Below are 46290 nucleotides of genomic sequence, written 5' to 3' on the forward strand. Positions count from 1 at the left end.
GGGATGGACCCGCAGAACCCGCAGGCGGCGATGTTCGCCGATCATTCCTCGAACCTTCCCGAATTGTTCAAGGCCTGGGGCATCGAATACGACCCGGCCAATGTGGTGCTCGATCGCACGCGTGCCGTCGAGGTCAGCATGGGCCAGGGCCAGGCCCGCGTACGCCATCCCGGCATCATCGGCCTGACCGCCGCCGAGTTGAACGGCGACGATGTACTCACGGCCAATCTCGATTCGGTGAATGTGTCCAGTTCCGGCTACATCGACCTGGCCAAGGATGCGACGAGCAAGCTGATTCCGCTCATGCAAAGCTCGGGCGATGCCATGTCGGCGCCGGCCAGTCGCCTGCGCATGTCACCGGATCCGCGCGGCCTGCTGACCGACTTCCAGCCCAGCGGTGAACGCTACGTCATTGCCGGTCGCGTGACCGGCAAGTTCAAGACCGCTTTCCCGCAGCGTAGCGGGGAGGGGCATCTGGCCGAATCGAAGGACGACGGCCAGATCATCGTAGTCGCCGATACCGACCTGCTCGCGGATCGGCTCTGGGTACAGGTACAGAACTTCCTCGGCCAGAAGCTGATGAACGCGTTTGCCAACAATGGCGATTTCGTTCTCAACGGCGTCGACAACCTGACCGGCTCTTCGGCGCTGATCTCGATCCGAGGCCGGGCCACATCGCGACGTCCGTTCACCACCGTCGAGGCGCTCAAGCGCCAGGCCGATGACCGCTTCCGGGCCAAGGAACAGGAGCTGCAGCGCGAATTGCAGGAAACCGAGCGCAAGCTGGTCGAGTTGCAGAGCGCGAAGTCGCGCGATCAGGCACTGATCATGTCGCCCGAGCAGCAAGCCGAACTGACCAAGTTCAGCCAGCGCAAGGCCGACATCCGCAAGGAGCTTCGCGACGTGCGGCGTTCACTGGATGCCGAGATCGAGTCGCTCGGCAGTCGCCTCAAATTCCTGAACATTGTCCTCGTGCCCTTGCTCGTGACAATCGCCGCCGTGGCGTTTGCCGTCTGGCGCATTCGTCGTCGCCGGCGCAAGGGATGAGGAGGGGAGAACCGTCATGATGAACAAGAAGACCCTCATCCGGTTGGGCGTCGTCAGCGTGGTCGCGATCGTCGCGGCACTCGCGATCGATCATTCGCGCAAACCGGTCAGTGAATTCAGTGCCAAGGCCCAGCCGCTGGCCGGTGATCTCAAGGCGCAGATCAACGATGTGACCGCGTTGACCATTTCCGTGCCGGGCCAGCCGACCGCCGTTGTCCTCGATCGCGGTGAAGGCGGCTGGAGCGTCGCCGACAAGGGTGGCTACCCGGCTGATGTCGGCAAGCTGCGCGAATTCCTGCTGAGAGTCGCAGACAGCACTCTGGTCGAGCAGAAGACCGCCAGTCGCGAGCGCTATGCGGATCTGGGCGTTTCCGATCTAGGCGAAGCGGATGCCAAGGGCATCGAGGTGAAGATCGATGGCTTGCCCAAGCCTGTCGACTTCATCGCTGGCGTCTATAACACCAAGGCTTCCGGCACCTATGTGCGCCGCGCTGACGAGGCCCAGAGCTGGCTCGCCTCGGGCAATCTGATTCCGGATCGCAACGCGAAGGACTGGCTGCAAAAGGACCTGGCCAACATCAGTGCGGATCGCATCGCCTCGGTGACGATCACTCAGCCGGATGGCAAGACCCTGCGTGTCTCCAAGAACGACCCGGCGGACGCGCAGTACAACATTGCCGATGTGCCCAAGGGGCGCGAACCCGTTTCGGAGTACGCGGCCAACGGCCTCGCCTCGGCACTCGCCGACTTGCGCATCGACGATGTGGCGCCGGCGAGCAAGGTCGCTGCGCCGGAGAGTGCAACACGGGTTCGCTACGCAACCTTCGACGGCATCACTGTCGACGCCACGACCTGGACCGAGGCGGACACGCGCTACGTCGGGTTCAGCGCCTCGCTTGACAAGGACGCGGCCGAAAAGCATCTGCAGGTGGCAAGAGAAAGGGCCGCTGAAAAAACGAAGTCAGAGTCTGCGGCAGCCGAGTCCGATGAAGCGGACAAGGAAGCTGGCAAGGATGCGGATTCGACAGCGCCTGCTGCCGAATCCGTTCCGAGCCTGACCGATCTCGAGTCCGAAGTGGCCCGGCTGAATTCGGCGTTCGAGGGCTGGAGCTTTGTCCTGCCCGCGCACAAGACCGCCAACATGACCAAGACCATGGACGAAATGCTCAAGCCGCTCGAAGAGAAGACGGCCGACAAGGGCGGGAAGTCCGGCAAGTGATCATGCCGCTGACGGGCGCCGACAGGTTCGCAAGCACATGTCGGCGCCCCTGCCGCGCACGCCGCCGCGAGCGCCGGCGTGGTTGACTGGCGCGTCGTCGCCGGCGTTGCCGGCAGTCTGCTCGCGGCATGCGCCGTGGCGACGGGCGCCTTCGCTGCCCACGCATTGCGCGGGCAACTCGATGCTGCGGCGATGGAATTGTGGCGAACGGCCGTCAACTACCTGTTCTGGCACGCATTGGCGCTGATGCTGCTGGCCCTGGTTCCGGGGCCCGAGTCGCATTGGCGCAAGGCCGCCGGCCTCGCCTTTCTCTCCGGAATCGGCCTCTTCTGCGGAAGCCTTTTCGCGCTCTCGCTGGGCGCACCGCGCCAGACTGGAATGTTGACCCCGCTCGGTGGCAGCGCCTTCCTGTTCGGCTGGATTTGCCTTGCGGTGCTGTTCGCCCGATCACGCGGCGACGCGCGTTGAACAGAATCGCCCTTGTCGTTCTCGACCCGATTCGCGCGCTGCTCAACTTGTTGAACGATGGCTTCTTTCGGATGGAATCCTCGCAAGAGGATGCCGAAATTCTCCATCGTCAGTCGGAATGCCTCGTTCAATCGACGGATTGCGGATCCGCGTCGAGCATGCATAATGCCAACTGCGTCACAGGGGGAGGTGTGGGTATCCGAAAGTTCGGGATGCACTTTCTGGATGCGTCATAACCTCGGTCGGTCCTTGATTCTTGAGGATTGGCCCGCGATTCAGGGATTCAGTACATGATGTTCTTCCGCCACGGCATCGGACCGCGCACGGGCATCTCGCGCGCGTCGGCTCTGGCCCTCGCACTATCCGTTGCACCTCTATTGTTTTCGTCCGGCGCGCTTGCGCAGGATGCCGGGCCCAGCGCGCCCGACCCCATGGGTACGACGTTCACGATCACCGAGGCGGTCATCGCCGGTGGGGGCGTCACCACTTCCCAAAGTCCGTGCTTCGAGCTGGCTGGCACGACCGCGCAAGCGGTAGCCGGGCCGGCCAGCGGCGACACCTATGAGGTCTACGCAGGCTTCTGGGACGACAGCGGTTCATCCGACACATTATTTCGCAACGGTTTCGAGGCTTGCCAACCATGAAGACATTCTTGAGCGTCATTTTCGCAACTGTCCTGATGGTGGCCGGACCTGTACTCGCGCAGACCGCGCAACTGCCCGATTTCACCTATCAGGGCCGTCTCCAGGAAAACGGCTTGCCCTCGAATGGCCTGTTCGATCTGAGCTTTGCGCTGTACGACGCAGCCGTGGGTGGCCAGCAGGTTGGCGACACGGTTCTCGAACCCCAGTTTCCGGTTACCGACGGCCTGTTTACCGTAAGTCTGGCATTCCCCGGCGCTTTCACCGGTGACCAGCGCTGGTTGCAGGTCACGGTCAATGGCGAGCCGCTGAGTCCGCGCCAGGCTGTCTCCACGACTCCGGTCGCCCAATATGCACTTGACGGAAATCCGGGTCCGACGGGGCCGGCCGGTCCACAAGGCCCCCAGGGTCCGCAAGGCGTTGCTGGCCCGGAAGGCCCGACCGGTCCGATCGGTTTGACCGGTCCCGCAGGTCCTCAGGGTGAAGTGGGCGCCACCGGTGCGGCAGGTCCCGAAGGCCCCGCTGGCCCGGCCGGCGCAACCGGCCCGCAAGGCGCCACCGGTGCCGTCGGTCCGGAAGGCCCGACCGGCCCTGCAGGAGCGCAAGGCCCGGACGGACCGCAGGGACCCACCGGCGCAACAGGCGCAATTGGACCTGAAGGTCCGACGGGTCCGGCCGGCCCGCAAGGTTTGCAAGGCTTGCAAGGTCCTGAAGGTCCGCAAGGGGCAACCGGAGCCACTGGTGCCGTGGGTCCTGCGGGTCCGACCGGCCCGGCAGGTCCCGCAGGTCCGCAGGGCCCGGCAGGCATTGAGGGTGCCGAAGGTCCGCAGGGTCCGATCGGCGCCACCGGCCCAGCCGGGCCAGCGGGCGGTTCATTTCCCGATGCGCCAGCCGACGGCAATACCTACGCGCGTTACAACAACACCTGGGTCGCCATCAGCCCTTCTTCCGGACAGCCCAGCCTGGAGTCCGTGATCCTTGCCGACAACCCCGATCTTTACTACAAGCTCGATGAAGGTCCGGCGACGACGGTCTTTGTCGATTCCGGAGCGGCTGGCATCGATGTCAATCTGAGCGGTGCGGCGATCACGATGAAGCCGGGATGGAGCCGTCTGTTCCCGACCAGCGATGCGAACTACCTGCGTACCAACGAAGGCAATGGCAAGGCCGCAGCCGTTGGCAATCCGACCGGCCTGACCAATCCCGCCGGATCCATTTCGGTGGAAGCGATCTACAGCCCGCAGACCAATGGCTCGGGCTTCCAGCCGATCCTGTTCATCGGCGATGACTCTCCCGCCGTGCCGTTCCTCCAGTTTGGCGTCATCAACCTGCAGCCGAGCATTACGGTCGGTGCAGGTTCACGTGTCGATCTTTCCGGACTCTATGCCGGGCGGACCTATCACCTTGCAGCGGTGCTGGATTCGAACGTCAGCGAGGTACGCATCTACGTCAATGGCCATCTGCTGCAGGTGCAGAGCCTGTTCGGCTTCCCGTTCGCGCTGACCGCACCCAAGGTCTACGTCGCTTCCGTTCCTGACGCGGATCGCCCGTTCGTCTATTCGACGCTGGGCCATGTCGCCTTCTACTACGGACAGGCGCTGTCGGAATCGCAAGTAGCGGCGCACGCGAAGGCGGCAGGACTCTACGGATACTGAGTTGAACCGGTGACTGCCTCGACCGGGCAGCCCCGCTTGTTCGCTTCAATCCGGCACCGTCGCCTCGTCGTTTGCTCAGCGGCGTTGCCAGCACCAATGCCACGGCTCATAGGCGATGCCATGGAGGTTGTCGCGCGGGTAGGACAGCCGGAATCCGAAGCGGGCGGCTTCCTTCTGCAGCCAGGCGAATGCGGGTGAATGTTCGAATTCCTCTTCGAGCGCGGCGTAGCCGGGGCAGGTGATGTCGACGACGCGGCCGGAGTGGTGTTCGCTGAAGCCCGGTGCGGCGCTGACCCTGAGTATTTCGTCCATCGACTGCCCGCGTTCGAGCTTGCGCTCGATGATGACCAGCTGATACGAAGCGGAGCGGAAGGCGGAGACGACTTGCAGGTCGATACCATCGTCGGCTGCGGCCTGGCGCATGCGCTTCCACGCCCTGGCCGCGCGCGGCGCCAGCCACTGCGTCCGCCCATGGATGTCTTCGCCAATGCAGGACAGATCGCGCGGCTCGCGAACAACCCGCAACTTGTGGCGCGAACCGTAATCGCGCGGCACGCCTAGCGCATGCGCAGCCTTGATGATGCGCAAACGATGCTCGGTATCGCAGCGGGCAGGCGGCAGGGGGCGGGCACTGTTCATGGACACAGCTTAAGGCAACGTTGATCGAAACGGCGAGCCGGGCGCCAGGGCTCAGGGAATGGATTCAATCCATGCAGCAATATCTTCGATGACCTTCGCCTCAACCGTGGCAGGGACCGCGTAGTCATCCGGGCCTGGCGGGTCGGAGGCAGGCATGAAGGTGTGGCCCAGCCCTGGGTACTCGATCAACTTCACCCGAGGCGTGGACGCGAAGGCGGCCTGCCAGAGCGCAAACTCGTCTTCGGTCGTGACCTGGTAGTCCCGCTCGCCCTGCAGGATCAACAGCGGCATGTCGAGCGAACGTGCCACCTCGATCGGATCGTAGTGGTTGAGATCCAGCCAGTAGCTGGCCGGAACGCCAAAGAACAACTCGGACTTGTCCGAAGCGAACCAGTCGAGTTGCTTGATCCTGCGCACTTGCGCTTCCGGCTCCGTCAGCATCCGAGTGATGTCCGCTTCGCTTTGGCCATCGAGTCTTGCTAGGTAGCGGGTCTGGCGCAGCATGATGTCCTCGAGCTTGTGGGCGGGTGCGGCCAGCAGGATCAGACCCGCCAGCCGCGCATCGCGCTCACCGATGCGTGGCGCCATCATTGCGCCAAGGCTGTGACCGGCGACAAAAACGCGCTGCGCATTGATTTCGGGTTGCCGGCGCAGATCGGCGACGGCCGCGAGCGCATCATCGACCGTCTCATCATCCACGGTGAACGTGTGGCCGACGAAGAGGTCCGGGCTTGCCTTTGTTCGCTTCTCGTAGCGAAGCACGGCGATGCCGCGCTCCGCGAGTCCATGCGCCAGATCGCGAAACGGCTTGTTCGGCCCCAGTGATTCGTCGCGGTCGTGCGGGCCAGAACCGTGGACCAGGACAATCGCCGCAAAGGGTCCATTGCCGCCGGGCAGACTCAGTGTCGCCGGCAGCTTGACGGATCCATTGATTACCTCGATTTCGCGCTCGCTGAATTGCTCGTTGCGAACCGGGGCGGCGGGCAGTTCTGCAGCCGGAACGAGCTGGAAGCCGGCAATCCGCTTCTCCTGATCGAAAACGACGCGTGCATCCAGGGCGACGCTGCTGAACTGCAATCGCTGGACCACCACATCATGACCCTGGAGGGTCTGCCCACGCGGTTCGCCACGGGCCTGGCGTTGGCCAAGCTGTGCGGGCAGGGCCAGCCAGATTCCCTGCAGACTCGTTGCCCCCAGTGCCTTGACCATCTCCGGAGTGGTCATGGCCACGGCTTCCTCGTAGCCCTGCGCATCCAGCAGGTCGATGAAGCGCGAGGCAAGCCGCGCCAGTTCCGGATCGGGCGGAAACTCCTGAATCGATGACGCAGCGGGCGCGCCCGCCGGCATCGACGTTGTGCGCATTACGTGCGAGACAGCGAAGCCGATCACCAGGAGCAGGCCGATGCCTGCCGTCAGCCAGCGACGCATTTCAGCGCGGCTTCTTCAGAAACAGGAAGATCGGACGCATCGGACCGACATTGAGTGTGCTGACCAGTTCCCATCCCTTGAGTCCTTCACGGGCGAGCACTTCATTGATGGATTCGACATCGAAGCTGCCCATGAAGGACGGCTTGATCTCGATGGTCTGGTAGGTCCAGCTCTCGGCCATGGCGAGTCTCCCTTGATGATTCGAAACGACAATCCTGAATCCTGCGAGGTTGCGCCATTGTCCCGTGGCCCGTCCAGCGCAGGACGCGACGGTCTGATCCGGATGGCGCGGTTCTGACCCCGATCCCGCTACTCATCTCGGCCCGCTCGATCGTTCAGGCCTCATCGTCGCGCATGGCTTCGGGCTTTTCCGCCGGCTGGATGCGACCGGCCTTGCGCAAGGCCTCGCGCATCACGTATTCGATTTGCGCATTGAGCGAACGCAAATCGTCGTCCGCCCAACGCTGCATCGCCTCCAGTACCCTGGCATTGATGCGCAATGGATAGGCTTTTTTTTCGCTCACGACGATCCGCGGTGCTTGTGGCGAGGCATGCGCATCAGTAAAGCGAGCCGGCGTTGACGACGGGTTGGGTCGACCGATCGCCGCAGAGTACGACCAGCAGGTTGCTGACCATGGCCGCCTTGCGCTCGTCGTCCAGTTCGACCACACCGCGTTCGCGCAGCTGGTCAAGCGCAAGCTCGACCATGCCGACTGCGCCTTCGACGATGCGCGTGCGCGCGGCGACGATGGCGCTGGCCTGCTGACGCTGCAGCATCGCCTGGGCGATTTCCTGGGCGTAGGCGAGATGGCTGATGCGCGCCTCGATCACTTCCACGCCTGCCTTGGCCAGGCGTTCCTGGACTTCGTCGCGCAGGTTCGCGTTGACTTCCGGGCCATTGCCGCGCAGTGAAATGCTGACGCCGTCGTGGGCATCGTAGGGATAGCTCGTGGCCATCTGGCGCAGCGCGGACTCGGTCTGGACATGCACGAAATTCGCGTAGTCATCGACCATGAACACGGCTTCTGCCGTATCGACGACCTGCCAGACCACGATGGCACCGATCTCGATCGGATTGCCGTCGTTGTCGTTGACCTTGAGCTTGCCCGATTCGAAATTGCGCACGCGCAGCGAAACGGCATTGCGCGAATAGAACGGGTTGGTCCAGCGCAGGCCCTGTTCGCGAACGGTCCCGGCATAGCGGCCAAACAGCTGCATGACGCGGGCCACATTGGGCTGCACGGCGAACAGGCCCTTGAGCAGGAAAAAGATCAGCATGGCCAGCAGGACAGGGCCGATGATCTGGCCGAATGCGGGCTCGGCATGGCCTTGCGCAGCCGTGGACACGGTATTGATGAACCAGGCGGCGGTCAGCCCAAGGGTCAGCAGCAGAACCAGCAGGACCGGGATTCCCGGCAGGGACAGGGCTTTTCTTTCGTTCATGACGGATCTCCGGATGCGGGTTGGGCCAGGAACCAGGGGCTCGGGCGATGCCGGTCGCGCGCCTGCGTGGAAGATTCCGGGGCCGGGTATTTCGAGAGATAAGATATCATAGTGATATCATTTTGTAACCCGCTTTCGGCAAGTCCCGATTCGACCTTCAATTCCCGCGGTCGCTGTTATCGTTCCCGTCGAAACGCAGCAGCGGCGCCGGAAGGTGTTCGCCACTGACCAGGACGGATTCGCCCGTGCGGTCAAACGCCAGCGCTTCGGCCTGGGCCATCGGGGGCAACGGCATCCGTTCCGGCGCGCGCGCGAATGCTTGCATCCATGATTCACTCTTCAAACGCGTGAACACCCAGATGTCGCGATAGGTCAGCACGATCGCGCGGCGGCTCTCGACATCGACATCCATTGCGGTCGGCAGGCTGCCAAGGCGTGCCGAAGGAAACCGTGCCTGGCGCTCGCTTGCCGTCGGCTGCGGCAAGGTACGCAGTTCGGTGAGCTTTCGAGCCACCTGCATCTGTTCCGTGTTGGCAGCCAGTGGCAAGGCATAGACCGCGGGCGTCGACGAGCGTTTGCTCAACAGCAGTACCTGATGCGCCTTCATGTCGATGGCGATGGCTTCGCAATCGTGCGCGCCATCAGGATAGCGAAAGCGCATGCGCCACTCGGGTTTGCGCGACAGGGTTTCGCCGCCGCTTTTTTGCAGGTCGGGTTCCTCGATCAGGATCAGCTCGTAGTCCTTGCGCGTTCCCGCGTTGTCGCCGACATCGCCGATCAACAGCCAGGATTTTCCGTCCTTCACGAAACTGGCGACATCTTCCCAGTCGACTGCGCGCACGCCTTCCACGATCAGCTGCGCGATGCGCTCGCCGCGGCCATTGATGGCATGCAGACTGGCCGGTCGCGGCGCGTCGTTGTGTACCCAGTAGACAGCGTCGGCGAGGCGGGAGGCAGCGATTCCGCTGATCTCGTCGAGTCGGCTGTCGGTAATCAGTGCTTCCAGTCGGGCGGGCGCAAACGGCGCCGCGCCGTGTTCCGCCGCACTGGCGCATTGGGCAGTCAGGAGCAGGGCCAGCCAGCCGATCTTCATTGCAGAGTTGCGTTGCCAGTCGATTCGATCTTGAGAAGTTGCGTCCTGCCGAGCAGGTCGAGGCCGTTGTAGAAGCGCCAAGGGTCGCCATCACCGGAGGAAAAGGCGATATGACCGGCGTCGAAACCTGCCAGCGCGGCGTCATAGCTTTGCCAGCGCCCATCGACCCATGCCTGCATCCATGCGTGCGGCACGAACACGTTGCGACGGCCGGCGAAGTGGTCCGCGTAGGCCAGTCCGTCGACGACGCGTGTCGCAATGCCGAGCGCGCGGCCGAGTGTCGCAAGCAGCACGGCATGCTCGGTGCAGTCGCCTTCGGGTTTGCGCACGATCTGCAGCGCCGATGCGTAACCCACGCTGAGACTCTTGTTGGTGATGAATCCGCGTACGAAGGTTTCCAGCGCCTGCATGCGCGCGGCATCGTCCTCGAGTCCGAACGTGGCGCCACGGGCCATGGCCACGATTTCCGGAGCGTCGCTCTGCAGCCAGTCGTTGGCCGCGTAGTCGGATTCGCCGGGTGCTTCGCCAATCCCGCTGCGGGCCTGGCGATAGACCTCGATGATCAGGGAGTCGCCATCGCGCTCGACGTTTTGTTCGGAGGTCTGCGGAAACTCCAGCGGTGCGCCCTTGCCCTTGGCGGCGATCGTATAGCGAAGGCTGCTGCCCGTTTCCTCCCGCTTGAGGGCACGAGGCGCCTGCATCAGCGTGTGCCTGAAGACATCGGAAGTCTGGTTTGGCGCGGTGGCACAGCTCTGGCTGCACTCGAGCAGGGTCAGTTCGACGCCAATCGCGGGCATGGTCAGCTTGTAGACGTCCCGCTCCGCATCCACCCAAGCCGTGTTGCGCACTGGAGTTCCAGAGAAATCAAATACCTGCTCCACCTTGTGCAGGGATTTTCTACCTGAGGGCAGACTCACTGTTTCGCGCTTGCCGACAGTGCTGGTGACCTCGACGGCACTCAGGTTGGAAGGCTGGAACGAGAGATCCCGATGCGTCGTGCCGGCCTGCAAGGGCATGCGCAGGCTGGCGAGCCTCAGGCCTTCGGCGAGCAGGGCGCCCTCGGGCCAGGGCATCTGGCGTTCCTGCGAACCGGCTGCGTTGTCGACGCGCAGATGCAGGGTATCGCCCTTGAGCTCGCCATCGATGCGGGTCTCGCTGCCGCTCAGTCGGGTCGTCGAGCTGAACCTCAGTGGCTCGCCGGCCAGGGTTTCCTCGCTGGTTTCGTGGCTGCTCATGGAGATGCCGGTGCCGGCACGGTCAAACTCGATGTCCAGCAACTGGCGCGTCGTCACGACATCGGCCTTGACCGTCCTGGATGACTCGAAAGTGCCAATCTTGCGGCCGTCCAGGAGGACGCTGTACCAGAGGTGTTCGGCCGGTTTTGCGTGCGCGAGCAGGGGCAGGGACAGAACCAGCGCGCAGAGCAGACGAAACATGGGATTCCTTGATCAGGGGGAAGGGGCATTGTGCCGTAGCGGATACAATGGTGGCAGATCACACCACTATCCAGTGAACCAGCGCCCATGAAGCCATTCGGAATTCCGCACACCCGCAGCGCCATTCGCGTCATGCTGCTGGGCTCAGGCGAACTCGGCAAGGAAGTGGCCATCGAGCTGCAGCGACTGGCGGTCGAAGTGATTGCCGTGGACCGCTACGCGAATGCCCCTGCCATGCAGGTGGCCCACCGCAGCCATGTCATCGACATGCTCGATGGCGACGAGATCCGGCGTCTGATCGAACTGGAAAAGCCCGACCTGGTTGTTCCCGAGATCGAAGCCATTCACACGCCGACCCTGGTCGAACTCGAAAAGCAGGGCCTGCATGTCATTCCGACTGCTCGTGCCGCCTGGCTGACGATGAATCGTGAGGGCATTCGTCGCCTGGCGGCCGAAGAGCTCGGCCTGCCCACCTCGCCCTATCGTTTTGTCGACTCCGAAGAGGAGTACAGGGCCGCCGTGCGCGATATCGGGCTGCCCTTCGTGATCAAGCCGGTCATGAGTTCATCGGGCAAGGGCCAGAGCACGGTCAGGACCGAGGCCGACCTGGCGGATGCCTGGAACTACGCCCAATCGGGAGGCCGTGCAGGCAAGGGGCGCTGTATCGTCGAAGGGTTCATTGACTTCGACTACGAGATTACCTTGCTGACCGTGCGCCACGCTGGAGGAACCGGCTTCTGTGCACCCATCGGGCATCGCCAGGAAGCCGGTGACTACCGCGAATCCTGGCAGCCGCAAGCGATGAGCGCCAAGGCCCTGGCCGAAGCCGAACGCCAGGCGCGCGCCATTACCGATGCGCTGGGCGGGAGCGGACTGTTCGGCGTGGAGTTCTTCGTCAAGGGCGACACCGTGATCTTTTCCGAAGTCAGTCCGCGCCCGCACGACACCGGACTGGTAACGCTGATATCGCAGGAGTTGTCCGAGTTCGCCCTGCATGCGCGCGCCATACTCGGATTGCCTGTTCCGAACATCCGCCAGCTGGGTGCGTCGGCATCCTGTGCAGTCCTGGTCCGCGGCGAGGGCAGCGAGATCAGCTTCCATGGGGTTGCCGATGCCCTGGCCGAACCCGACACGATGCTGCGCATCTTCGGCAAGCCTGAAGTGCGCGGCCAGCGGCGCATGGCAGTCACCCTGGCACGCGGAGAATCCATCGAGGAAGCGCGCAGCAAGGCGGTCGGAGCGGCATCCTGCCTGCGGATTAGCGTCGCCTGACTGCAGCTTCCCGAAATTGCCTGCGTCCGCCTTCGTAACGGAGGGTCTCAGACCCTCCCGCTCCAATTCTGCAGATTGCGGGATAATGAAAACAAGAAGCGGTCGGGTCTGAGACCCGCCCCTACGCCCGCGCTTCTCGCGGCGATTTTTCCAGCACAACCCACTCGCCGGCGCGCAATACCTCGATCGGTCGGAATCGGATCTTGTAGTCCATTTTCGGATGGCCGGCGATCCAGAAGCCGAGGTAGACGTGGTCCAGTCCGAATTCGCGGGCGATGCGGATCTGTTCAAGAATCGCAAAGGTGCCGAGGCCACGATCCACTACATCGGGTTCGTAGAAGGTGTAGACGGAAGAGAGGCCCGCCCTGCAGAAATCGGTGACTGCAACCGCCAGCAGCTTTCCCCTGTGGCGGAACTCCACGAATTGGGTCGGGCTCCATTCGGTATACAGGAACCGCGAGAAATCATCGGTCTGGGCGTTGTCCATGCCGCCGTTCGGATGGCGCCATTGCAGGTAGCGCCGGTACAGATCAAAGCGCTCATCGCTGTATCGCGCGGGCAGGATGTCCACTTGCAAGTCGGTGTTGCGCTTCACGCAGCGCCGCTGCGCGCGGTCCATGGCGAAGGTGCTGACGGGGATCCTGCAAGCCACGCAGGCGCGGCATTGCGCGCAATGCGGAACATAGACATGGCTGCCGGCGCGACGGTAGCCGCGTTGCAAGCCGAGCTCGTAGAAGTTCGAAAGCTGCGGAGAAGCCGGATCGATGACCAGGTTTTGTGCCTCGCGATCGGCGTAGTAGCCGCAGGCGTGAGGCAGGGTCTGGAACAGGCGGACGATATCCGAGCGCATGCCCTATTGTGCATCAAGGCGGTCGCCTGGAAACGCGACCGGATGCGTTGAATTCAGGACTCCGCAGGCGTATCGCTGCCAGCAAGGATCGGTTTTTCCGGATTTGTCGCGGGGTTGGTGACGGACGGGTCAGCGCATCAGGTAGGTGGCCCCGATCAGCAGGATGACGCCGCCGATCAGGCCCAGCAGGATCATTCGCGCGCGCATCGAGGTAGCCCTGTGTCGGCTGGGATCACCGGGCGTGCGCGCGGCTGCCAGTTCGTCGGCGAATCGCGTGGCGGGCTCCAGTCCGGCTTCGCGCAGGATTTCACGGGCGCGTCCCTGGTCGTTCGAGTCGGTCACCCATACCTGGGCCCAGCTTTCGCTTTCACCGCGCTGGGTGTAGCTGAATCGCTTCCACTGGCCACCCTGCCAGTCGCGGCGGTTGCGGATCGTGGTCTCGATGCGAGCCTCCCGGAGCAGCGCGACGACGCGGTCGACATTCTCCTGGCGTGGCGAGGTGTAGATCTGGCGCATGCTGATTCCTGTTGACTCCGGCCCGTGGGCTACGATTGTTCGACGACGCGAATCAGGCCTTCCTGCGCGGTCGATGCTACCAGCACGCCGTCGCGCGTGAAGATCATGCCACGGGCGAGACCTCGCGATTCCTGTGCGCTCGGACTGTCGCAGGCATAGAGCAGCCACTCGTCAACACGGAACGGACGATGGAACCACAGGGCGTGGTCGAGGCTGGCCATGCGCACGTTCGGCTGCAGGTAGGAAATCGCATGCGGGAAGGTGGTTGTGCCGATCAGGTGGAAATCGGACGCATAGGCGAGCAGTGCGCGATGCAGCACCGGACTGTCCGGCACGCGGTCGACTAGGCGGAACCAGACATTCTGGTAAGGCGGCTGCTTGGTCGGATTCAGTTCGTTGCGCGGATGCACGTGGCGGAATTCGAACGGGCCTGCCTTGTTCAGCCAGCGCTTGCGCTTGGCCGGGATCTTGTCGAGCTCGGATGCCGGAATCTCGATCGGCGGCAGATCTTCGGGTTTCGGTACCAGCGGCATCGGAAACTGGTGCTCGGCACCGGGTTCGGTCTTGTGGAACGACGCGGTCATGTTGAAGATCGGCTGGCCATGCTGGATGGCGACGATGCGGCGCGCCGAGAAGCTGCCGCCATCTCGGCTGCGTTCGACGTTGTAGACGATCGGTGCCTCGACGTCGCCCGCGCGCAGGAAGTAGGCGTGCAGCGAATGCGCGTGGCGGTCCGGGTCGACGGTCTGCTGCGCTGCGGACAGGGCCTGGCCGAGCACCTGGCCACCAAACACATAGCGCGTGCCGATATCCCTGCTCTGGCCGCGGAAAAGATTGTCCTCCAGGCGCTCAAGCTGAAGCAGGTCGATGAGTTCGCTGACAATGGATGCGGTCATGGGCAGATTGCGTGAAGGAGACAGCCCAGTATAGCCAAGCGGTGTTGCAGCGCGTCAATCGACCGGCTCGCCCATGAGCCTGCGCAGGCCGCAGCCTGCCACGACGCGCTCCCAGGGAAACATCGGGCCGGGATCCAGCCTTCGCGGCAGCAGCAGGGCGGGATCGTCGCTGGCCGGCTCCTTGCGCTGGTCGAGAACGTCATGCCCTGCAATCGTTGTCAGATGGGGCAGCGTGCGCTTGAGCTGTTGCAACAAGGCCAGCAGGGATTCGATCTGCGCTTCGGGGTAGGGCTCGGTAAACGCCTGATGGCGTGAATCGCCCCAGTGCGGGTAGCGGCCCCGATTGACCAGCTCGATGCCGATCGAACGCGGGTTGTAGCGGAACGTGTGATGGGCGATGCGCAGATCGCCGACAAAGCGCGCGGTGCGACCGTCACGGTCGATGTAGTAGTGCCCGCTGTTGCCGGTCTGGGTCTCCTCGTATCGGATGCGCTCGCCAAACTCGCGCGCCATCGCCATGTCCGGCAGTTCGGTGCAATGGATGACGACAAGATCGACGGTCGAAGCGCTGCGTTCGCTCAGTCGCGTTTCGTAGGGCAGGGGCCAGTCATGGATGGTCAGTTCGTTCATGCCTCAAGTTTCGCATGGGTTTGTGTCCGCAGCAGCGGCCGGCGATCGCACTGGCGTCGCAGTGCGCATGATGCTCCCCGACCCGGCCTGCCCAGGAACGGCGCAGGCGTCGTTGCCGAGTTCGGCGTTGCTGCTTCGTGGTAGGTGTTAGCATCGCGCGTTTTCAAGGAGCTGCCTTCATGAAGGGAACCGTCATACTTTCCCACGGCCTCGAGAGCGGGCCGCAGGCGACCAAGGTCAGTGCACTGGCGACCGTTGCCGAGGCGCTGGGTTGGGCCAGTATCCGGCCTGACTACCGGGATCTCGACGCCAGCCGCGATGTCGCTGCAATCACCGCGCGCACCGAGCGCGCCGTGGCGGCAGCGCCCGCCGAGGGTCGCGTCATCTTTGCCGGTTCGAGCATGGGTGCCTTCATCTCGGGTTTCGCCTCGATGCAGCGCGAATGCGAAGCGCTGTTCCTGATGGCCTTGCCGGTCGGTGTCGAAGGCTATGACTACGACTACACGGCCGCCAGCGTGCCCACCGTGCTCGTGCACGGCTGGCGCGATGAGTTGTGTCCGGTCGATGCCGCCATCGAATTCGCGCGTGCGCGAGGCGACACCCTGCACCTGGTCGACGATGATCATCGCCTTGGTGCACACGTCGACTATTGCGCCGAAGCGTTCCGGCAGTTGCTTCTCAAGCTGGATCGCTGATGCAGAAATTCTTCGCCACCTGCCCGAAAGGCCTCGAATACCTGCTGCGCGACGAACTCGTCGAGCTCGGCGCCAGCGAGGTGCACGAGGCATTGTCGGGCGTGCATTTCAGCGGCGCGCTCGCCGACGCCTACCGGGCCTGCCTGTGGTCAAGGCTGGCCAGCCGCGTGCTGATGCCGCTGGCCGAGTTCGAAGCCACCGACGAACAGGCGCTCTATGACGGGGTGCGGAGCATCGACTGGTCGCAACATCTGGCTGAAACGGGAACCCTGGCGGTGGATGCGGTCAGCAATGCGAGCCAGATGCGGCATACGCGCTACCTGTCGCAGAAGGTCAAGGATGCGGTGGTCGACCAGTTCCGCGATCGCAACGGGGAGCGGCCCGGTGTCGATCTCGAGCAGCCCTCGATTCGCCTGAATCTGCTGCTGCGCAAGGATCGCGCCCTGTTGTCGCTGGATCTTTCCGGCACGCCATTGCACCGACGCGGCTATCGGGTCGGGCAGGGTGAGGCTCCGCTGAAGGAAAATCTCGCCTGTGCGATGCTGCTGCGTGCCGGCTGGCCGGCCATCTTCAAGGCCGGTGGCGCCCTCGTCGATCCGATGTGTGGCGCCGGTACCCTGGTGATCGAGGCGGCCCTGATGGCGGCGGATGTCGCGCCTGGCCACCGGCGCAGCTATTTCGGCTTTCTGGGCTGGCGCGGCCACGATGCCGAAGCCTGGCAATCCCTGGTCGACGAGGCGAACCACCGCGCCGAGGCCGGTCTGCGTGCGCTCCCCGCCGCGTTCTTTGGGGACGATCAGGACCCGCATGTTCTGAACCAGGCCAAACGCAACGCGCAGGAGACTGGCGTCATCGGCTTCACGCGTTTCGAGCGCCGCTCGATCGAGCATCTGCAGCGTCCGACCGATGCGACGCAGCCGGGCTTGTTGATCTGCAATCCGCCCTATGGCGAGCGCATCGGCCAGCAGCACGCGCTGGCGCCCGTCTATCGCGCCATCGGCGACAAGGCCCGCGAGGAGTTCGATGGCTGGCGCCTGGCCGTGATCACCTCCGATGAGGATCTGGGTCGCGCCATCGGCCTGCGCGCACACAAGCGTTACACGCTGTACAACGGCGCCCTCGAATGCCGTTTCCTGTTATTCGAGATCGGCGGCAATGCTGCGCCGAAGGTAGTCGAGGAACGCCCGATGACGGCGGGCTCCGAAGCGGTCGCCAACCGCCTGCGCAAGAACATCAAGCACCTGCGCAAGCGTCTGGATCGCGAAGGCGTGCACTGCTGGCGCGCCTACGATGCCGACATCCCCGAGTATTCCGCAGCCATCGATGTCTATGTCGGTCGCGAGGAATCACGCCCCGACAAGCCGGAATCGACCTGGCTGCATGTGCAGGAGTACGCCGCGCCCAAGGACATCCCGGAACATGTGGCCTCGGCGCGCCTGGCCGAACTGGTGCGCGGCGCGACCGCCGCATTCGAACTGCCGCGTGAGCGCATCGCCGTGAAGACGCGCTACAAGGCAAAGGGCGGCGGCAAGTACGGACGCATGGACCAGCGTTCGAGTTTCCTCATCGTCGAAGAGGGTGGTCTCAAGTTTCGCGTCAATCTGACCGACTATCTCGATACCGGTCTGTTTCTCGATCATCGTCCGGTTCGCTCGCGCCTGCGCGAAGCGGCGCGCGATACGCGCTTTCTCAACCTGTTCTGCTACACCGCCACGGCCAGCGTGTACGCCGCCTCCGGGGGTGCGCGCACGACCACCAGCGTCGATCTTTCCGCCACCTATCTGGACTGGGCCGAAAAGAACCTCGCCATCAACGGCTTTGGCGGCGACGCGCATCAGCTGGTCCAGGCGGATTGCCTGCAATGGCTGGAGCACGACCGTGCCGAGTACGACCTGATCTTCGTCGATCCGCCGACCTTCTCGAACTCCAAGCGTGCCGAGGATTTCGATGTGCAGAAGGAGCACGTGCGCCTGCTGCACCTGTGTGCCGAGCGCCTCGCCTTTGGCGGCAAGATCGTGTTCTCGAATAACTTCCGTCGATTCAGGCTGGACACGGAAATTGCCGAAATGTTCGAAGTTCGCGACATCAGCGCGCAGACCATCCCGTTCGACTTCACGAGAAATTCACGGATCCATCAATGTTACGAACTGCAACCGGGCGGAAAACGGGTTTGAATTTCAGTTGCGATTCAGTTGCGCGGCCGCAATGTGCGAGCGTGGACTCGGAGAATCTCCCATGAAAGCTGAACGCAATCGCCGTCACGCCCTCTATTCGATCGGGCTGGTCCTTGTCGCTGCGCTGATGGCTGCGCCCGCCGCATTCGCTCGCGGCGGCCATAACGGCGGCGGCTACCATGGTGGCGGTCACTACAACGGCGGCAGCTACTACAACAACGGTGGCCATCACAACGGTGGGGGCCGCTACTACGGCAGCAGCCATCATGGCGGTGGCTACTACGGCGGTGGTAATTACGGCGGCGGTTACTACGGCGGTGGCTACAACAACTGGGGCGTCAGCATCGGCTTCTCCGGCCCCGGTTACAGCATTGGCTACACCGGATGCAGCAACTGCGGTGGCGGCTATGTCAGCGGCAGCGTTTATGGCGGCGGCTACTACGGCGCTGGCTATGGCGGCTATTACGGTGCTGGCTATGGCGGTTATTACGGTGCGGCCTATCCGGTTTATCCGGCCTACGGAGTGGGGTATGGCTACGCCTATCCGGCCTATCCGGCAAGGCGAGTGGTCTATCGCAGCTATCGTCCGGTAGCGGTCCCCTACCAGCGCGTCTACCGCCCTGCCACGACCACGGTTGTCTACACCGAGCGCTCCGACTACGGCGGCCGCAACGAGATGTACACGCGAGCGACCTATTACGATCGGGACTAGGTTTCCGATCAATCGAGCAAGGCCGGCTGCATGATCATTGCTGCACCCGGACCTTCTGGCCCCGCGGACATTTCCCCTGATATCCGCGGGGTCTTCTTTTTTGCGCGCCCGCATTCGATCCGGGCCGGATGAGGCAGGCCGGTCACGAAACCGGCCGTGCATGACCCCGGATTCTGGTTGATTGCCTTGCCCGGTGTTAGGCTGCATTCCTTGGCGCCACTGCAAGTTGCACGGCGAATTTCCAGAAGAATCGAGCATGACACCAGTTGACCCGCTGCTGCGGGATCGTCTCGCAAAAGCGGATCCTTCGGCAGTGAACTGGACGTTCTTCCGCCAGTGGTTGAAGAATCCGATCGGCATCGCGGCCCTGTCCCCATCCAGCCGCCGGCTCGCCCGCGAAATGATCGACCAGCTTCCCGAACCCCCATGCCGGGTCATCGAGCTCGGAGGTGGCACGGGCGTATTCACGCGGGCCTTGCTGGATCGCGGCGTGCTTCCCGAGGATCTGCTCGTCGTCGAGCTCAACAGCGAGCTGCATCGATTGCTGCAACAGCGCTTTCCCGAAGTGAAGGTGGTACGCGGCAACGCCATGGAGCTCAAGGACATCGTCGAACGCGAGGAATTTTGTGCGGCCGGCGAAGTCGATGCGATTCTGAGTGGCCTCGGGTTGCTGTCCATGTCCAGGGCGACGCAGCGTCGCATTCTGTCGGCCGCATTCTCCGTGCTCGGCGCGAAGGGTCGCTTCATCCAGTTCACCTACGGACCGGTCAGCCCGGTGTCACGCGAAGTACTGACCGAGCTCGGCCTCGGCGTCTATCGCGGCGGTGTGGCCTGGCGCAACGTGCCGCCCGCTGCCGTCTACGTGTACACGCGCAATCGGTCGACACCGATTCGAGCCATCCGCACGCACCGACGCTGAGCAGCAAGCGTCTGCACGCTGATTGTGTAGGTGCCGCCTTCTGGCGCGATGCCTTTCGTGGCTGTGGAGGAGGAGCATCGCCCCTGACGGGCCTCCTACGAGAAGCACCAGGCCGCAACGCATCTGCACGCTTTTCATGTAGGAGCCGCCTTCAGGCGCGATGCTTCTCGTGGCGGCGGCGAAAGAGCATCGTCCCTGAAGGGACCTCCTACGAGAAGCTTGAGGCCGCAGCGGATCTGCACGCTTTTCATGTAAGAGCCGCCTTCAGGCGCGATGCTTTTGGTGGCGGCGGCGAAAGAGCATCGTCCCTGAAGGGACCTCCTACGAAAAGCACCAGGCCGCAACGCATCTGCACGCTCTTTATGTAGGAGCCGCCTTCAGGCGCGATGCTTTTCGTGGCTGTGGCGAGAGAGCATCGCCCCTGACGGGCCTCCAACGAGAAGCTTGAAGGCGCGGCGGATGTGCACGCTTTTCATGTAGGAGCCGCCTTCAGGCGCGATGCTTCTCGTGGCCGTGGCGAAAGAGCATCGTCCCTGAAGGGACCTCCTACGAGAAGCTTGAAGGCGCAGTGGATCTGCACATTTGCGGATTTACCTCAGGCCTCCGCCGCTTCGCGCTTCAATGCCGCGGCCAGATCCTTGCCGAGCCAGGCATCGATGCCCTTGCGCAGCAGGTAGATCAGCGGGATCAGGGCAATTGCTGCAAGCACCTTGTAGCCGTAGTTGACCGTGCCCACGGCCAGCCAGAGATCCGTGGTCCATTTCTGCGGACCGATCACGAAGGCGATGTAGAGCACCACGAAGCTGTCGACGAACTGCGACACGAACGTCGACGCGGTTGCCCGCAACCAGATGTGGCGTTCGCCGGTGCGCTGGCGAATCGAATGGAACACGCGCACGTCGATCAGCTGGCCGATCAGGAAGGCCGTGATGGAACCTGCGATGGTCCACATGCCCTGGCCGAACACGTATGCGTAGGCAGCCTGCAGGTCGGGTACGCCATCTTCGCTTGCTGCACCCACCCACCAGGAGGCAGGCGCCAGCGCAATGGCCAGATAGGCGAACAGGAAAGCGTAGGCGATCAGTCCGACCGCGAGCCATGACAGGAAGCGAACGCCGCGCTGTCCGTAAAACTCGTTGATCACGTCGGTCATGATGAAGACGATCGGCCACAACAACGTGCCCGCCGTGAAGTTCAGCGAACCGGTCTGGTTGAACAGGTTCCACTCGAACGGCTGCAGTCCCAGGGTTTCCTCAAGGGCGAAAATCTTCACGCCGATGAACTCGGCGATGATCGCGTTGGCGACGAAGAATCCCGCCAGCATCAGGAACATGCGCTGCGCGCGTGGCGCCGCGCTCGCCGTCGCGACAGGCTCGCTCATTCGTCGTTGTTCTCGTCCTGGACCCTGGCCGAACCCTGGCCGGGCCGTTCCTGCAGTTCCGCAACCACTTGCTGCAACTGCGCGACCAGACTCTCCAGTTGGGCCACGCGCTCTCCCAGGCCACCCGAGGCCCGCGAGGAGGGCTCGGCATCCGCGGCAATGACGGTATCCAGCGTTACCGGGCCGCACAGCAGATGCATGTAGCGGTCCTCGCGCTGGCCCGGTGCGCGATGCAGGCGCACCACCAGCGCAGGCTCGCGCGAAGCGAGCCGGTCGAGCACGGTAGCCACTTCCTCGGCGTCCGGGAAATCCGCCAAGCGTTCGCTGCGTGAGTAGAGTTCGTTCAGCGTCTGCGGTCCGCGCAGCATCAGTATCGCGAGCAGGGCACGCTGCCGCGTCGTCACGTTGTAGCCGATTTCAAACTTGTGCGCATAACGTGATGCACGCGCGCTCAGCGTACCGGTCACCAGGCCCTTGCCCTCGAGCTGGCGCAGGGCATGACCGACCTCGCCCGGTTCGTAGTGGCTCATCGGATCGCGATTGGACTTCTGGTTGCAGGCAGCCACCACCGAATTGAGCGTCAGCGGATAGGCATCCGGTGTCGTCGCCTGCTTTTCGATCAGGCTGCCGAGGATGCGCGCCTCGATCGCTTCCAGCGCAACGAGCGCTGCGCTGGAAGCTGCCTCTTCGCCATCCGATTCCTGCATGACCTAGTTTCCCTTCGGTTTGTCGGTACGGTACTTCTCGAACCAGGCCACGATATTGAGCACCTTGGCAATCAGGTTGCTTGGACGCTGGGCGATGCCGTGCGATGCACCGGGAATGCGAACCAGGGCGGTATCGACCTTGCGGATCTTGAGCGCCTGGTAGAACTGCTCGGCCTCGGAAGCCGGTGTGCGGTGGTCTTCCTCGCCGACCATCATCATGGTGGGTGTCTTGACGTTCCCGACATAGGAGATCGGCGAGCGTTCAAGATAGTTGTCGACCTTGTCCCAGGGCAGGTCGGCGAACCAGTAGTGCGAGAAGAACGGATACATGTCGGCCGTCAGGACGAAGCTGTACCAGTTGATCACGGGCTTGGCCGACACGGCGGCACGGAAGCGATCGGTATGCCCGACGATCCAGGCGGTCAGGCAACCGCCGCCGCTGCCGCCGGTGACAAACAGGTTGTCGGTATCGATCGAGCCGCGTGCGATGGTGGCGTCGACCACGCTCATCAGGTCGTCGAAATCCTGGCTCGGGTAGGCGTTCTCGATCAGGTTGGCGAACTCGGTGCCGTAGCTTGTGCTGCCGCGCGGGTTGGCATAGACCACCACGTATCCCGCTGCGGCGAACAACTGGACCTCCGGCGAGAAATGCGGGCCATAGGCGGCGAACGGCCCGCCATGGATTTCCAGCAGCAGCGGATACTTCCTGTTCGGATCGAAGTTGGGTGGGCGGACGATCCAGGCCTGGACGTCACGACCGTCGAACGAGGATTTCGCGGTGATTTCCTCCATCTGGCCCAGGTTCATGTTCTCGAGCAGGTTGGCATCGAGATTGGTCAAGGTGCGTGACTTGCCGGAGCGCTCGGTGACCGCGAGGTTGGCCAGGTTGTACATGCCGCCCTGGGTGTAGGCCACGCGTCCGCCGGCAGCCGAGAACTCGGCCGCCGTGTAGGGGCGTCCGACTTCCACACCGCCGAGATCATCGGCAACGCGCTCGACCTTGCCACCGCTGGCGGATATCCAGCCAAGCTGCGTCTTTCCGTGGTCGTCGAACTGCAGCCAGAGACCGCGATTGCCGTCCCAGGCGATGGCATCGACACTGATGTCGTAGTTGTCGGTCAGCGAGCGGGCATTGCCGGCGTTGGTATCGCCGACGTAGATGCGGGTCGCCTGGTAGGGACGACGCTTGTCGTCGAAGCCCAGCCAGGCCAGCCGTTTGCCGTCAGGCGACAGGATGGCGTGAAAATCCGGACCCTTGCGCTCGGTCAGGCGCGTGATGGCGCCATCGCGCACGGCCACGCGATACAACTCGCTCTCCACCGGCTCGTATTCCCAGTTGTCGCCGAGATTGGCCGAAACGATCAGTGCGCTGCTGTCCGCAGTCCAGGCCGGCGCGCTATTGAAGTTGTGCTTGCCGGTTGTCAGCTGGCGCGCCGCGCCGCCATTGCTGGAAACCACAAAGACATGCGAATAGCCCGGGTCGACATAGCCGCCGCCATCCACGCGATAGATGACGCTGTCGATCACCTTGACCGGCGCAGCCCACTCGGCGCCCTTGGGCGGCGAGGGCATCTTGGCCAGCGGTGCCTGCTCGGCTGGCACGCGCATGCTGAAGGCCAGCCAGCGACCGTCCGGAGACCAGCTCAGATTCTGTGGCGATTCGGTCAGGTCGGTGATGCGCGCCGTTTGCCCGGTATCGAACCAGTGCATCTGGATCTGCGACTTGCCGCTGTCGCTGGCCACGAAGGCCAGGCGTCGCCCATCGGCAGACCAGGCAGCGCCGTAGCCGGATGCAGCGACCGGGCGAAGGTTGTTGCCGTCACTGTCGATCCGCCACAGGCTCGACTGCTTGCGGTCCTTCATGACGTCGAAGCCCTTGCGCTCGAAGACGACCTGACGGCCGTCCGGCGAGATCTGCGGGTTGTCCACCCATTGCAGGCCGAATACGTCCATCGGTTCGAAGACGCGGCTATCGGCATGCGCGGCCGAGGCGATGAGCCCCGAGCAAACGAACACGAGGCAGGTAATGGCTAGTCGTTGCATGGTGACCTCTGGTCGGAAGCAGAACCCGCATTCTGGCCCGATGCGCCCGCAAGGGCCAGCCTGCCAAGGGTCACGCCAAACCACCCTCGGCAACCGCTCCCTGCGTTGCTCTACCTCCTGCATGGATGCAGGAGGTAGAACCGCGTCTGGAACGGTGGTCGAGGGTGGGCATGCGGAGCGCTATCCCCAGAGCTCGAGCACTACAGCGTCTGGAACGTCTGTAGAGGGTTCGGCAAACGCGAACAATCCAACCCTCTGGCCCAGCCATCAACAGCCGAGAATCCGCCTGGATCGAATCCCGAATCCCCATCCCGAATCCCCCAATTGTGCGCCGTGTCTTTCATTCGCGGCGGCACCGTGTCTAGACTCCGGCTCAGCCGTGTCACGGGACCTTCACATCAGGTGGAGCGCCCCGATTCGCCGGGGGATCCGGCCTGTCGCAGCGAGGGAACCAGGTGCAGCCCACCGACATCAGTGATCCGAAGTACTTCCATAAAGTCGTCGATTGCCAATGGGCCTGTCCGGCCCACACCCCAGTCCCCGAATACATCCGATTGATCGCGGCAGGGCGTTACGCCGATGCCTACATGGTCAACTGGGAGTCCAACGTGTTTCCGGGCATTCTCGGCCGGACCTGCGACCGACCCTGCGAACCGGCCTGCCGGCGCGGTCGCGTCGAGGAAAACAACGGTGAAAAACCCGAACCGGTGGCGATCTGCCGGCTCAAGCGCGTGGCCGCCGACAACAAGGGCGAGGTCAAGGCACGCATGCCCAAGCCAGCCGCGAAGAAGAACGGCAAGCGCATCGCCTGCATCGGCGCGGGCCCGGCCTCGCTGACCGTCGCCCGCGATCTGGCCCCTCTGGGCTACGAGATCACCATCTTCGAAGCCGACCCGAAGGGCGGTGGTTTCATGCGCACCCAGGTGCCGCGCTTCCGCCTGCCCGAATCGGTCATCGACGAGGAAGTCGGCTACATCCTCGATCTCGGCGTCGAACTGAAGGGCGGCCATCGCATCGACTCGATGCGCAGCATGCTCGAGAAAGGCTACGACGCCGTCTTCGTCGGCTCCGGCGCACCGCGCGGACGCGCCTTGAAGCTCCCCGGCTCGGAAGAAGCGGCCAGACACATCCATATCGGTATCGACTGGCTCTCGTCGGTCTATTTCGGTCACGTCAAGAAAATCGGCAAGCGCGTGATCGTGCTCGGTGGCGGCAACACGGCCATGGACTGCTGCCGCTCGGCACGCCGCCTTGGTGGCGAGGATGTGAAAGTCATCGTCCGCTCCGGCTTCGACGAAATGAAGGCTTCGCCCTGGGAAAAGGAAGACGCCGCCCACGAAGGCATTCCCATCCTCAACTTCCTTGTGCCGAAGAGTTTCGTGCACGATAACGGCAAGCTCACCGGCATGACCTTCGAGAAGGTGCGTGCCGAATTCGACGAGCGCGGTCGCCGCAAGCTGATCCCTACCGGCGAGCCCGACCAGCAATTCGACTGCGATGAAGTGCTCGTCGCGGTCGGTCAGGAAAACGCGTTTCCCTGGATCGAGCGCGACCTCGGCATCGAGTTCAACGAATGGGACATGCCCGTCGTCGACGAACGCACGCATCAGTCGAGCCTGCCGCACGTGCTGTTCGGGGGCGATGCCGCCTTCGGCCCGAAAAACATCATCTGGGCCGTCGCCCATGGTCACGAAGCGGCGATCTCGATCGACCGGCTGCTCTCCGGCGAATCCACCGCCGACCGCCCGCCACCCGAGGTCAAGGTGCTCTCGCAGAAGATGGGCATCCACGAGTGGAGCTACGACAACGACATCTCCGGCGACGAACGCTTCAAGGTGCCGCTGGTTCCGTTCGCCGAAGCCATCAAGAGCATGAGCACCGAAGTCGAACTCGGCTTCGATGCCGCCACCGCCTGGAAGGAAGCCCAGCGCTGCCTCAATTGCGATGTGCAGACCGTCTTCACCGACCAGGCCTGCATCGAATGCGATGCCTGCGTCGACATCTGCCCGATGGACTGCATCAGCTTCACCGCCAATGCCGAAGAAGACGTGCTGCGCAAGAAACTCACCGCACCCGCCCTCAACCTCACCCAGGACTTGTACGTCTCCGGCCCCCTCAAGACCCAGCGCGTGATGGTCAAGGACGAAGACGTCTGCCTCCATTGCGGCCTCTGCGCCGAACGCTGCCCCACCGGCGCGTGGGACATGAAGAAAGTCCTCATAGAAATGACCCACGCCAACACCCCGACCTGCCCAAAGAAAACCCGCAAGCAGGAGGCCGCGTGATGGCCCCTTCAGTCGACACAAACGCAAAAGCTCTTCGTAGGAGGCCCTCTCAGGGACGATGCTCTTCTGCATCCCACCCGAAACGCATCGGGCCTGAAGGCCTCTCCTACGAAGAGCGCGACGACGCACTGCCACTTTTTCGTCGGGTTGCACACCACAATTCCATCGTAGGAAGCGGCTTCAGCCGTCCCGAAATGGGGACTTCTTTCGGTCGCCATGCTCTTCAACACGTCGCACCAGAAGCATCGCCCCTGAAAGGGCCTCCTACACAGGCTGGCTGCCTCGATGCGAGGGTTGCCCCATGACCCCCATCACCGCCACCAACGACTTCGTCATCAAGCTCGCCAACACTCATCGTTGTTCCTTCTCCCGCTGGCGGGAGAAGGTCCCGCAGGGGGATGAGGGTGGTGCTCCTGCTGTTGCTTCTCACAGGGGAGCAACCCCATGACCCCCATCACCGCCACCAACGACTTCGTCATCAAGTTCGCCAACGCTCATCGTTGTTCCTTCTCCCGCTGGCGGGAGAAGGTCCCAAAGGGGGATGAGGGTGGTGCTCTTGATCCTGACTTTGCAATGCTTCATCGGCAGTCTCTGCAATGACCCCCATCACCGCCACCAACGACTTCGTCATCAAGTTCGCCAACGTCAACGGCTCGGGTTCCGCCTCGGCCAACGAGATGTTCGCGAAATCGATCCTGCGCATGGGCGTGCCGGTTAGCCCGCGCAACATCTTCCCGTCCAACATCCAGGGCCTGCCCACCTGGTACGAAGTCCGCGTCAACGAACAGGGCTGGCTCGGGCGTCGCGGTGGCGTCGACTTGATGGTCGCGATGAACCCGCAAACCTGGGATGCGGACGTCAAGGAAATCGAAACCGGCGGTTATCTCTTCTACGACAACAGCAAGCCACTGCCGAAATCCCGCTTTCGCGACGACATCACCGTCATCGGCATGCCGCTGACCCACATCAGCAACGCCACCTATGACGATCCACGCCAGCGCCAGCTGTTCAAGAACATCATCTATGTCGGCGCGGTCTCGCACCTGCTCGGCATGGACCCTGACGTCATCGAAACGCTGATCAAGCAGCAATACAAGGCCAAGGCCAAACTGCTCGACGCCAACATCCATGCCCTGCATCTCGGCATCGACCACGCCAAAGAGCACCTCGCCCCAATAGGCCTTCACGTAAAGAAGGCCGACAACGTCGGCGACAGGATCTTCATCGACGGCAACAGCGCTGCCGCACTCGGCTGCGTCTATGGCGGTGCCACCGTCTGCGCCTGGTATCCGATCACGCCCTCTTCCTCACTGGCCGAAGCGTTCCAGTCCTACTGCCAGAAATACCGCGTCGATCCGGAAACCGGCAAGAACCGCTACGCGATCATCCAGGCCGAGGACGAGATCGCCTCGATCGGCATGGTCACCGGTGCCGGCTGGAACGGCGCGCGCGCCTTCACGACCACCTCCGGCCCCGGCGTTTCGCTGATGAACGAATTCATCGGCCTGGCCTACTTCGCCGAAATCCCGGTCACCATCATCAATGTGCAACGCGGCGGCCCCTCGACCGGCATGCCAACGCGCACCCAGCAATCCGACGTGCTGGCCTGCGCCTATGCCTCGCACGGCGACACCAAGCACGTGCTGCTGTTTCCGGAGGATCCGCACGAGTGCTTCGAATTCTCGGCCCAGGCACTGGATCTGGCCGATCGCCTGCAGACGCCGATCTTCGTCATGACCGATCTCGACATCGGCATGAACCAGCGCCTGTGCGAGCCGTTCACCTGGGACGATGCGCGCGACTACGATCGCGGCAAGGTCATGACCGCCGAGGAACTCGAAGCGGGCAGGGACTTCGGTCGCTACAAGGATGTCGACGGCGACGGCATCCCGTACCGCACCTATCCCGGCACGCATCCGACCAAGGGTAGCTACTTCACCCGCGGCACCTCGCGCGATCCCTACGCGCGTTATTCCGAACGTGGCCCCGACTACACCTACAACATGGAGCGCCTGCTACAGAAGTTCGACACGGCCAAGGCCATCACGCCGCAGCCGATCCTGCGCACGGCGCAGAAGAAGGCCGCCTTCGGAGCCATCTTCTACGGCTCGACCAGCCCGTCGATGGCCGAAGCCATCGACGCGCTGGAAGCCCAGGACCTGCATCTCGATACGTTACGCGTCCGCGCCTTTCCGTTTCCCGAATCGGTGCGCCAGTTCGTGCTCTCGCACGAGCGCGTCTTCGTGATCGAACAGAACCGCGATGCCCAGTTGCGCAGTCTGCTGATCAACGAGTTCGATCTCGACCCGGCCCGCGTCGTCAAGATCCTGCACTACGACGGCACCCCGATCACCGCCCGCTTTATCGCCCGTGCCATTGCCGAGCACATGCGCGGCGCGAGCGTGTCTTCGCACGCCTCCGAGAGAGTTGCATGATTTCGGAAGCAAACCTGTGCCGCCTTGCTGTGCTGAGTGGCATGCTGGTTTGCTTGATGACGACGCCAGCTTTCGCAGCCAGCAGCGTCCACGGAACGATGGAAGGCGATACCTACGTCGCCCCGATGGGAGACTATCGCTGCCAGATACCCAACTTCGATTCGCGCGACATCAAGCTCGATGAGGGCTTCGGCAAGGCCGGCGGAACGGCAGCGTTCATCAGCTTTCTCAACATCACGCGCGTGGATGTCGAGAAGGTGGAGATCGGCGTCCCGGCGACGGAGATGACGCCGGAGCTGGTGCGCGAACTGCATACCTTCTACTTCCAGGAGCAGGTGGTTCCACTGGTGAAGGCGGGCGTCAAGGATGCATCCATTGTCAGCAAGGACTACCAGAGCAAGGCACCTACCACCTACCGATCGGTCATGAAGCTGCCAATGGGCAAGCGCAAGGGTGGCGACATGATGCGTGCATCCATTCAATACACCAACGGCGACTTCATGTATGTCGTCAGCGTTTCGAGATACATGAAACCCGAACGTGGCTGGTCGGAGGCGCAGGATGCCGAAGAACTCATGAAAGAAGCCGAGCGCGCATTCGCCCGTTGCCAGTTTCCACCCATCCCGACAGGGAACAGTGAGCCAGTCACATGACCTACATCACCAAGCCCAAGCTCCACCATCCGACCCTTCCCAAGAACGCGCTCTGCCACACAAGGCGCGACTACGAAGGCAAGATCTCGACGCTGTGCGCCGGCTGCGGCCACGACTCGATTTCCGCAGCCATCATCCAGGCCTGCTGGGAACTCAACGTCGAACCACATCGTGTAGCCAAACTCTCCGGCATCGGCTGCAGCTCGAAAACCCCCGACTACTTCCTCGGCCAGTCACACGGCTTCAATACCGTGCACGGACGCATGCCCTCGGTACTGACCGGAGCCAACCTGGCCAATCGTGAGCTGCTCTATCTCGGCGTCTCCGGCGACGGTGACTCGGCCTCCATCGGCATGGGCCAGTTCGTCCACGCCATGCGCCGCGGCGTCAACATGGTCTATATCGTCGAGAACAACGGCGTCTACGGCCTGACTAAGGGTCAGTTTTCGGCCACCGCCGATGAAGGCTCGATGTCGAAGAAAGGTGTGAAGAATACCGATTCACCGATCGACCTGATCGGCCTTGCCTTGCAACTCGGTGCAACCTACGTCGCCCGCAGCTTCTCCGGCGACAAGGCGCAACTGGTCCCGTTGATCAAGGGTGCCATCCTGCACCAGGGCGCCGCCTTCCTCGATGTCATCAGCCCCTGCGTCGCCTTCAACAACCACGCCGGCAGCACCAAGAGCTACGAGTACGTCAGAGAACACAACGACGCCGTCAACCGCCTCGACGTCATCCCGACCCGCAGCGAAATCCTTGTCGACTACGAACCTGGCGAATCCATCGAAGTCGCCCAACACGATGGTTCAACCCTACGCCTGCACAAGATCGAACCCGACTACGACCCCCGCGACCACATCGCCGCCACAAACTACGTGCAACAGCATCATGCGAAAGGGGAGGTCGTGACGGGATTGCTGTATGTCGATCCGGACCCTTCTGACCTGCATCAACACCTGGGAACGGTGGAGGCGCCGTTGAATAGGTTGGGAGTGGGGGAGTTGAGTCCTGGACTGGATGTGTTGGATCGGATTAATGCGGGGTTGAGGTAACGAAACAGTAATCGTAGCAGTGGGTCGAATTGACTACCGGTGTGGTCAAATAGAAAATCTCTTGGATGTTAAAGTGCACTATTGCTTGGTGGGTATTGTTCTGCTCGCGTACCCACTCACCAGCAGAAACAAGATTTCAAGGCTAATGCGCCTGATTTCGCTGCTCATTGGAGAGCGTGTCAGGTTGGCTTGGACATTTGTTGCTGGGATGAATCTCATTCTTCTACGGAGCGGTTGTCATAACCATTAGGAAAGTCGATGTACTTCCAGATAGGAAATCCAAAGCCCTTGTCGTCGCTGCGACCATCGCTTGAAAACTTGATGCAATTGAAAAGAAACTATCAGATAGCTGTAATCGATGACGAACCCTTTGCCAAATCCGATTCTCTTCGTGCGCACAAATTTAGCATTGTCGAGCTAGGTGATATTAGAGCGGTAGATCAAGTTGCTGAGTACCCGATCGTAGTGTGTGATATTAGAGGGGTTGGTGGCGCTCTTCACTCAGAATTGGAGGGTGCTCACCTTGTCGCTGAGATTCGAAAATCCTACCCGGATAAGTTTCTTGTCTCCTACTCTGGGGCTCAGTACGACATTAGATATAACGAGGCATTGCGGAGCGTTGACGCATCGCTTCCTAAAGATGCTTCCACTAATGAGTGGGTCCGAACCATTGAGTCTGGTCTACTAAAGGTGGGTAGCCCAAAGGAGCGGTGGCTCAGACTAAGAAGAACGCTTCTTGAAAGAGGAGTCGAAATTCATGAAGTATTCGAACTCGAACAGAGATTCATTCGCGCAGTTCAGAAACGTGATGCCACTAAGCTCAAAGTTGGAGGAATACCCGAAGAGGCAAAAGAGCTTGTCGTTACCTTCGCTAAGATAGCTCTAGTGCAGATCATAAAGGGGTTGGCGTAATGACGAATTACGACAAGCAAGATAGGAAGCTGAAGAAGCTCATCAAGGAGCTTGACGATGCGCTAGCAAGGGCAGAGAGCGCGGAAGCTGGAAGGATCAAGCTATATAGAATTCTGGACGGGATAATGCATGAAACTAGGCGACTCAATGCTGAGGTTGCCAATTCGTGCGAAGAAGTGTCAAAATGTATAAGTAATAATAACTATGCGCAAGCTGGCCAGCGAGCAGACGATGCGTTTTATATGTCTGGGCTTATCTCATCTCGTCTAACATTCGCTGATTTCGAGATCAACCCTGACTCTCTTTCTAGGCAAGTAAGGTATAGCGCGGGGCTGTACAGGAAGTTCGATAAGGCGCGCCAAATTCTATTTCGAGCCGCAAGTCGAAGAGGAATTGAAATTCAACTTCATGGTCCATCTCGGAATGAGATTGATGTAATGCCAGCTTTCGAATTGGTTCCTTTCGTCTTGATCGACAACGCTGTCAAGTACTCTCCAGACGGTCAAATAATAACCATTGAAGTGCAAGACAATCCCATGCCGGGCATCAGGGTGCAGGCGACAGTTCAATCAATTGGTCCTATGGTAACCCCAGACGAGTTATGCAAGCTTTGTTTGAGAGGATACCGCGGACAACTGGCAACCCAAAGTTCAATCCCTGGAGAGGGAATTGGGCTCTATCTAGCAGAAACGCTTGTCCGATTGGTCAACGGATCTCTGCAAATCCGGTCTTCTTCGAATTCAATGTACGGTGTAGGTGGGGTGGACTATTCAGAATTCGAGGCCCTTGTGAATTTTCGATAGTATTCACTCGGATTTGTGTTCAGAACTAGCTGATTTTCTCCCCGATGCACTCATCGGTGGCGTATCGATCGTCAACTCCGCTAAGTCTCTTCCGATTGCGACAACATTAGGCAGTGATCCATTCCACCGCTGAGTAAGATCATTGCCGATTTGCCATGAAAGTGACTCAGGGGATTCATCAAACTCAGCGCGGCGAAGTTTTGCCAGTTCCACGCGCTTCTGCGCCAGAGCGAGGTTGAGATTGATTTCTGTCTCGTCGGCGGCGGCTCTGGCCGCAATAGTTCGTTTGCGGAGCTCCTCTATCTGGAGTTCTGTGGCGCTTTGGATCCGTGATTTGCTGACTTCGACATTTACTTTAATGCGGTAGCCCAAAGTAAGAATTGAGATGCCTAGTTCAGGAATGGATGAGTACCTTCTGTTAGAACCCTTAGCGATGGCAAGGTCAATAATCGCCTCGCTATTATTCACAACTTGTGTCTCGACTTCTGTTAGTGTTTTGCTGGTCAGGACTGATCGTGCTGCGTTTCTGCAGATATCTCCGATCAACTTCTCAATTTTGGCTTCTCCATATTGAGTGCTGGATCTTCCGAAGTTCTCGATGAGAGCGACTACTGCTAGACTACTCTTGTCGAGTTTGTAGCTAACTTCAAGTAGAACCTTGATCGGCACGTTGTCTGCGGTGTTCACGGACACACCGTCATCCAGTAAAGCCTCAACCAGAATCTTCTCGGGTTCTACGGTCTTATCTGTTATGAGCAGAAATTGCCGCGTTGTTGGATATCTACGAATAACATTGAAATATGGCATATACCAATGAATGCCAGGATCTAGTGGCCCTTCGGTGACTCTGCCAAAGCTGCTTACAAGTACCAACTCGTCATCGTGAACGGGAGTAAACGCAAACCCTGCCACAGTAGAAATGCTTGAGATAAGTACTATCGCCATCCATTTCCCCGCGGTTGTGAAAAAGATGGCTGCCGATAGTCGCTTCAAGAAGCCACTTCGAGTAAGTTCATGCTGTTTATTTGTGTCCATGTGTCTTCTCGCAGTGCGGAAAAGTCGTGTGGTCCATAGAGTAGTGCTCCCCAAAACTCGGGTTAGGTTGCACTTTTCAGGTCAGTTTTGGGCGCCCGATTATTGCGAGACAAGGGTCCGAAGTAAGGGTCAGGTTGCACTTTCGCGGCATCGGGGTCAGGTCCACTTTCGTACCATGGGATACAACTGGGGCATCTGCAATTTTCATAAGCCAACGGATGGAGAGCAAAGGCGCCGCGTAGGTCACCTGCCATCCGAGTTCGCGGAATCCCTACTCGAACAAAGCGTCCTATCCACAGAACCATCGCCGAGCGCTTTTCTCGAAACCAAGGGCTTTGCTGAAAGCCTGCCGATGCTGAGTTTGGGGGCAGGTCAAGACACGCATGCTTTTCTAGATAAATTCCCGCAACTAGTTGATCAGGCCAAGGTCGATAAAATCCTTGGAGTCGGCTGTTCTGGTTCGTAGCACGACTTCGTAACCTTCGCGGCTTCCGTCGTCGTTGGTGTTGCCTTCTATCGTGCGAAATGCCTTCCCGCTCGGCGCAAATGCAAATCCGGTATGCGTCCAGTCGTTTGGTGTTTTCCGAGCGATGAAGACATGGCAATCTGTTAGCTCCGCTTCGGAGAATTTCCTTTCGGCTCGAAAGCGCCTTGAGTTCTGCGCATCTTTGGCGAGCACATCGCAAGAGAATGTGCGTGGCAGCGGGCAAGGAACTCCCATGATTTCTGCTGCCTGACTGGCGATGCTGGTTACAAAACCAGCGCACCACGGCCAATTTGCGCCTTGATTTCCAGACATGTATGCACGCACCCAAGGTCCACAGTTCTGCCCTCCGATCTCTACGGGTCGCCTTTCTGCGTGCTTCAACGCCAGCTCGAGAACGGCTTGGGTATAGGTTGTCATCTGTCCGTCCAACGCCTTAATGGCCAGGAGTTCTTGCATGGGGGTTACAAGCGCCGACCAAGATTCCGCGTCGAGCGTGTTGCTAGTTGGCAAACCCAAATGCTCGCGATACAGGTTCAGTGCCATGCCGGTGGCCGCCTGGAAGTCACCATCAATGACGACGGGGAACCCTTGCAGGCCTAGCCACTCCTGCAACCTGCGGACATTGATTCCACGTGAACCAGCCTTGAGTTCACCCGGGAATTTCGTCTCCTTGGTGGCGGCCCGCGAAAAATAGTCCACATTCACTCCCCAACGAGAAACCGTCAGAACGCGATGATTCGCGCTGTTCCATCCGGTGCACTGATTCGAGCGATTGCTACGAGCAGGACGTCATCTTCGTTTGTCAATTGGGCGAGTGTCGCGAGAAGTGCGACGGCAAATGACGGTGCCTCATCGACCCAGTAGAATTGTCGAAACCAGCCAGCCAGTCCGCTGTTGACGCGCTCATTGATGCTGTCCAGAGCCTTGAAGTAGATTCTTTGGCGTACAGGGACTGAATCGAGTGTCGCTGCCTTCGCCTTGGCTGCTGAAAATGCGTCGCCGGCACTACCCATTGCTCTCAGTGAGTCCAGAAGGCCGCTTGCCAGCTGGTTTATTGCACGAACGTTTCGATAGAGTCGAGATGCAGGAGAATCTTGTGTGGTTGACGGCAGGGGCACCCCCGTCTTTTCCTTGAAGCGCAACGATAACTGATCCTCATTCAGCCCAGCGATTTCGCCGATTTCCCTGGCGACATCTCGTGCGTCGGTACTGTTCGCCAATGCACGAAGGGTTGCGATACTAAGGTTGGCGGCGCCGACGGCTACCAGCGCTGATCGCGCCGAGTTGAGGATGCGCTCGGCACCCTGCGTCGTTGCACTGCTGGCAATCAGCGACTGCAGCGCGAGAATGTCAAGTGAAACTGCTGAAGAAATGGTTGCCTGGAGCGGTTGGTCTCCGTAGACATCCAGTGCGTGTTCGATCGCCTCGCTCGAAAAAAGCTGTCGCGAAAAGCCAGAGGAATTAAATGACGACAGGTAATTGCTGAGCTCTTTGGGCTTCATTCTCTTGTCTTCGTAGTTGAAGTCGAATCCAAGGGTCAGTGGCAATGCGGAGCGTGGGTTGCTTAAAGCGGCCGCGAAGTCGATGCTTCCAATCATTCGTGCGCCGCTGGATTCTCCAAACGCCTTGACGCTCGTAGCGCTCGAGAAATTGCCGCTGGCAATCGTGATCGTTCCGCTGGCGTCTACGTCGACTCTGGCTTCTGAGAGATTCGATCGCGTCCAAGCGATACCGTGACTACCAAGGTTGAGTGATAAATTGAGGCTGCGTTCACGCTTGACTGTGCTTGAGAAGATGCCCTCAATCTCACTGATTTCTTCACATTCGCGGGCTTGCTCAAGTATGTCCCACAGTGAATCGAGCCGTCCGGTTAGCAGCGAGCGGTAGAGCAATTTGGTTCGAGGAGTCATCTTCCTGATCGTGAATGCAAGTTCGACGTCGCTCGTCTCGCTCTTCGCGTACGTAGCCTTGAGAGCAAGCCCAAGCTTGATGTCGAATGCGGCGTTGAGAGCCTTGATGACCTTTGTGCGCGCTTCTTCGTAGAAGGTGAGCAACTTGATTGCTGGGGAAAGAAGATTCGTTGCGGCCTCGTTTGCCTTTGTCACTAGTGCATTGACGTTTTCTCCTATGCTGGCGAAGACAGCAAAAAGACCTTCGAGGCTTCCTGCGTTACCGTCAACGATTTCGGCGAGGTCCTCCTCAAGTTCGGATTTGATCGCTTTCAGTGGCTTGGCTAGCCAGACAGCCAGAGAATTTACGACAGCCTTCGTATCCTCTCCCTCGGTTCCAAAACGCTCAGCCAGCATCCGGCCAAGGTTCCTCGCCATTGCATTCGGGTCTTCTAGGTCACCCCAAAAAGGCGTCGCCGTATTGATTTGCTCCTTGATCTCATTCAGCAGTAGCATCTTTACGTGTGCCACTGCATCTCCCGAAGACGCACGTCCCAATAAAAGTTCGGCCAACAGCTTGATGGTCGGATCCTTCGTTCCTATGGATTTGTCCAGCTTCTCAATTAGGGTAGTACCAGGAGCACTCCATTTCTGGAGCTTTTCGAGTAGCCCACCCTGATCCGGAAGCAGGCGGTCAACGATCGGTTGTGCAATGTCGCCAAGCCCCTTGACAGACATTTCGGCGGTGAGATCAAAGCCAAACGTGCGACCGCCCTTGTCGAGTCTCGCTACACTGACGCGAATGCTCTGGTCGGGATACAAGCGCTCCACGGCAATGCGAAACTGTCCGGACCTCGACCAGCCGACAGACAAGCCAGCACCAACCTTTGCATCTGCCGAGATGTTTGCTCCGTTGTAGGAATTGGTGCCGGCATAGGCCCAGGTGTAGCCAGCAGCAATCGAAGCGGAAAGATCCAAGCGGCCCGATGCATCGAGCGAGAATCTTCTGAGGCCGCGCCACTCGCCGGTTGTGCTCGGCTGCGACAACTGCCGGCCTACGCTTTCCAGATCCCAGGGCGTTACCAAATCAGAGATGCTATCGACCAGAGCTCCAACAATCGTTGTTTCCGATGGCCATTGGTAGTAAGCGTTTAGGGCCATGGCGGCTCCGGTACCAGCCTTTCCGTTCGCACTACCGCCATTGAAGGGAACCTTGAAAGAGCCCTCAACGTCTACGGTCCCTGCGATTGATGCCTTCAGGATCGCGTCACTTGCAGGAAATGCGAGTGGCGGTCGAAGCCCGGCTTGTGACGCTTTGAGAACGTCCAAAGTAGCGCTGAATCCCATACCACCTTTTGCGGCGAACGTGACATCTCCGTTCTTGATTGCGAATTTCTTGCTGCTTTCCAGTTCGTAGATAAGTGACGATTGCGCATCCCGAAGCTTGCGGGGCACTGGCATTTTTTTTTCGCCTTGCGTGTCAAGCAGAAAATTGCCAACAGGTCCCTCCAGCAAGCCCTTCAGAAATGTACTGTTGGTGGAGAACTGAGTGACCGCGCTTTCGAGCAACTGGCCGAACTTGGAGTTCGACTTTCCGTTGTTGTTCAAATGATCCCACAGTTGTAGAAGCGCGCCGTCGATACTGCTTCCTTGCTTGGAGGATATATGACTTAGTACATCAGACAAAGGGGTGCTGCCATTCAGTTCGAAGCCCTCTCCGTCCGGCATTTTTACGATCAGGCCGCCATTTGAGTTCGACATGCTTTCCTATCCTGTCGTCTTGGAGCTTTCGAGAAACGCGAAGATTGGGGTCCAGTGATTCGTGTTGGATGAAGGCAGAAAGCAATGTCGCATACACTCGATAGCAAGCTATATGTCCGATCCCACAGGTGATCGATTGCGCGATGAGTGACTACGAATCCGGGGGCGCCCGCTCAAGAGCTAAAAGATAAATATGAAGTGGGTTAAGTGATGTATTGGTTGATCTTCCTGTTCCCGATCTCGATGATGCCTGGATTCCGATAAATGAAAAATAGCGCATAGTGATGGCAGCATTAGAGTCACTTAATAGGCGTTCTTTAATGCGCAGCGCTTTATAGATATGGGGAACTAACTCAGGTAGACTGAGTAATGCTAGTAAGCTTTGCTGGATGCTAAGCAGGGCTTAAGTGAGGACCAATGGCTATCCCGAAGCGTCGTCTTTCCGACAAGGCATTTTCCGGATCCCTTCCGGTTAGGATCCGGCATTCGAGGCGTCTCGGGAAATTGACTCAGGCAGCGCTTGCAAAGGCTATTGGCGTGCAACCTAGCGCAGTGGCCCAGTGGGAACTGCCGAATGGCACATCACCCACGGTTTCACACCTGCTGAGCGTTGCAGATGCTTGCTGCGTAGCGTTCGAGTGGCTGGCGACGGGAAGGGGTGTCGCCGGTGCCCAGCCGTCAGAAATCGCTGCTGTAGATAGCAGCTCATTCGCAGCGGATCACCTTGAGGAACGACTGTTGCTGGCTTTTCGCAGGGTTCCTTCCCGCAAGCGAGAAACGTTCGTCGCCTGGATGGAATCGTTTTTCTAGGTGTGGCCGACGGGGTGCCACTAGGTTGAAGCGTAGTGGCCTGCTTCCAGAAAGACTACGCTTTCCGTCCTTCTTCCTGCTGAACCGAGCTATAGACCCCACAATTGATGACACGAACTAACCGCCTCAGAGAAGTCCACGCTATCGGCATGTTCCAGCGTCAGGTCATTGATCCGAAAAGCGGCGTGGAACTGCTCGCGTGGCAGGTTCCGTGTCGATCAGACCAACCTCAAGCCTGCTCGCTACGTTGGAACAGTATCCATGACGTGGCGATGTACTTGTCGCGGTTTTTTGGCATGTTGCCGCGGTGGGTGTGGGTGAACGCTGTCGGGGCGATCAGCAGGGCGCCGGTCTTCGGTGCGATTTTGCGATGCTGGTAGTAGAACTCGGTTTCGCCTTCGTCAAATTCGTCGTTGAGGTAAACCGTCCAAAGTAGCGAGCGGTGCAGCGTCTCGAAGCGGTCCGCCTTCGGCGCCAGTTCGCAATGCCAGCGCGGATAACCACCCTCGTCGGCGATATATTTCTGAAGGTTTATGTTGCCGGGACGGAACACTTTCGCCACCACGGCACGCAGCGTGTCGTCCGGCAGCGCTGCTACAGCTTCCGGATCAAGTGCCCTCCTTACGCCGGTCGCAGGGTCGACGAGGTTCAACCAGTGCGGGCCGAGAATTGCATACGCGTACTTGCGCACGTACTGCAGCAAGCCGGCGAGCATCGCGTCGTTCAATGCCCGCTCTTCGGCCGCCCACTGTGGCTTCCCGGCGAGGCCAATGTCCCAGCTGTTCTTGTGGCTGACATCGACGCCGCTGCCGGTGCTGCCGCGCTTTGCTTCCGCACTGGCGTCGAAGCGCTGGATGAGCGACGTGCAGATCTCGCGCGGCAGTGCGTTTTCGTAGACTTCAATGAAATCGTGATGGCTCATGGAATGGCTGCTTTGCAGGAGCAAAGGCGAATGCTAACCCAGCGTCGACGCTATCAGAAACGTTTCAGGGGGATCGGATGCCGGTTGAATGCCTGGGCGCGCCAGTCAGTCTGGGGCCGATCAATCTTTTCGACCGGCATGTCCGGCGAGGCCTATCGTCAGTTCGTCAGTAGGGCTTGGGGCAGGTCTACCTATGTACCCGATGGCCAAGACTCGGTCAGGTTGCGATTTCCTCGGCGTACAAGAGGGACACACTGACCAGACAGTTTCGACGTTTTTTGCAATCTAGCCGGGCTCACTTCAGACGCGAACGAATTGCCTCGGAGAAGTCCGCGTTGTCGGCATGTTCCAGCGCCAGATCATTGATCCGAAAAGCGGAGCGGAACTGCTCGCGGGGCAGGTCCGTGTCGATCAGGCCGAGGTCATAGGCCAGATCGTCCGAGTATGCCGGCAGCATGATCTTGTAGCTGTAGGGAATGGGCTCCGGCGCGATGAGGCTGACATGATCAACGATGTTGCTGGTACAGGTGCTGGTGAGCGTGTTGTAGAACTCCGGCTGCAGTGCGAGTGCATTGGCGCGTTCCAGCATTGAGACGAACAGCGCTCGCGCCGCGGCCTGGGTCGCGCGCATGGGGTAGAAGTACACGTCGTCGTGACGGTGGTTGGCGCGCAGGCCGATCAGGTCGCGTTCGTCACCGACGATGTAGGTCAGCTCATACTGGCGCAAGAGTCCAAGCAGCGGCGAGAAGGATTCGCCCCGCTCCTTGCGGATCTCGACCGAGATGGCTACATATTCGCCATTGCCGAAGCCGAAGCTCAGGAACGTGTGCGCCGGTCCGCGCCACGTGGCAAAGGGTTCGACGATATACCAGACCGATTCCAGTTTACGCAGGTCGTAGGTGCGATCTTCCCAGTGCACATCGAAGTCTGTCGTCGATCGATAGTAGGCGTTTCGCACGTTACGCACGCGCACGCTGTCGCCGGAAAATTCCGCGGTCGCAAGGCGCTGTTGATCAGGTGACCAGTCGCGTTCGTTCGAAGGGTGCAGCAATAGAACCAGCAGCACGTAGCTGACGATGGCGGCAGCAGCGAGCACCAGCAGGCTGCGGCGAATAAGGTGGCGGCGACGTTTGAGTGCGGTCATGTGCCTGCCATGGTAAACGGAGTCGGGTCGAAGTTTGTGCTTTGGGGCAAGCCTGGGCTGTCGACACACGGACCAACGTGGAGTGGCTTGGCCAAGCGCCGGGTCTGACCAGGTCGGCTACCTGGCGTTGCGTGGTTGCACCCGTGAAAGGCAAACAGCGGGAGGACCCGCTCATGGGCACGCCAGCGAGCCCGGGGTGAGGGCGTTTCATTGGGTTTTTCCAAAGCGGAATGACCGACCCAAAAGGCCACAACGCGTTGCCTTGGCGATGTCTCGTTTCGCGCATCAGTTCTGCGCCCCCTGCATGGGGCACGATTCGGTACGGACCGAAACATCCCTGGTCACTGAGAATGCAGAGTAGCTCGGTCGCCAGGCGGGAGTGATCCACCATCATGTCCATCACGTGCTTCATCCGTTATCAGCTGGATCCATTTCAACGCGCAGCGTTCAAGCGCTACGCGGAAACCTGGGGCCATGTCATTCCACGTTGTGGTGGCCACCTAGTCGGCTATTTCCTGCCTCACGAGGGCAGCAACGACATAGCGTGGGGCCTGATCCGCTTCGACGGCATGGCCGCCTACGAACGCTATCGGGCCCGGTTGAAGGCCGACCCGGAGGCGTGTGCCAATTTCGAAATGGCGAATACACAGCGATTCATTCTGCGCGAGGAACGTACCTGGCTCGAGGATGTGGCCAGCGCGTGTGACCAGCCACGGCAGGTGGCTCCATGATCGCCGTCATCTTCGAGCTGGAGCCCTGCGAGGGAGCAACCGATCGATACTTCGAACTGGCCGCCGAGTTGCGTCCGGCGCTGGAGGCGATGGAAGGGTTCATCTCGGTAGAACGGTTCGAGAGCGTAACCAGCAAGGGCCGCTATTTGTCGTTGAGCTTCTGGCGTGATGAGGCGGCCGTGCGAGCCTGGCGTTGTCACGGCTTGCACCGGGGCGCCCAACAGGAGGGACGGAGTTCGGTATTGGCCCGCTATCGTTTGCGCGTAGCCCATGTCGTTCGCGACTACGGGTTGCTGGATCGCGGGGAGGTTCCCAGCGATTCCCTGTCTGCTCTAATGTAAGGCCATGACAGCACCTCACGAACCCAGACTTGCGCGTGTTGCGGCGATGATCGCCGATCCCGCGCGTTCTCGGATCCTGTCGTATCTGCTGTCCGGTGAATATGCCAGTGCGGGCGAGCTCGCCAGGGCAGCGTCGATAACGCCGGCGACCGCAAGCGGCCACCTGGTCAAGCTGATGGATGCGAGCTTTGTCGTGTGCGAGCCTCGTGGCCGGCACCGCTACTATCGTCTCGCGGATGCTGACGTGGCTCATGCGCTCGAAGCGCTGGCCCTGGTGGCCGAACGCGATTGTCATGATCGTGAGTGGCGCCACCCCGATCGTCAGTGCCTTCGCTTTGCCCGCTGTTGTTACGGCCACCTGGCTGGCAGCCTGGCGGTGAAGCTATTCGACGCATTGAAGAGCGACGGGTGCCTGCAATCGTCTGGCGACGGATTCGAGCTTACCGATGCAGGGCACCGTTGGTTGTCGGCCCTCGGCTTGCAGGTGAATCCGCCGAATGCTCGTCGGCGATTCGCGTACCCCTGTCTTGACTGGTCTGAAAGAAGGGACCACCTTGCGGGTCAACTGGCTGATGAGATTTTCCAGCATTTCAGCGCTTGCGGTTGGCTGCGCCGCGGTCAGGGACGCGCCATTGAACTCACGGCGCGGGGCAGGCTGGATCTGCTTCCTGTTTTAAAGCGAGCCGTCGCGCCGGCAAACGACGGTGCCTGAGAGCGCCATAGCCAACTACTGGGCTTTGTCGGTCGCCATGGTCGTTGCTGCTGCCGCTTGCAACCCGGTATCGCTTCCTCCCACCACAACGTCGCAGGCTGCCTGGTTCGTACAAGCGAGATGGATGCCCTGGCAAACACTCGGTGCGGCAGCTTGAGACCAGAAGACATCAGGTTTCGCGGGATTGTCGCCTTGTGAATCGCGGTCGAACCATTCAATCCTGAGCATGCCGTCGGTGTCCGCCACGACATTGGGAAGGTTGCTTTCGCTGAGATGGACAATTCCGCCTGTCGAAACCTCTGCGGCGTCCGAGCCTTCCACATCGGTCAGTTGAAAGATGATTCCATTCGGATCATCCGGGGCTGTTGAAGAAAACAGGATCATGGAATCCGAAGGCCGAGCCGGTGCGAGTGAGCTGACGGATGCATCGACGGAAGCGCCGGTCATGGCATTGCCGGCACCAATGTTCAGGTAGACGACCGCATTTCCCGGCGCGTAGTTGAAGTAGGTGCCGCTGGATGTCCTGCCCGCGGGAGACAGGCATGCCGCATTCGGCCCAGCGGGATGCGCCGGTACAGCATCCGATGGCAGCGGCACCGGGACCGTCGCACCAACCGATGGGTCGCGTGCGGCAAATCTGCCGCCCGCTGCCATTGCAACCGACGTCGCGCATGCGCAAAGCAGGGCAAGAAGGCCGGCGCCCGTCAGCAATCGCCTGGCAATGGAAGAACCCCGGTGGCCGGTGACATCGATAACGTGCTCGATCACGATGCATCTCCAGAAAGGAAAGGTTTGCTGCGTGTGGCGACAGAAACACCATCCGACGTCGCGTTTGAGCTTTCACACTATTGCGCTCGCTTGCCCAGGTCTTCGGCGCAAGGCTCAAGCACACGCCATGGGCGTCGGTTCAGGCCGAACCGAAGAAGAATGAGGAGTTTCGTGGTTCCGATGCTCAGCGCTTCTCGCAGCGATGCAACCAAATCCCGCTCCAGGGCGCACTCACCACAAGCGTGTGTGCGGAGATTCAGGAATCTAGTGTACGAAAGGCCCGCTTTCACTTACCTTTGCACTTTTGCAACATAGGACGTGCAAAACCTGCCCCTTGCTTCGATCGCATTTTCACGCCGGCATCCGCCTGTCAGAGCCCTGAGGAAACATGATGAGCTTGTCCAAACTGCAGCTGTCCACGTTTCTGCTGTGCATCGTGCTTTCACCTTCATTGGTGCACGCAGCAAGCTTCAGCGTTGATCGGCTCGATGATGCGGCCGATGCGAATCCTGGCGATGGCGTGTGTCTGGCTGATGGCGGCGGCTGCACACTACGGGCCGCGCTGCAGGAGAGCAATGCGCTCGCTGGTGCCGATCAGGTCGTGCTGGGAAGTGGAGTCCATACATTGTCGCTGCCTGGCGCGGAAGAAGATCTGGGTGCGAGCGGGGATCTCGATGTCAGTGATGCGCTGGAACTGATCGGCGCCGGGTCGGACGCCACGGTGATCGATGCAGCGGCCCTGGACCGCGTGCTGGATCTGCAGGATGCCGCAGCGCCTCGGGCGATCAGTCTGCGTGGGCTGAGCCTGATCAACGGTGTGTTGATCAACTTCTCGTTCAGTCGCGGTGGCGGCGCCGGGTTGCGCGTTGGCCCGCTTGTACAGCTGGAACTCGAAAACGTGACGATCCGCGACAACCGCTCGTCGGTCTTCGTTGACGCCGTGGGTTTGAGCAACCGCGGCTGTATCGTCGGCGAGCGTGTTCGCCTGCTCGACAATCGCGACCCCGGGGATGTAGGCGGGATGAGCGCATTCGCCGGCGCGATCTTTACCGCCGGTGCCGATTCCTGTCTGGACTTGAGCGACAGCGAACTCAGTGGCAATCATGGTGACCAGGCCGGCGCCATCTACGCCGACGATGCCGCTCCGATCACGCTGCGGCGCACATTGGTTAGCGCCAACCTGGCCCGCTTCGATGGCGCCTTCCTGCTCAATAATTCCAACGAGGTGCTGCTGGAGAACGTGACGATCACCGGCAATCGCGGCCTTGGTGCGGTGCTGGTCGACGGGAATGCCACACTGACGCTTCGAAACTGCACCGTCACCAACAACACGGGGGCCTTCGGCAATCCAATCGTGGGCGGCATCCATGACGTTCACGGAGGCTTTGGCCGCACCTTCATCAGCAACACGATACTGTCCGGCAACGGACCGGGCACTCTGGCCGACGACTGCCGCGTGATGCGTTCGCTGGACGGCGGCAACATTCTCGGCGACTCAACGCGCTGTCAGCACCAGATGCTGGCGAGCGATCAGCTCGATGTCGACCCGGGTCTGGGTCCGCTGGCCGACAACGGCGGATTCACGCAGACGTATTTGCCCGGTGCAAATGCCATCGATCATGGCGTGAGCGACGCCTGTTTGAGCGAGGATCAACGCGGTCTCAGCCGACCCCAGGACGGTGACGGCGATGGTCTGCCCGGCTGCGACGTGGGCGCGGTGGAGGCAGACAACCCGGATAGCATCTTTGCCGACGGATTCGAGTAGCTCCCGGCCTGCTTGCTCCTCCCCGGAATTGCATTCGAAAAGTGCCACCTGACACGTCTTTCGGGGTTTTGCGGCTCGGTGGGCATTGACGGAGACATTCAGCAGTCGGGCATGCCGACCCATTTCGGGCAATGGTGCTGCGTCGCTATTTGGGATCTGCCGTCGTCTCTCGGCATTGTGACGGTCCCGATCTTCGGGTGCCGGGGCCAGCCTACGGTGTTTGCGTCAACTGCTCGTTCCAACGCACTATTCAAGCTGGCAACGAGTGAGGCAACGACGTGATCAGCAAGCGAGCCTTCGCGTTTTTTCGCCAGCGCGACTGGTCCGGAATGATATTCGAGCTGTTGATCGTCGCGCTCGGTGTCCTGCTCGGTATCCAGGCTTCCAACTGGAATGATGATCGTCTCAGGCATGCGCGGCAGGATGAAGTGCTGGCGCAGCTCGGTGCGGAGCTCGACCAGACGATCGCCGAGGCCGACCAGCGCATCGCTTTCAGCGTTCGCATGGTTGACGAGATTGGCGTTGTCATTGGAGCGGCAGAAACGGGGCAGCTCAACCCCGAGGACGACGCGAAATTCCGCTCGGGCCTCAACCTGCTGGACAGCTGGTGGAAGCCGGCCTGGCGTCTGGGCACGATTGACGAGCTGGTCTCCAGGGGCGAGCTTGATCTCATCCCGGATGCGACGTTGCGCGCTGGCCTGATCGCCTACCGCGACACGGTCGGCGTCATTCGCGGCGACATCGAGATGATGGTGGGCGATATCTACCAGCACATGCCGACGGTCGTTCGCCACGTCCGCTTCGATCCGACCAGCGCTGTTCTGGAGGCAAAGACCGAAGCGGACATGCTGGATGCCAAACTGTTTGAAGTTTCTGCAAACCCCGCCGAGCTCCACGCCGATCCTGATGTGCCGAGCGCACTCGGCGCGATCCGGCGCGATCAGGTCTATGCGCTGGGCAACCAGATCACCATACGCGAAGAGGCCGTTCGCCTGCGCGAGCTGCTCAAGGCAGTGCAATGATCGACGGTGAAAGCCGAAGGGATGCCGCCAGGCCCGGAGCCGGTTGCGCTTTTCAAGCCTGCACCAAGATGCTCTTGCCAGGCTGGATGGGCGGCGCAAGTAGAGCCAGTGCGGCACTGATCAGATCTGTCTTTCGCAGATGTTGATGCGCAGTCGGGCAAATGTGCGGGGTTCGCGGATATGCACTCCCTTGCGCGTCACCGTTTCCCCAGCCCCGCTTGATCACGGGCACGCTTGACTCCATGTTCTGATATCCATCCAGTATCAGGAGATAGCCGTGTCCACCATTCTTGTCACCGGGGCAAACCGCGGGATCGGGCTGTCACTTGCTAGGCACTATGCCGCACGCGGCGATGACGTGATTGGCGCGTGCCGTGAAGGCAGCGATGCCTTGAAGGCGACTGGTGCGCGCGTCGAGGCCGGCGTCGACGTCACCGACGCTGATTCGCTGGCGGCACTGGCGAAACGCCTGGGCGACACGCGCATCGACGTGCTGGTTTGCAACGCCGGCATCCTTTCCAGGGAATCCCTTGGCGAGATCGACGAGGACGGATTCGAGCGGATGCGTCGGCAGTTCGAAGTCAATTCGCTCGGGCCGCTGCGCACCGTGCAGGCTTTGTCGGGGCATCTGGCGAAGGGCGCGAAGGTGGGCATCGTAACCAGTCGCATGGGATCGGTGGCGGACAACGGCTCCGGTGGCTACTACGGCTATCGGGCATCAAAAGCGGCCGTAAACGCGATTGGCAAGTCGCTGGCGCTGGATCTCAAGGATCGCGGGATTGCGGTGATGCTGCTGCACCCTGGATACGTGGCGACCGAGATGGTCGGAGGCGGCGGCGACATCAGCCCGGACGCGGCTGCCGCGCAGCTGGTCGAACGCCTCGATGCGCTGACGCTTG

At 60.9% G+C, this 46290-nt stretch carries 44 protein-coding genes (1 of these 44 only partly in view); 24 read left to right on the plus strand and 20 right to left on the minus strand.

The genetic code is table 11. The features are described from left to right. The 5 genes from R3F00_RS07385 to R3F00_RS07405 form a co-directional block, all read left to right on the plus strand. Positions 1-1047 carry the 3' portion of a Gldg family protein gene (locus tag R3F00_RS07385; protein WP_371281123.1) on the plus strand. 819 nt of this gene lie to the left of the window's left edge, so the window shows 1047 of its 1866 coding nt (coding positions 820-1866); its start codon lies off the left edge, out of view; the stop codon is at positions 1045-1047. Between the two features lie 16 nt (positions 1048-1063). Beyond that, positions 1064-2266: a DUF4340 domain-containing protein gene (locus R3F00_RS07390; protein ID WP_371281125.1), complete on the plus strand. Its 1203-nt coding sequence runs from the start codon at positions 1064-1066 to the stop codon at positions 2264-2266. Between the two features lie 78 nt (positions 2267-2344). Next, positions 2345-2734: a DUF423 domain-containing protein gene (locus R3F00_RS07395; RefSeq protein WP_371281126.1), complete on the plus strand. Its 390-nt coding sequence runs from the start codon at positions 2345-2347 to the stop codon at positions 2732-2734. A 290-nt stretch (positions 2735-3024) separates the two neighbouring features. Continuing rightward, on the plus strand, positions 3025-3378 hold the full coding sequence (locus R3F00_RS07400; RefSeq protein WP_371281127.1) for a hypothetical protein: 354 nt from the start codon (positions 3025-3027) through the stop codon (positions 3376-3378). Further along, positions 3375-5030, plus strand: a complete 1656-nt coding sequence (locus tag R3F00_RS07405; RefSeq protein ID WP_371281128.1) for a LamG-like jellyroll fold domain-containing protein — start codon at positions 3375-3377, stop codon at positions 5028-5030. Before R3F00_RS07400 ends, R3F00_RS07405 begins: the two co-directional genes overlap by 4 nt. A 75-nt stretch (positions 5031-5105) precedes the next feature. Here the strand turns inward: R3F00_RS07405 and R3F00_RS07410 are convergent, their stop codons facing one another. The 7 genes from R3F00_RS07410 to R3F00_RS07440 form a co-directional block, all read right to left on the minus strand. Continuing rightward, positions 5106-5669: a D-alanyl-D-alanine carboxypeptidase family protein gene (locus tag R3F00_RS07410; protein WP_371281129.1), complete on the minus strand. Its 564-nt coding sequence runs from the start codon at positions 5667-5669 to the stop codon at positions 5106-5108. A gap of 51 nt (positions 5670-5720) precedes the next feature. After that, positions 5721-7097: an alpha/beta fold hydrolase gene (locus tag R3F00_RS07415; protein ID WP_371281130.1), complete on the minus strand. Its 1377-nt coding sequence runs from the start codon at positions 7095-7097 to the stop codon at positions 5721-5723. A gap of 1 nt (position 7098) precedes the next feature. Beyond that, positions 7099-7278 carry a DUF4177 domain-containing protein gene (locus R3F00_RS07420; protein WP_371281131.1) on the minus strand — a complete coding sequence of 60 codons (180 nt, stop codon included), beginning with the start codon at positions 7276-7278 and terminating at the stop codon, positions 7099-7101. A 154-nt stretch (positions 7279-7432) separates the two neighbouring features. Further along, the gene (locus R3F00_RS07425) at positions 7433-7621 is read right to left on the minus strand and encodes an Arc family DNA-binding protein (RefSeq protein ID WP_371281132.1); all 189 of its coding nucleotides are present in this window, start codon (positions 7619-7621) and stop codon (positions 7433-7435) included. Positions 7622-7655: 34 nt separating this feature from the next. Then, positions 7656-8540 carry an SPFH domain-containing protein gene (locus R3F00_RS07430; protein WP_371281133.1) on the minus strand — a complete coding sequence of 295 codons (885 nt, stop codon included), beginning with the start codon at positions 8538-8540 and terminating at the stop codon, positions 7656-7658. Between the two features lie 157 nt (positions 8541-8697). Further along, positions 8698-9633, minus strand: a complete 936-nt coding sequence (locus R3F00_RS07435; RefSeq protein WP_371281134.1) for a hypothetical protein — start codon at positions 9631-9633, stop codon at positions 8698-8700. Continuing rightward, a complete protein-coding gene (locus tag R3F00_RS07440) occupies positions 9630-11069 on the minus strand; it encodes a transglutaminase family protein (protein WP_371281136.1) in 1440 nt (479 codons plus the stop codon). Before R3F00_RS07440 ends, R3F00_RS07435 begins: the two co-directional genes overlap by 4 nt. A gap of 87 nt (positions 11070-11156) precedes the next feature. Between R3F00_RS07440 and purT the strand changes: the two genes are divergently transcribed. Further along, on the plus strand, positions 11157-12341 hold the full coding sequence (gene purT, locus R3F00_RS07445; RefSeq protein ID WP_371281137.1) for a formate-dependent phosphoribosylglycinamide formyltransferase: 1185 nt from the start codon (positions 11157-11159) through the stop codon (positions 12339-12341). Between the two features lie 121 nt (positions 12342-12462). Here purT and R3F00_RS07450 read toward each other — a convergent pair whose 3' ends face one another. From R3F00_RS07450 to R3F00_RS07465, 4 genes are all read right to left on the minus strand, one after another. After that, entirely contained in the window at positions 12463-13191 is a 729-nt protein-coding gene (locus R3F00_RS07450; protein WP_371281138.1) for an arginyltransferase, read from the minus strand. Between the two features lie 129 nt (positions 13192-13320). Beyond that, positions 13321-13707, minus strand: coding sequence for a hypothetical protein (locus R3F00_RS07455; RefSeq protein ID WP_371281139.1), 387 nt, complete (start codon positions 13705-13707; stop codon positions 13321-13323). A gap of 29 nt (positions 13708-13736) precedes the next feature. Next, entirely contained in the window at positions 13737-14603 is an 867-nt protein-coding gene (gene tesB, locus R3F00_RS07460; RefSeq protein ID WP_371281140.1) for an acyl-CoA thioesterase II, read from the minus strand. A gap of 54 nt (positions 14604-14657) precedes the next feature. After that, positions 14658-15233, minus strand: coding sequence for an N-acetylmuramoyl-L-alanine amidase (locus tag R3F00_RS07465; RefSeq protein WP_371281141.1), 576 nt, complete (start codon positions 15231-15233; stop codon positions 14658-14660). 179 nt (positions 15234-15412) lie between these two features. On the opposite strand from R3F00_RS07465, the gene R3F00_RS07470 reads away from it, so the two are divergent. From R3F00_RS07470 to R3F00_RS07485, 4 genes are all read left to right on the plus strand, one after another. Then, complete coding sequence (locus R3F00_RS07470) at positions 15413-15928, plus strand: alpha/beta hydrolase (RefSeq protein WP_371281143.1); 516 nt, start codon at positions 15413-15415, stop codon at positions 15926-15928. After that, positions 15928-18102 carry a bifunctional 23S rRNA (guanine(2069)-N(7))-methyltransferase RlmK/23S rRNA (guanine(2445)-N(2))-methyltransferase RlmL gene (gene rlmKL, locus R3F00_RS07475; RefSeq protein ID WP_371281144.1) on the plus strand — a complete coding sequence of 725 codons (2175 nt, stop codon included), beginning with the start codon at positions 15928-15930 and terminating at the stop codon, positions 18100-18102. The genes R3F00_RS07470 and rlmKL overlap by 1 nt, the downstream gene beginning before the upstream one ends. Positions 18103-18163: 61 nt before the next feature. Next, positions 18164-18814: a hypothetical protein gene (locus R3F00_RS07480; RefSeq protein ID WP_371281145.1), complete on the plus strand. Its 651-nt coding sequence runs from the start codon at positions 18164-18166 to the stop codon at positions 18812-18814. A 256-nt stretch (positions 18815-19070) separates the two neighbouring features. After that, the gene (locus R3F00_RS07485) at positions 19071-19733 is read left to right on the plus strand and encodes a class I SAM-dependent methyltransferase (protein ID WP_371281147.1); all 663 of its coding nucleotides are present in this window, start codon (positions 19071-19073) and stop codon (positions 19731-19733) included. A gap of 595 nt (positions 19734-20328) precedes the next feature. Here the strand turns inward: R3F00_RS07485 and R3F00_RS07490 are convergent. The 3 genes from R3F00_RS07490 to R3F00_RS07500 are packed head-to-tail and all read right to left on the minus strand — an operon-like array spanning position 20329 to position 23864. Continuing rightward, on the minus strand, positions 20329-21114 hold the full coding sequence (locus tag R3F00_RS07490) for a queuosine precursor transporter (protein ID WP_371281149.1): 786 nt from the start codon (positions 21112-21114) through the stop codon (positions 20329-20331). Then, entirely contained in the window at positions 21111-21821 is a 711-nt protein-coding gene (locus tag R3F00_RS07495; RefSeq protein WP_371281151.1) for a YceH family protein, read from the minus strand. The genes R3F00_RS07490 and R3F00_RS07495 overlap by 4 nt, the downstream gene beginning before the upstream one ends. Positions 21822-21824: 3 nt before the next feature. Next, on the minus strand, positions 21825-23864 hold the full coding sequence (locus R3F00_RS07500) for a prolyl oligopeptidase family serine peptidase (protein WP_371281152.1): 2040 nt from the start codon (positions 23862-23864) through the stop codon (positions 21825-21827). A 455-nt stretch (positions 23865-24319) separates the two neighbouring features. Here R3F00_RS07500 and R3F00_RS07505 point away from each other — a divergent pair, with 455 nt between their 5' ends. The 7 genes from R3F00_RS07505 (at position 24320) to R3F00_RS07535 (ending at position 32004) form a co-directional block, all read left to right on the plus strand. Then, complete coding sequence (locus R3F00_RS07505; protein WP_371281153.1) at positions 24320-26149, plus strand: FAD-dependent oxidoreductase; 1830 nt, start codon at positions 24320-24322, stop codon at positions 26147-26149. 444 nt (positions 26150-26593) lie between these two features. Next, entirely contained in the window at positions 26594-26749 is a 156-nt protein-coding gene (locus R3F00_RS07510) for a hypothetical protein (protein WP_371281155.1), read from the plus strand. Next, on the plus strand, positions 26746-28584 hold the full coding sequence (locus R3F00_RS07515) for a 2-oxoacid:acceptor oxidoreductase subunit alpha (protein WP_371281156.1): 1839 nt from the start codon (positions 26746-26748) through the stop codon (positions 28582-28584). The genes R3F00_RS07510 and R3F00_RS07515 overlap by 4 nt, the downstream gene beginning before the upstream one ends. 56 nt (positions 28585-28640) lie before the next feature. Continuing rightward, entirely contained in the window at positions 28641-29237 is a 597-nt protein-coding gene (locus R3F00_RS07520) for a hypothetical protein (protein ID WP_371281157.1), read from the plus strand. Next, positions 29234-30289, plus strand: a complete 1056-nt coding sequence (locus tag R3F00_RS07525) for a 2-oxoacid:ferredoxin oxidoreductase subunit beta (protein ID WP_371281158.1) — start codon at positions 29234-29236, stop codon at positions 30287-30289. The genes R3F00_RS07520 and R3F00_RS07525 overlap by 4 nt, the downstream gene beginning before the upstream one ends. Before the next feature lie 258 nt (positions 30290-30547). Then, complete coding sequence (locus R3F00_RS07530) at positions 30548-31201, plus strand: hypothetical protein (RefSeq protein WP_371281159.1); 654 nt, start codon at positions 30548-30550, stop codon at positions 31199-31201. Then, on the plus strand, positions 31201-32004 hold the full coding sequence (locus R3F00_RS07535) for an ATP-binding protein (protein ID WP_371281160.1): 804 nt from the start codon (positions 31201-31203) through the stop codon (positions 32002-32004). Before R3F00_RS07530 ends, R3F00_RS07535 begins: the two co-directional genes overlap by 1 nt. A 3-nt stretch (positions 32005-32007) precedes the next feature. Here the strand turns inward: R3F00_RS07535 and R3F00_RS07540 are convergent, their stop codons facing one another. The 3 genes from R3F00_RS07540 to R3F00_RS07550 form a co-directional block, all read right to left on the minus strand. Further along, positions 32008-33039, minus strand: a complete 1032-nt coding sequence (locus R3F00_RS07540) for an SPFH domain-containing protein (RefSeq protein ID WP_371281161.1) — start codon at positions 33037-33039, stop codon at positions 32008-32010. A 409-nt stretch (positions 33040-33448) separates the two neighbouring features. Further along, complete coding sequence (locus R3F00_RS07545; protein ID WP_371281162.1) at positions 33449-34225, minus strand: peptidoglycan-binding protein; 777 nt, start codon at positions 34223-34225, stop codon at positions 33449-33451. A 23-nt stretch (positions 34226-34248) separates the two neighbouring features. Continuing rightward, on the minus strand, positions 34249-37176 hold the full coding sequence (locus R3F00_RS07550) for a hypothetical protein (protein ID WP_371281163.1): 2928 nt from the start codon (positions 37174-37176) through the stop codon (positions 34249-34251). Positions 37177-37593: 417 nt separating this feature from the next. Here R3F00_RS07550 and R3F00_RS07555 point away from each other — a divergent pair, with 417 nt between their 5' ends. Further along, positions 37594-37986: a helix-turn-helix domain-containing protein gene (locus tag R3F00_RS07555; RefSeq protein WP_371281164.1), complete on the plus strand. Its 393-nt coding sequence runs from the start codon at positions 37594-37596 to the stop codon at positions 37984-37986. Positions 37987-38215: 229 nt separating this feature from the next. On the opposite strand, the gene R3F00_RS07560 is transcribed toward R3F00_RS07555, so the two are convergent. Next, entirely contained in the window at positions 38216-38908 is a 693-nt protein-coding gene (locus tag R3F00_RS07560) for a 2OG-Fe(II) oxygenase (RefSeq protein ID WP_371281165.1), read from the minus strand. Between the two features lie 295 nt (positions 38909-39203). Beyond that, positions 39204-40052, minus strand: coding sequence for a DUF4105 domain-containing protein (locus tag R3F00_RS07565; protein WP_371281167.1), 849 nt, complete (start codon positions 40050-40052; stop codon positions 39204-39206). Positions 40053-40444: 392 nt separating this feature from the next. On the opposite strand from R3F00_RS07565, the gene R3F00_RS07570 reads away from it, so the two are divergent. The 3 genes from R3F00_RS07570 to R3F00_RS07580 are packed head-to-tail and all read left to right on the plus strand — an operon-like array spanning position 40445 to position 41836. Further along, entirely contained in the window at positions 40445-40783 is a 339-nt protein-coding gene (locus R3F00_RS07570) for an NIPSNAP family protein (protein ID WP_371281168.1), read from the plus strand. Then, positions 40780-41124 (plus strand): antibiotic biosynthesis monooxygenase, encoded by a 345-nt coding sequence (locus R3F00_RS07575; protein WP_371281169.1) that lies wholly within the window; start codon positions 40780-40782, stop codon positions 41122-41124. Before R3F00_RS07570 ends, R3F00_RS07575 begins: the two co-directional genes overlap by 4 nt. A gap of 4 nt (positions 41125-41128) precedes the next feature. Further along, positions 41129-41836 (plus strand): ArsR/SmtB family transcription factor, encoded by a 708-nt coding sequence (locus R3F00_RS07580; RefSeq protein WP_371281170.1) that lies wholly within the window; start codon positions 41129-41131, stop codon positions 41834-41836. A gap of 15 nt (positions 41837-41851) precedes the next feature. Here R3F00_RS07580 and R3F00_RS07585 read toward each other — a convergent pair whose 3' ends face one another. Then, positions 41852-42220, minus strand: coding sequence for a hypothetical protein (locus R3F00_RS07585; RefSeq protein ID WP_371281171.1), 369 nt, complete (start codon positions 42218-42220; stop codon positions 41852-41854). 775 nt (positions 42221-42995) lie between these two features. Here R3F00_RS07585 and R3F00_RS07590 point away from each other — a divergent pair. The 3 genes from R3F00_RS07590 to R3F00_RS07600 all read left to right on the plus strand — a co-directional run. Beyond that, entirely contained in the window at positions 42996-44369 is a 1374-nt protein-coding gene (locus tag R3F00_RS07590) for a choice-of-anchor Q domain-containing protein (RefSeq protein WP_371281172.1), read from the plus strand. Positions 44370-44647: 278 nt separating this feature from the next. Beyond that, on the plus strand, positions 44648-45391 hold the full coding sequence (locus R3F00_RS07595) for a hypothetical protein (RefSeq protein ID WP_371281173.1): 744 nt from the start codon (positions 44648-44650) through the stop codon (positions 45389-45391). A 277-nt stretch (positions 45392-45668) separates the two neighbouring features. Then, on the plus strand, positions 45669-46290 hold a 622-nt coding region (locus R3F00_RS07600), incomplete at its 3' end, for an SDR family oxidoreductase (protein ID WP_371281174.1).

Origin of the sequence: Dokdonella sp., assembly GCF_041395345.1 — a bacterium.
Lineage (GTDB): Bacteria > Pseudomonadota > Gammaproteobacteria > Xanthomonadales > Rhodanobacteraceae > Dokdonella.

What these genes read in the sequence shown, in the direction of transcription:
- R3F00_RS07390 (WP_371281125.1), top strand. Translation starts at nt 1,064, where the DNA reads ATGATGAACAAGAAGACCCTCATCCGGTTGGGCGTCGTCAGCGTGGTC.
- R3F00_RS07400 (WP_371281127.1), top strand. Translation starts at nt 3,025, where the DNA reads ATGATGTTCTTCCGCCACGGCATCGGACCGCGCACGGGCATCTCGCGC.
- R3F00_RS07405 (WP_371281128.1), top strand. Translation starts at nt 3,375, where the DNA reads ATGAAGACATTCTTGAGCGTCATTTTCGCAACTGTCCTGATGGTGGCC.
- R3F00_RS07410 (WP_371281129.1), bottom strand. Translation starts at nt 5,669, where the DNA reads ATGAACAGTGCCCGCCCCCTGCCGCCTGCCCGCTGCGATACCGAGCAT.
- R3F00_RS07415 (WP_371281130.1), bottom strand. Translation starts at nt 7,097, where the DNA reads ATGCGTCGCTGGCTGACGGCAGGCATCGGCCTGCTCCTGGTGATCGGC.
- R3F00_RS07420 (WP_371281131.1), bottom strand. Translation starts at nt 7,278, where the DNA reads ATGGCCGAGAGCTGGACCTACCAGACCATCGAGATCAAGCCGTCCTTC.
- R3F00_RS07430 (WP_371281133.1), bottom strand. Translation starts at nt 8,540, where the DNA reads ATGAACGAAAGAAAAGCCCTGTCCCTGCCGGGAATCCCGGTCCTGCTG.
- R3F00_RS07435 (WP_371281134.1), bottom strand. Translation starts at nt 9,633, where the DNA reads ATGAAGATCGGCTGGCTGGCCCTGCTCCTGACTGCCCAATGCGCCAGT.
- R3F00_RS07440 (WP_371281136.1), bottom strand. Translation starts at nt 11,069, where the DNA reads ATGTTTCGTCTGCTCTGCGCGCTGGTTCTGTCCCTGCCCCTGCTCGCG.
- purT (WP_371281137.1), top strand. Translation starts at nt 11,157, where the DNA reads ATGAAGCCATTCGGAATTCCGCACACCCGCAGCGCCATTCGCGTCATG.
- R3F00_RS07450 (WP_371281138.1), bottom strand. Translation starts at nt 13,191, where the DNA reads ATGCGCTCGGATATCGTCCGCCTGTTCCAGACCCTGCCTCACGCCTGC.
- R3F00_RS07455 (WP_371281139.1), bottom strand. Translation starts at nt 13,707, where the DNA reads ATGCGCCAGATCTACACCTCGCCACGCCAGGAGAATGTCGACCGCGTC.
- tesB (WP_371281140.1), bottom strand. Translation starts at nt 14,603, where the DNA reads ATGACCGCATCCATTGTCAGCGAACTCATCGACCTGCTTCAGCTTGAG.
- R3F00_RS07465 (WP_371281141.1), bottom strand. Translation starts at nt 15,233, where the DNA reads ATGAACGAACTGACCATCCATGACTGGCCCCTGCCCTACGAAACGCGA.
- R3F00_RS07470 (WP_371281143.1), top strand. Translation starts at nt 15,413, where the DNA reads ATGAAGGGAACCGTCATACTTTCCCACGGCCTCGAGAGCGGGCCGCAG.
- rlmKL (WP_371281144.1), top strand. Translation starts at nt 15,928, where the DNA reads ATGCAGAAATTCTTCGCCACCTGCCCGAAAGGCCTCGAATACCTGCTG.
- R3F00_RS07480 (WP_371281145.1), top strand. Translation starts at nt 18,164, where the DNA reads ATGAAAGCTGAACGCAATCGCCGTCACGCCCTCTATTCGATCGGGCTG.
- R3F00_RS07485 (WP_371281147.1), top strand. Translation starts at nt 19,071, where the DNA reads ATGACACCAGTTGACCCGCTGCTGCGGGATCGTCTCGCAAAAGCGGAT.
- R3F00_RS07490 (WP_371281149.1), bottom strand. Translation starts at nt 21,114, where the DNA reads ATGAGCGAGCCTGTCGCGACGGCGAGCGCGGCGCCACGCGCGCAGCGC.
- R3F00_RS07495 (WP_371281151.1), bottom strand. Translation starts at nt 21,821, where the DNA reads ATGCAGGAATCGGATGGCGAAGAGGCAGCTTCCAGCGCAGCGCTCGTT.
- R3F00_RS07500 (WP_371281152.1), bottom strand. Translation starts at nt 23,864, where the DNA reads ATGCAACGACTAGCCATTACCTGCCTCGTGTTCGTTTGCTCGGGGCTC.
- R3F00_RS07510 (WP_371281155.1), top strand. Translation starts at nt 26,594, where the DNA reads ATGACCCCCATCACCGCCACCAACGACTTCGTCATCAAGTTCGCCAAC.
- R3F00_RS07515 (WP_371281156.1), top strand. Translation starts at nt 26,746, where the DNA reads ATGACCCCCATCACCGCCACCAACGACTTCGTCATCAAGTTCGCCAAC.
- R3F00_RS07520 (WP_371281157.1), top strand. Translation starts at nt 28,641, where the DNA reads ATGACGACGCCAGCTTTCGCAGCCAGCAGCGTCCACGGAACGATGGAA.
- R3F00_RS07525 (WP_371281158.1), top strand. Translation starts at nt 29,234, where the DNA reads ATGACCTACATCACCAAGCCCAAGCTCCACCATCCGACCCTTCCCAAG.
- R3F00_RS07530 (WP_371281159.1), top strand. Translation starts at nt 30,548, where the DNA reads ATGTACTTCCAGATAGGAAATCCAAAGCCCTTGTCGTCGCTGCGACCA.
- R3F00_RS07535 (WP_371281160.1), top strand. Translation starts at nt 31,201, where the DNA reads ATGACGAATTACGACAAGCAAGATAGGAAGCTGAAGAAGCTCATCAAG.
- R3F00_RS07540 (WP_371281161.1), bottom strand. Translation starts at nt 33,039, where the DNA reads ATGGACACAAATAAACAGCATGAACTTACTCGAAGTGGCTTCTTGAAG.
- R3F00_RS07550 (WP_371281163.1), bottom strand. Translation starts at nt 37,176, where the DNA reads ATGTCGAACTCAAATGGCGGCCTGATCGTAAAAATGCCGGACGGAGAG.
- R3F00_RS07555 (WP_371281164.1), top strand. Translation starts at nt 37,594, where the DNA reads ATGGCTATCCCGAAGCGTCGTCTTTCCGACAAGGCATTTTCCGGATCC.
- R3F00_RS07560 (WP_371281165.1), bottom strand. Translation starts at nt 38,908, where the DNA reads ATGAGCCATCACGATTTCATTGAAGTCTACGAAAACGCACTGCCGCGC.
- R3F00_RS07565 (WP_371281167.1), bottom strand. Translation starts at nt 40,052, where the DNA reads ATGACCGCACTCAAACGTCGCCGCCACCTTATTCGCCGCAGCCTGCTG.
- R3F00_RS07570 (WP_371281168.1), top strand. Translation starts at nt 40,445, where the DNA reads ATGTCCATCACGTGCTTCATCCGTTATCAGCTGGATCCATTTCAACGC.
- R3F00_RS07575 (WP_371281169.1), top strand. Translation starts at nt 40,780, where the DNA reads ATGATCGCCGTCATCTTCGAGCTGGAGCCCTGCGAGGGAGCAACCGAT.
- R3F00_RS07580 (WP_371281170.1), top strand. Translation starts at nt 41,129, where the DNA reads ATGACAGCACCTCACGAACCCAGACTTGCGCGTGTTGCGGCGATGATC.
- R3F00_RS07585 (WP_371281171.1), bottom strand. Translation starts at nt 42,220, where the DNA reads ATGATCCTGTTTTCTTCAACAGCCCCGGATGATCCGAATGGAATCATC.
- R3F00_RS07590 (WP_371281172.1), top strand. Translation starts at nt 42,996, where the DNA reads ATGAGCTTGTCCAAACTGCAGCTGTCCACGTTTCTGCTGTGCATCGTG.